This is a genomic window from Arthrobacter sp. SX1312, from assembly GCF_002929295.1.
In the GTDB taxonomy this organism is placed as follows: domain Bacteria; phylum Actinomycetota; class Actinomycetes; order Actinomycetales; family Micrococcaceae; genus Arthrobacter_D.
In genome coordinates this window covers 1-56,482 of record NZ_PJIM01000005.1, presented here as the reverse complement: position 1 = coordinate 56,482, position 56,482 = coordinate 1, and the positions used below count along the sequence as shown (strand labels likewise).

Annotated in this window: 55 protein-coding genes (1 of these 55 cut by a window edge); 44 read left to right on the top strand and 11 right to left on the bottom strand. The window is 71.0% G+C overall.

The window, feature by feature from the left end:
• Positions 1-423, bottom strand: the 5' portion of a protein-coding gene (locus CXQ92_RS17080) for a MarR family winged helix-turn-helix transcriptional regulator (protein ID WP_052274503.1). The gene continues 87 nt to the left of window position 1, outside the view; only the first 423 of its 510 coding nucleotides appear in the window; it begins with the start codon at positions 421-423; its stop codon lies beyond the left edge, outside the window.
• Between the two features lie 198 nt (positions 424-621).
• Between CXQ92_RS17080 and CXQ92_RS17075 the strand changes: the two genes are divergently transcribed.
• The 6 genes from CXQ92_RS17075 to dapF all read left to right on the top strand — a co-directional run bounded on the left by CXQ92_RS17075 (position 622) and on the right by dapF (position 6,526).
• Positions 622-840: a DUF3046 domain-containing protein gene (locus CXQ92_RS17075; protein WP_104168980.1), complete on the top strand. Its 219-nt coding sequence runs from the start codon at positions 622-624 to the stop codon at positions 838-840.
• 216 nt (positions 841-1,056) lie between these two features.
• Positions 1,057-2,100, top strand: coding sequence for a recombinase RecA (gene recA / locus CXQ92_RS17070; RefSeq protein WP_104168979.1), 1,044 nt, complete (start codon positions 1,057-1,059; stop codon positions 2,098-2,100).
• A 5-nt stretch (positions 2,101-2,105) separates the two neighbouring features.
• Entirely contained in the window at positions 2,106-3,041 is a 936-nt protein-coding gene (locus tag CXQ92_RS18770) for a regulatory protein RecX (RefSeq protein ID WP_258070036.1), read from the top strand.
• Positions 3,042-3,106: 65 nt separating this feature from the next.
• Complete coding sequence (gene miaB, locus CXQ92_RS17060; RefSeq protein WP_104168978.1) at positions 3,107-4,663, top strand: tRNA (N6-isopentenyl adenosine(37)-C2)-methylthiotransferase MiaB; 1,557 nt, start codon at positions 3,107-3,109, stop codon at positions 4,661-4,663.
• Positions 4,660-5,571, top strand: a complete 912-nt coding sequence (gene miaA, locus CXQ92_RS17055; RefSeq protein WP_104168977.1) for a tRNA (adenosine(37)-N6)-dimethylallyltransferase MiaA — start codon at positions 4,660-4,662, stop codon at positions 5,569-5,571. The genes miaB and miaA overlap by 4 nt, the downstream gene beginning before the upstream one ends.
• A 4-nt stretch (positions 5,572-5,575) precedes the next feature.
• The gene (gene dapF, locus CXQ92_RS17050; protein ID WP_104168976.1) at positions 5,576-6,526 is read left to right on the top strand and encodes a diaminopimelate epimerase; all 951 of its coding nucleotides are present in this window, start codon (positions 5,576-5,578) and stop codon (positions 6,524-6,526) included.
• Between the two features lie 32 nt (positions 6,527-6,558).
• Here dapF and CXQ92_RS17045 read toward each other — a convergent pair whose 3' ends face one another.
• The gene (locus CXQ92_RS17045; protein ID WP_104168975.1) at positions 6,559-7,167 is read right to left on the bottom strand and encodes a class I SAM-dependent methyltransferase; all 609 of its coding nucleotides are present in this window, start codon (positions 7,165-7,167) and stop codon (positions 6,559-6,561) included.
• 121 nt (positions 7,168-7,288) lie between these two features.
• Here CXQ92_RS17045 and hflX point away from each other — a divergent pair, with 121 nt between their 5' ends.
• Positions 7,289-8,869, top strand: a complete 1,581-nt coding sequence (gene hflX, locus CXQ92_RS17040; protein WP_104168974.1) for a GTPase HflX — start codon at positions 7,289-7,291, stop codon at positions 8,867-8,869.
• Positions 8,862-10,931 carry an ATP-dependent DNA helicase gene (locus CXQ92_RS17035; protein WP_104168973.1) on the top strand — a complete coding sequence of 690 codons (2,070 nt, stop codon included), beginning with the start codon at positions 8,862-8,864 and terminating at the stop codon, positions 10,929-10,931. The genes hflX and CXQ92_RS17035 overlap by 8 nt, the downstream gene beginning before the upstream one ends.
• A 67-nt stretch (positions 10,932-10,998) precedes the next feature.
• Here the strand turns inward: CXQ92_RS17035 and lexA are convergent, their stop codons facing one another.
• Complete coding sequence (gene lexA / locus CXQ92_RS17030; protein WP_258070037.1) at positions 10,999-11,673, bottom strand: transcriptional repressor LexA; 675 nt, start codon at positions 11,671-11,673, stop codon at positions 10,999-11,001.
• 425 nt (positions 11,674-12,098) lie between these two features.
• Between lexA and CXQ92_RS17025 the strand changes: the two genes are divergently transcribed.
• From CXQ92_RS17025 to CXQ92_RS16990, 9 genes are all read left to right on the top strand, one after another.
• Positions 12,099-12,569, top strand: a complete 471-nt coding sequence (locus tag CXQ92_RS17025; protein WP_258070035.1) for a LysM peptidoglycan-binding domain-containing protein — start codon at positions 12,099-12,101, stop codon at positions 12,567-12,569.
• A 77-nt stretch (positions 12,570-12,646) separates the two neighbouring features.
• Positions 12,647-13,741 (top strand): histidinol-phosphate transaminase, encoded by a 1,095-nt coding sequence (locus CXQ92_RS17020; protein WP_104168972.1) that lies wholly within the window; start codon positions 12,647-12,649, stop codon positions 13,739-13,741.
• 86 nt (positions 13,742-13,827) lie between these two features.
• Positions 13,828-14,517, top strand: a complete 690-nt coding sequence (locus CXQ92_RS17015; RefSeq protein ID WP_181033727.1) for a DUF2461 family protein — start codon at positions 13,828-13,830, stop codon at positions 14,515-14,517.
• A 118-nt stretch (positions 14,518-14,635) separates the two neighbouring features.
• Positions 14,636-15,253, top strand: a complete 618-nt coding sequence (gene hisB / locus CXQ92_RS17010; protein WP_104168970.1) for an imidazoleglycerol-phosphate dehydratase HisB — start codon at positions 14,636-14,638, stop codon at positions 15,251-15,253.
• Positions 15,250-15,888 (top strand): imidazole glycerol phosphate synthase subunit HisH, encoded by a 639-nt coding sequence (gene hisH, locus CXQ92_RS17005; RefSeq protein ID WP_104168969.1) that lies wholly within the window; start codon positions 15,250-15,252, stop codon positions 15,886-15,888. The genes hisB and hisH overlap by 4 nt, the downstream gene beginning before the upstream one ends.
• Positions 15,889-15,903: 15 nt before the next feature.
• Complete coding sequence (locus CXQ92_RS18305; protein WP_181033726.1) at positions 15,904-16,062, top strand: hypothetical protein; 159 nt, start codon at positions 15,904-15,906, stop codon at positions 16,060-16,062.
• Between the two features lie 64 nt (positions 16,063-16,126).
• On the top strand, positions 16,127-16,885 hold the full coding sequence (priA, locus tag CXQ92_RS17000; protein ID WP_104168968.1) for a bifunctional 1-(5-phosphoribosyl)-5-((5-phosphoribosylamino)methylideneamino)imidazole-4-carboxamide isomerase/phosphoribosylanthranilate isomerase PriA: 759 nt from the start codon (positions 16,127-16,129) through the stop codon (positions 16,883-16,885).
• Positions 16,882-17,736, top strand: coding sequence for an SseB family protein (locus CXQ92_RS16995; protein WP_104168967.1), 855 nt, complete (start codon positions 16,882-16,884; stop codon positions 17,734-17,736). The genes priA and CXQ92_RS16995 overlap by 4 nt, the downstream gene beginning before the upstream one ends.
• A gap of 26 nt (positions 17,737-17,762) precedes the next feature.
• Positions 17,763-19,064, top strand: a complete 1,302-nt coding sequence (locus CXQ92_RS16990; RefSeq protein WP_104168966.1) for an MFS transporter — start codon at positions 17,763-17,765, stop codon at positions 19,062-19,064.
• A 100-nt stretch (positions 19,065-19,164) separates the two neighbouring features.
• Here CXQ92_RS16990 and CXQ92_RS16985 read toward each other — a convergent pair whose 3' ends face one another.
• Entirely contained in the window at positions 19,165-19,617 is a 453-nt protein-coding gene (locus CXQ92_RS16985) for a DUF1844 domain-containing protein (protein WP_219815771.1), read from the bottom strand.
• A gap of 232 nt (positions 19,618-19,849) precedes the next feature.
• On the opposite strand from CXQ92_RS16985, the gene infC reads away from it, so the two are divergent.
• The 4 genes from infC (at position 19,850) to CXQ92_RS16965 (ending at position 22,850) form a co-directional block, all read left to right on the top strand.
• A complete protein-coding gene (gene infC / locus CXQ92_RS16980) occupies positions 19,850-21,043 on the top strand; it encodes a translation initiation factor IF-3 (protein WP_104168965.1) in 1,194 nt (397 codons plus the stop codon).
• Between the two features lie 106 nt (positions 21,044-21,149).
• Positions 21,150-21,344: a 50S ribosomal protein L35 gene (gene rpmI, locus CXQ92_RS16975; RefSeq protein ID WP_104168964.1), complete on the top strand. Its 195-nt coding sequence runs from the start codon at positions 21,150-21,152 to the stop codon at positions 21,342-21,344.
• Between the two features lie 96 nt (positions 21,345-21,440).
• Entirely contained in the window at positions 21,441-21,830 is a 390-nt protein-coding gene (rplT, locus tag CXQ92_RS16970; RefSeq protein WP_104168963.1) for a 50S ribosomal protein L20, read from the top strand.
• Between the two features lie 45 nt (positions 21,831-21,875).
• Positions 21,876-22,850 (top strand): RNA methyltransferase, encoded by a 975-nt coding sequence (locus CXQ92_RS16965; RefSeq protein ID WP_104168962.1) that lies wholly within the window; start codon positions 21,876-21,878, stop codon positions 22,848-22,850.
• Here CXQ92_RS16965 and CXQ92_RS16960 read toward each other — a convergent pair.
• Positions 22,824-24,098: an MFS transporter gene (locus tag CXQ92_RS16960; RefSeq protein ID WP_104168961.1), complete on the bottom strand. Its 1,275-nt coding sequence runs from the start codon at positions 24,096-24,098 to the stop codon at positions 22,824-22,826. The genes CXQ92_RS16965 and CXQ92_RS16960 overlap by 27 nt on opposite strands.
• 284 nt (positions 24,099-24,382) lie before the next feature.
• Here CXQ92_RS16960 and CXQ92_RS16955 point away from each other — a divergent pair, with 284 nt between their 5' ends.
• A complete protein-coding gene (locus CXQ92_RS16955) occupies positions 24,383-24,838 on the top strand; it encodes an NUDIX domain-containing protein (RefSeq protein ID WP_258070034.1) in 456 nt (151 codons plus the stop codon).
• A gap of 52 nt (positions 24,839-24,890) precedes the next feature.
• Here CXQ92_RS16955 and CXQ92_RS16950 read toward each other — a convergent pair whose 3' ends face one another.
• Entirely contained in the window at positions 24,891-25,949 is a 1,059-nt protein-coding gene (locus CXQ92_RS16950; protein WP_104168960.1) for an Rv2578c family radical SAM protein, read from the bottom strand.
• 67 nt (positions 25,950-26,016) lie between these two features.
• Between CXQ92_RS16950 and pcp the strand changes: the two genes are divergently transcribed.
• A complete protein-coding gene (pcp, locus tag CXQ92_RS16945; RefSeq protein ID WP_104168959.1) occupies positions 26,017-26,655 on the top strand; it encodes a pyroglutamyl-peptidase I in 639 nt (212 codons plus the stop codon).
• 6 nt (positions 26,656-26,661) lie between these two features.
• On the opposite strand, the gene CXQ92_RS16940 is transcribed toward pcp, so the two are convergent.
• The gene (locus CXQ92_RS16940) at positions 26,662-27,132 is read right to left on the bottom strand and encodes a DUF4157 domain-containing protein (protein WP_104168958.1); all 471 of its coding nucleotides are present in this window, start codon (positions 27,130-27,132) and stop codon (positions 26,662-26,664) included.
• Positions 27,133-27,319: 187 nt separating this feature from the next.
• Here CXQ92_RS16940 and pheS point away from each other — a divergent pair, with 187 nt between their 5' ends.
• The 3 genes from pheS (at position 27,320) to CXQ92_RS16925 (ending at position 32,885) form a co-directional block, all read left to right on the top strand.
• A complete protein-coding gene (pheS, locus tag CXQ92_RS16935; protein WP_104168957.1) occupies positions 27,320-28,402 on the top strand; it encodes a phenylalanine--tRNA ligase subunit alpha in 1,083 nt (360 codons plus the stop codon).
• On the top strand, positions 28,403-30,946 hold the full coding sequence (pheT, locus tag CXQ92_RS16930) for a phenylalanine--tRNA ligase subunit beta (RefSeq protein ID WP_104168956.1): 2,544 nt from the start codon (positions 28,403-28,405) through the stop codon (positions 30,944-30,946).
• A 436-nt stretch (positions 30,947-31,382) separates the two neighbouring features.
• Positions 31,383-32,885, top strand: a complete 1,503-nt coding sequence (locus tag CXQ92_RS16925) for an HNH endonuclease signature motif containing protein (RefSeq protein WP_306738646.1) — start codon at positions 31,383-31,385, stop codon at positions 32,883-32,885.
• Between the two features lie 116 nt (positions 32,886-33,001).
• Here the strand turns inward: CXQ92_RS16925 and CXQ92_RS16920 are convergent, their stop codons facing one another.
• The gene (locus tag CXQ92_RS16920) at positions 33,002-33,967 is read right to left on the bottom strand and encodes a quinone oxidoreductase (protein ID WP_104168954.1); all 966 of its coding nucleotides are present in this window, start codon (positions 33,965-33,967) and stop codon (positions 33,002-33,004) included.
• An 84-nt stretch (positions 33,968-34,051) separates the two neighbouring features.
• Between CXQ92_RS16920 and CXQ92_RS16915 the strand changes: the two genes are divergently transcribed.
• The 12 genes from CXQ92_RS16915 (at position 34,052) to CXQ92_RS16860 (ending at position 45,189) form a co-directional block, all read left to right on the top strand.
• Positions 34,052-34,462: a VOC family protein gene (locus CXQ92_RS16915; protein ID WP_104168953.1), complete on the top strand. Its 411-nt coding sequence runs from the start codon at positions 34,052-34,054 to the stop codon at positions 34,460-34,462.
• A gap of 27 nt (positions 34,463-34,489) precedes the next feature.
• A complete protein-coding gene (locus CXQ92_RS16910; RefSeq protein WP_104168952.1) occupies positions 34,490-34,747 on the top strand; it encodes a hypothetical protein in 258 nt (85 codons plus the stop codon).
• Positions 34,748-34,767: 20 nt separating this feature from the next.
• On the top strand, positions 34,768-35,799 hold the full coding sequence (gene argC / locus CXQ92_RS16905) for an N-acetyl-gamma-glutamyl-phosphate reductase (protein WP_104168951.1): 1,032 nt from the start codon (positions 34,768-34,770) through the stop codon (positions 35,797-35,799).
• Complete coding sequence (argJ, locus tag CXQ92_RS16900) at positions 35,796-36,965, top strand: bifunctional glutamate N-acetyltransferase/amino-acid acetyltransferase ArgJ (protein WP_104168950.1); 1,170 nt, start codon at positions 35,796-35,798, stop codon at positions 36,963-36,965. Before argC ends, argJ begins: the two co-directional genes overlap by 4 nt.
• 11 nt (positions 36,966-36,976) lie before the next feature.
• Entirely contained in the window at positions 36,977-37,966 is a 990-nt protein-coding gene (gene argB, locus CXQ92_RS16895) for an acetylglutamate kinase (protein WP_104168949.1), read from the top strand.
• Positions 37,963-39,246 (top strand): acetylornithine transaminase, encoded by a 1,284-nt coding sequence (locus CXQ92_RS16890; protein ID WP_104168948.1) that lies wholly within the window; start codon positions 37,963-37,965, stop codon positions 39,244-39,246. Before argB ends, CXQ92_RS16890 begins: the two co-directional genes overlap by 4 nt.
• Positions 39,243-40,208 (top strand): ornithine carbamoyltransferase, encoded by a 966-nt coding sequence (gene argF, locus CXQ92_RS16885; RefSeq protein WP_104168947.1) that lies wholly within the window; start codon positions 39,243-39,245, stop codon positions 40,206-40,208. The genes CXQ92_RS16890 and argF overlap by 4 nt, the downstream gene beginning before the upstream one ends.
• Positions 40,205-40,744 carry an arginine repressor gene (locus tag CXQ92_RS16880; RefSeq protein ID WP_104168946.1) on the top strand — a complete coding sequence of 180 codons (540 nt, stop codon included), beginning with the start codon at positions 40,205-40,207 and terminating at the stop codon, positions 40,742-40,744. The genes argF and CXQ92_RS16880 overlap by 4 nt, the downstream gene beginning before the upstream one ends.
• A 99-nt stretch (positions 40,745-40,843) precedes the next feature.
• The gene (locus CXQ92_RS16875) at positions 40,844-42,046 is read left to right on the top strand and encodes an argininosuccinate synthase (protein WP_104168945.1); all 1,203 of its coding nucleotides are present in this window, start codon (positions 40,844-40,846) and stop codon (positions 42,044-42,046) included.
• A 74-nt stretch (positions 42,047-42,120) separates the two neighbouring features.
• A complete protein-coding gene (gene argH / locus CXQ92_RS16870) occupies positions 42,121-43,587 on the top strand; it encodes an argininosuccinate lyase (protein WP_258070033.1) in 1,467 nt (488 codons plus the stop codon).
• A gap of 237 nt (positions 43,588-43,824) precedes the next feature.
• Positions 43,825-44,502 carry an NADPH-dependent F420 reductase gene (locus CXQ92_RS16865; protein WP_104168943.1) on the top strand — a complete coding sequence of 226 codons (678 nt, stop codon included), beginning with the start codon at positions 43,825-43,827 and terminating at the stop codon, positions 44,500-44,502.
• Positions 44,503-44,664: 162 nt separating this feature from the next.
• On the top strand, positions 44,665-45,189 hold the full coding sequence (locus tag CXQ92_RS16860; protein WP_104168942.1) for a nuclear transport factor 2 family protein: 525 nt from the start codon (positions 44,665-44,667) through the stop codon (positions 45,187-45,189).
• 81 nt (positions 45,190-45,270) lie between these two features.
• Here CXQ92_RS16860 and CXQ92_RS16855 read toward each other — a convergent pair whose 3' ends face one another.
• Positions 45,271-45,819 (bottom strand): TetR/AcrR family transcriptional regulator, encoded by a 549-nt coding sequence (locus CXQ92_RS16855; protein WP_146067505.1) that lies wholly within the window; start codon positions 45,817-45,819, stop codon positions 45,271-45,273.
• A 53-nt stretch (positions 45,820-45,872) separates the two neighbouring features.
• Between CXQ92_RS16855 and CXQ92_RS16850 the strand changes: the two genes are divergently transcribed.
• Both CXQ92_RS16850 and CXQ92_RS18300 read left to right on the top strand, forming a co-directional pair.
• Positions 45,873-46,925, top strand: coding sequence for an FAD-dependent monooxygenase (locus CXQ92_RS16850; RefSeq protein ID WP_104168940.1), 1,053 nt, complete (start codon positions 45,873-45,875; stop codon positions 46,923-46,925).
• Between the two features lie 90 nt (positions 46,926-47,015).
• Entirely contained in the window at positions 47,016-48,932 is a 1,917-nt protein-coding gene (locus CXQ92_RS18300; protein ID WP_181033725.1) for an ABC transporter ATP-binding protein, read from the top strand.
• A 13-nt stretch (positions 48,933-48,945) separates the two neighbouring features.
• Here the strand turns inward: CXQ92_RS18300 and CXQ92_RS16840 are convergent, their stop codons facing one another.
• Together CXQ92_RS16840 and CXQ92_RS16835 are read right to left on the bottom strand one after the other, a co-directional pair.
• Positions 48,946-49,491, bottom strand: coding sequence for a methylated-DNA--[protein]-cysteine S-methyltransferase (locus tag CXQ92_RS16840; protein ID WP_104168939.1), 546 nt, complete (start codon positions 49,489-49,491; stop codon positions 48,946-48,948).
• A 49-nt stretch (positions 49,492-49,540) separates the two neighbouring features.
• Positions 49,541-51,076: a DNA-3-methyladenine glycosylase 2 family protein gene (locus tag CXQ92_RS16835; RefSeq protein WP_104168938.1), complete on the bottom strand. Its 1,536-nt coding sequence runs from the start codon at positions 51,074-51,076 to the stop codon at positions 49,541-49,543.
• Between the two features lie 95 nt (positions 51,077-51,171).
• On the opposite strand from CXQ92_RS16835, the gene CXQ92_RS16830 reads away from it, so the two are divergent.
• From CXQ92_RS16830 to tyrS, 4 genes are read left to right on the top strand one after another with little or no spacing between them, the layout of a single operon-like run.
• Positions 51,172-51,813 (top strand): DNA-3-methyladenine glycosylase, encoded by a 642-nt coding sequence (locus CXQ92_RS16830; protein WP_104169004.1) that lies wholly within the window; start codon positions 51,172-51,174, stop codon positions 51,811-51,813.
• Positions 51,814-51,863: 50 nt separating this feature from the next.
• Positions 51,864-52,391 carry an adenine phosphoribosyltransferase gene (locus tag CXQ92_RS16825; RefSeq protein ID WP_104169003.1) on the top strand — a complete coding sequence of 176 codons (528 nt, stop codon included), beginning with the start codon at positions 51,864-51,866 and terminating at the stop codon, positions 52,389-52,391.
• A 51-nt stretch (positions 52,392-52,442) separates the two neighbouring features.
• Positions 52,443-54,695, top strand: coding sequence for an AAA family ATPase (locus tag CXQ92_RS16820; RefSeq protein WP_104168937.1), 2,253 nt, complete (start codon positions 52,443-52,445; stop codon positions 54,693-54,695).
• A gap of 30 nt (positions 54,696-54,725) precedes the next feature.
• Positions 54,726-56,030 (top strand): tyrosine--tRNA ligase, encoded by a 1,305-nt coding sequence (gene tyrS, locus CXQ92_RS16815; RefSeq protein ID WP_104169002.1) that lies wholly within the window; start codon positions 54,726-54,728, stop codon positions 56,028-56,030.
• The last annotated feature ends 452 nt before the right edge of the window (positions 56,031-56,482 follow it).

Genomic DNA, 56,482 nt, shown 5'->3' with positions numbered 1-56,482 from the left:
GAGCTGGTGGAAGGCCTGCTTGCGGGCCGTCTGCGCAGCCACGAGCTGCCGGGTGCCGGCGTCCGTCAGCGAGATCGACTGCGCCCGGCCGTCGAGCGGGTCGGCTTCCTTCCGGACCAGGCCCAGCTGCTCCAGCATCGCGATCTGCCGGCTGACGGAGGGCTTGCCCACTCCCACGCTTGCAGCGATGTCGGTGAGACGCATGGAGCCCTCACGCTGCAGGATCACCAGCAGCCCGTACGCCGCGGGTTCCATGTCGGGATGCACCCGACGCGCCACCTTGTAGGAGTTCGAACGGGCGCGCCGCCACAGCATGCTCAGCTGCTGTTCCAGGGCCTCGATGGCCGCATCGGTGTCGGCATCCTCCCCGGGGTAGCCGGTACGGCCCGCGCCGGGGTCGGTGATGCTCGGCTTCGCGTTCATGGGGCCATTCTAGGGCGCACCGGCGGAATCACCATGCCCCACAGCCTGTTTCCTCCGCCCGGCCGCGAATTCCGCTCGCGGGTCGTCCTCCCGGGTGATTCTACCGCGGCCCTCGGTGCCGGCCTCCGTGTCGAGGACCCAGAATGGTAGGAGAGGTATGACGGATGATCGGCCCACGACGAGAGCGAAGGACAGTGCATGCGGTTGAGCGACTTCTGGCGATTGATGGACGACGAGTTCGGGGAGCGGTACTCGCGGACCCTCGCGCGGGACCTCGTCGTGGACCAGCTGGGTGACAGGACGGCGTCCGAGGCGCTGGGCGCAGGTGCCGATCCGAAGACGGTCTGGGAAGCGGTGTGCCGGGCGCAGGATGTACCGACGAGCCGCTGGCTCGGCCGCGACGTCAAACCGCGCTGACCCGATGCGTCGGCACGCCCACGGCCGGGCTGCACGGGACACACAGAGGAACCGCGAATATTCGAATACCTGTTCGGACGGGGATACAATGGGACACGGCCCGAGCGCTGTTACGCACATGGTGACGGCCCCGCCCCAAAGTGTCGGTGCGGGCCCCTACAGTCGAATCGAACACGTACACACAGGCCAGTTGGCCATGAACAACCGAGGTGAAGAATGGCCGCTCCAGACCGCGAGAAAGCCCTAGAAGCTGCTCTCGCCCAGATCGACAAGCAGTACGGCAAGGGATCGATCATGCGCCTCGGCGACGAGACCAGGGCGCCCATCGAGACCATCTCCACGAGCTCCATCGCGCTGGATGCGGCTCTCGGCATCGGCGGCCTGCCCCGCGGCAGGGTCGTGGAGATCTACGGTCCCGAGTCGTCGGGCAAGACCACCGTCGCCCTCCATGCGGTGGCCAGTGCCCAGCGCAACGGCGGGATCGCCGCCTTCATCGATGCCGAGCACGCCCTGGATCCCGAGTACGCGAAGAGGCTGGGCGTCGACACCGACGCACTCCTCGTCTCGCAGCCGGACACCGGTGAGCAGGCGCTGGAGATCATGGACATGCTCATCGGTTCCGGATCGATCGACATCGTCGTCATCGACTCCGTCGCCGCCCTCGTGCCCCGCGCCGAGATCGAGGGAGAGATGGGTGACAGCCACGTCGGCCTGCAGGCCCGGCTCATGAGCCAGGCCCTCAGGAAGATCACCGGCCGGCTCGCCCAGACCAAGACCACGGCCATCTTCATCAACCAGCTCCGCGAGAAGATCGGTGTGTTCTTCGGCAGCCCCGAGACCACCACGGGCGGCAAGGCGCTGAAGTTCTATGCGTCCGTCCGCATCGACGTCCGACGCATCGAGACCCTGAAGGAAGGCGTCAACCCGGTCGGCAACAGGACGCGCGCCAAGATCGTCAAGAACAAGATGGCCCCGCCCTTCAAGCAGGCCGAGTTCGACATCCTGTACGGCTACGGAATCTCCCGTGAGGGCGGACTTATCGATGTCGGTGTCGAGAACGGACTGGTCAAGAAGTCCGGCGCCTGGTTCACCTATGACGGCGACCAGCTGGGGCAGGGCAAGGAGAACGCCCGGAAGTTCCTGAAGGACAATCCGGGCCTGGCCGACGAGCTCGAGCAGAAGATCAGGGTCAAGCTGGGCATCGGGGTGCAGCCGGAGGAGCCGGACGTACCGAAGCTCAAGGCCGTCAGCAGCGAGTAGGCGCCGTGGCATCGGAGATCGGGCCGGAAGCGGCCGGATGGGGGATCTCCTACGGTCTGTTCGGTTCGGACAGTTCAGCCGACCCGGACGGATCCGAGCCGCCTGCCCGGTCCCGATCCACGCGCCAGAAGTCGTCGCGGTCGGCGTCCTCCTCCTTCGGCAGGACGACGTCGGCGAAGGGGCGCGGAGCGCCACAGGCCCGCCGTCGAAGCGGCTCGCCGGGCCGGGCATCCTTCGACGATCCGTTCGCACCGGTCGTCGGTGCCTCGGCCGACGCCGCCGAGGCACCCGATGCTCCCACGACGGGGGACGGCACCGGTCGGCGGCGGGCACGCGACGGAGGAGGCCGATCCTCACCCCGAGGTGCGCGGCGCGGGCGGCGTGATGCCGCCGCAGGTCCGAGCGACGACGTCCCCGAGGGTGACGGGACGGCGGGGGAGGACACCCCAGTCCGGAGCGACGAGGAGTGGACGTCGCTGGCCCGCTCCGTGCTGCTCCGCCAACTGGCCATGGGCGCCCGGAGCCGCCACCAGCTCGATCGCAAGCTCGCCGAGCGTGAGGTACCGCGGCCGATCGCCGCGGCACTCCTCGACAGGTTCGAGGAAGTGCAGCTGATCGATGACGCCGAGTTCGCCCGGATGTGGGTGCGCACCCGCACCGCCGCCAGGTCGCTCTCCCGGTCCTCGCTGCGGCGCGAGCTCGCGGACAAGGGCATCGACGCGTCGCTGGCGGAGGATGCCCTGCTGCAGCTCTCCGACGAGGAGGAGGACGAACAGGCCCGGGAGGTGGTGCGCCGGAAGCTCCGCCGCAGTGCCGATCTGTCCGATCGTGCCGTGCGGGACAAGGAGATGCGGCGCCTCGTCGGGGTGCTCGCCCGCAAGGGCTACAGCCCCGGGACCGCGTTCTCGATCGTGAAGGACGTTCTCGCCGAGGGTGAGTGACCGCGCCGGTCGACCCGGCGATTGTGGGCGCCCAGCGTGCCGGTCGTACGCTTGAGGGCGTGAGCATGACACTTCCTGTATCCCTCGACGAGACGCCCCGCGGTACCCCGGCCGGCGCAGCCGGACAGCGCACCTACGAGGTGCGGACGTTCGGCTGCCAGATGAACGTGCATGATTCCGAGCGGATCTCCGGGCTGCTCGAGGGTGCCGGACTCGCGCGCGTCGAGGGCGGCCAGGCGGACGTCGTCGTCTTCAACACCTGCGCCGTCCGCGAGAACGCGGACAACAAGCTGTACGGCAACCTCGGGATCCTCAAGGCGGTCAAGGAGGCCCGGCCGGATCTGCAGATCGCCGTGGGTGGGTGCCTCGCCCAGAAGGACAGGGAGACCATCCTCAAGAAGGCACCCTGGGTGGACGCGGTCTTCGGGACGCACAACATCGGCGCGCTGCCCGCCCTGCTCGAGCGTGCACGCCACAACCAGGACGCGCAGCTGGAGATCCTGGAATCCCTCGACGTGTTCCCCTCCACCCTGCCGACACGGCGCGAGTCGGTCTACGCCGGCTGGGTCTCGATCTCCGTCGGCTGCAACAACACCTGCACCTTCTGCATCGTGCCGTCCCTGCGAGGCAAGGAGCGCGACCGCCGGCCCGGGGAGATCCTCGCCGAGATCGAAGCCCTCGTCGCCGACGGCGCCGTCGAGGTCACGCTCCTCGGCCAGAACGTGAACTCCTACGGCGTCGAGTTCGGCGACCGCGGTGCCTTCGCGAAGCTGCTGCGCGCCTGCGGGTCGATCGAGGGCCTCGAACGGGTCCGGTTCACCAGCCCGCACCCCGCAGCGTTCACCGACGACGTGATCGACGCGATGGCCGAGACGCCCAACGTGATGCCGCAGCTGCACATGCCCCTGCAGTCGGGCTCGGACCGTGTCCTGAAGGCGATGCGGCGGTCCTACCGGTCCAGCCGCTTCCTCGGCATCCTCGAGAGGGTCCGCGACCGGATGCCCCACGCCGCCATCTCCACCGACATCATCGTGGGCTTCCCCGGCGAGACGGAGGAGGACTTCCAGGCCACCCTCGACGTCGTCGAGCAGTCCCGCTTCGCCACGGCCTTCACCTTCCAGTACTCGAAACGCCCCGGCACCCCGGCGGCGGACCTGCCCGACCAGCTGCCCAAGGCCGTGGTGCAGGAGCGGTTCGAGCGGCTGACGGCGCTCCAGGACCGCATCGCCCGTGAGGAGAACGCGAAGCAGGTCGGGACGGTCGTCGAGGTGCTCGTGACCGACCAGCAGGGCCGCAAAGGCGGCGAGACGCATCGGCTCACCGGGCGTGCGCGGGACCAGCGGCTCGTCCACTTCTCCGTCCCCGAGGGGGCGGCCGTGCCCCGACCGGGCGACGTCGTGACCCTTCCCGTCACCGAGGCGGCTTCCTTCCACCTGCTGTCGGATCCCGCGCCCGAGCAGTACGCCGTCCGCCGCTCCCGCGCCGGCGACGCGTGGGACAGGAGCCAGGCCGACTCCTGCGGCGTCCCGGCGTCGTCCGACGGCACGGCCGGTCCTGACGGTGCTCCCCGCCCCGTGTCGCTGGGCATGCCGTCCCTGCCGGTCCGCGGAGCGGCTTCTTGACCCTTCCCGTGGTCGCGGTCGTCGGTCCCACGGGGTCCGGCAAGTCCGAGCTCGGTATCGCCCTGGCCCAGCGCCTCGACGGCGAGATCGTCAACGCCGACGCCCTCCAGTTCTACCGCGGCATGGACATCGGGACGGCCAAGCTGGCCCCGACGGAGCGGCAGGGCGTCGGGCATCATCTGCTCGATGTCCTCGACGTCACGCAGGAGGCGAGCGTCGCCGCCTACCAGGAGGACGCCCGCCGGATCGTCGAGGACATCCGCGCCCGCGGGCGGGTGCCCATCCTCGTCGGCGGGTCCGGCCTGTACATCCGTGCGGCCCTCGACCGGCTCGAGTTCCCGCCGACCGACGCCGGCGTCCGCAGCCGGCTCGAGGCGGAACTCGCCACCACCGGGAGCGCGGCGTTCCGCCGACGGCTCCGGGAGGTCGACCCCGCCTCCGCAGAACGGATCGACGACGACCGCCGCCTCGTCCGCGCCCTCGAGGTGTACGAGATCAGCGGACGGCCCTTCAGCGCCTTCATGCCGCGGCGCGAGTACCACCAGCCCGCCGTGCAGATCGGCCTCGCCGTCGACCGGGCCGTCCTGCGCGCACGGCTCGCCGAGCGGGTGCACGCGATGGTGGCCGGCGGGCTGGCCGACGAGGTCGGACGCCTCGCCGCCCGCGGGCTCCGGGACGGGCGGACGGCGTCCCGCGCCCTCGGGTACGGGCAGTTCCTCCGGGTGCTCGACGGCTCCATGACGGAGCAGGACGCCGTCGAGGACACGATCGCCGCGACCCGCCGGTTCGCTCGGCGCCAGCTGACCTGGTTCCGGGGCGATCCGCGCGTGGCCTGGACGGACTGGCACGCACCCGGTCTCGTCGACCGGGCCGTCGGGATCGTGCGGCAGCGTGGGGACATATCCTAGGACGGTGACCGACTACCGCGCCCATGCCACCGATTCCCGGCCGTCCGCCGGCCTCTCCTTCACCAAGGGCCACGGCACCGGCAACGACTTCGTCCTGACGCTCGACCCGGACGCGGCAGCTCCGGACGACGCCGCCTTCGTCGCCTCGCTCTGCGACCGCCACCGGGGGATCGGCGCCGACGGATACATCCGCGCCGTGCGGTCGTCCGCCCTTCCTGAAGGGCGGGCGCTCCTGCAGACGGAGCCCGCCGCGGAATGGTTCATGGACTACCGCAACGCCGACGGCTCGGTGTCCGAGATGTGCGGCAACGGCGTCCGCGTCTTCGCGCACTTCCTCCTCGCCTCCTCGGTGGCCGACCTGCCCGAGGGCGGCGAGCTCGCCATCGCCACCCGCGCGGGCGTCAAGCGCGTGACCCGCTCGCACGACGGGTACGCGGTGGACATGGGGCCCTGGGAGTTCATCCACCCCGAGGCGGCCGTGGCCCGGGGTATGGACTCGCTCGTGGAGATCGGCGGACTCGATGTCGACCGCCCGGCGCTGTCGATCAGCATGGGCAATCCGCACACCGTCGTCGCGCTGGCCGAGGCCGCCGAACTGCAGAGGACCGAACTGCACCGGGCTCCGGGTGTCCAGCCGGTGCCGCCGGAGGGGACCAACGTGGAACTCGTGGTGCCCTCCGATCCGCTCGTGGGGGACGACGGCGTCGGCCGGCTCAGTATGCGCGTCCATGAGCGGGGCGTCGGCGAGACGCAGTCGTGCGGCACCGGCGCCTGTGCCGCCGCCGCGGCCACACGCTTCTGGGCGGGCGCGGGAGCCCCCGCGCGGTGGCAGGTGACCGTCCCGGGCGGCGTCGTCGGGGTCACGTTCTTCGACGGCCCCGACGGCCGTGAACACGTGCTGCTCAGCGGCCCGGCCGCCCTGGTGGCGGAGGGCGTACTCCTCCCCGCCGGCTGAGCCGGTCGAACGGGATGAGCCCGCCGGGGCGGTCACTCCGCCCGGTGCACCTCGAGGATGCGGAAGGACTTGGACGTCTCGGCGCGCCGCACCGTGAAGCCTTCGGGCAGCTCCTCGGACAGCCAGCGCTGCAGGGAGTCCGCGCCCAGGTTCTTCTGCACCACGAGCCAGGCCCGGCCGCCCGGGGCGAGGCGCGGGAGCCAGCGCAGGAGCAGCGCATGCAGTTCCTGCTTGCCGATGCGGATGGGCGGATTGGACCAGATGGTGTCGTACTCGAGTGCGTCGTCCACGGCGTCGGGGGTGCTCGCCGCCACGTGGCCCAGTCCGAGGCGCGCGGCGTTCTCCGCGGTCAGTGCGACGCACCGCTCGTTGACGTCGACCGCGTGGACCTCGGCGTCGGGCGCTTTCAGTGCCATGGTGAGGGCGAGCGGCCCCCACCCGCAGCCGAGATCCAGCATCCGCCGTCCCTGCGGGTCCGGGACGGCGTCGAGCAGGATCGCCGTGCCCTTGTCCACGCCGTCGGGGCTGAACAGGCCCGACGACGTCACGAGGTCCCTGCGTGCGCCGGCCAGGACGACGGAGAGCGGTCGGCGCGTGTCCGGTCCCGCCGGCTGGGCGCTGAAATAGTGCTGAGACTCCATGGACAGAAGCCTAGTGGCACACCGGAGGCACCCGGCGCGGGCAGGTTTCGCGCTGGGAGAATACGCTGGAGCAGGCCGGGCCGTCAGCCGTAGGATTGAGGGACATCCACCTAGGGAGACTATGACCGAGAACCACGGACATTCCACCGGCGCCGACATGGGCCCGGAGGAGATCCAAGCCGTCATCGACCGGATCCTCGCCAGCGACGAAGCTGCCGTGGCCAAGGCGAAGAAGGGGACACCAGCGCCGGACACTTCCGCGCCGATCGAGAAGACCTGGCGATCACGGGCACAGGCCCTGTCCCAGGACGAAGAGCCGTCGGACGCCGACGGAGACCAGCAGGACCTGGCCGAGCGCCGGGCGCTCCGACGTGTCGCAGGACTGTCGACCGAACTGGAGGACGTCACCGAGGTCGAGTACCGGCAGCTCCGGCTGGAACGCGTCGTCCTCGCCGGCCTCTGGAGCGAGGGAACGGCGCAGGACGCTGAGAACTCGCTCCAGGAGCTCGCGGCACTGGCGGAGACGGCCGGTTCGGAGGTCCTCGACGGCATCGTGCAGCGACGCCTCAAGCCGGACCCCGGGACGTTCCTCGGCTCGGGCAAGGCCCAGGAGCTCAAGGGGATCGTCCAGGCGACCGGGGCGGACACCGTGATCGTCGACAGTGAGCTGTCGCCGTCGCAGCGCCGCGGACTGGAGGACATCGTGAAGGTCAAGGTGATCGACCGGACCGCGCTGATCCTCGACATCTTCGCCCAGCACGCCAAGAGCCGCGAGGGCAAGGCGCAGGTCGAACTCGCCCAGCTCGAGTACCTGCTCCCGCGCCTCCGCGGCTGGGGCGAATCCATGTCCCGCCAGGCCGGTGGCCAGGTCGGCAGCGCAGGCGCCGGCATGGGCTCGCGTGGCCCGGGCGAGACGAAGATCGAACTCGATCGGCGCAAGATCCGTACACGGATGGCGAAGCTCCGCCGCGAGATCGCGGGGATGAAACCCGCGCGGGAGACGAAACGCTCCAACCGCCGCCGGAACCAGGTACCGTCCGTCGCCATCGCCGGCTACACGAACGCCGGCAAGTCGTCCCTGCTGAACCGGCTCACCGACGCCGGCGTCCTCGTCGAGAACGCGCTGTTCGCCACGCTGGATCCGACGGTCCGCAAGGCGGAGACACCCGACGGCATCGGCTACACCCTCGCGGACACGGTCGGCTTCGTGCGGTCGCTGCCCACCCAGCTCATCGAGGCGTTCCGCTCCACCCTGGAGGAGGTCGCCGACTCCGATCTCATCCTGCACGTCGTCGACGCGTCCCACCCCGACCCCGAAGGCCAGATCGCCGCGGTCCGTGCCGTGCTGACGGAGGTCGACGCCCGCAAGGTGCCCGAGATCATCGTGCTGAACAAGGCCGACGCCGCCGATCCGTTCGTCATCGAACGGCTGCGGCAGCGCGAACCACGCTCCGTCGTCGTCTCCGCACGGACGGGCGCAGGGCTCACCGAGCTGCGCCAGCTGATCAGCACGAGCATTCCCCGCCCGGGCGTGAAGCTGGACCTGATGGTGCCCTACGAGCGCGGGGAGATCCTCAGCCGCCTCCACGAGGAGGACGTCGAGATCCTCGGCCTCGAGCACGTCGGCGAGGGGACCCGCCTCGAAGTGATGGTCCGGGAGGGCCTGGCCGCCGAGCTGGAGGCGTACGTCCGGCATGAGTGAGAGCACGCGGTCCGGCGCCGTGGCGCCGGACCCGGCTCCCCGCTCGGACGAAGCACGGCAGGCCCTCGAACTGCTCGACGCCGCGGTGGCGGCCATGGGCGGGGAGATGCGCTCCGGGCAGCACGAGATGGTCCGGCAGGTCAGTGAGTCCATCCGCTCGGGCGAGCACCTGCTCGTCCAGGCCGGCACCGGGACCGGGAAGTCGCTCGCGTACCTGGTCCCGCTGATCGCCCACGCCATGGACAGCGACCGGCCCTCGATCGTCTCCACGGCCACGCTCGCCCTCCAGGCGCAGATCGTGGGGAGGGACCTCCCGCGCCTCCTGGACGCCGTGCGGCCCGCGCTCACGCGCCCCGTCGACGTCGCCCTGCTCAAGGGCCGGTCGAACTACGTCTGCCTCCACAAGACCGGGGGCGGATTCCCGGAGGAGGACGCGCCCGGCACCCTCTTCAGCCTCGGCGAGGACGCCACGCCACACCCGTCCCCGGCGGCCGACGGTCCGTCCTCGGCACTCGGCAGGGACGTCGTGCGACTGCGTGAATGGGCAGAGGAGACCGCGACGGGCGATCGCGACGACCTCGTGCCCGGCGTGAGCGATCGCGCGTGGCGCCAGGTGTCCGTCTCCAGCATGGAGTGCATCGGTGCCGCCCGCTGTCCGATGGCCCAGGAGTGCTTCAGCGAGAAGGCGCGCGCCGCAGCAGCGGACGCCGATATCGTCATCACCAACCACGCGATGCTCGCGATCAGCGCGTTCGAGGGGCTCGCCGTCCTGCCGGAGTACGACGTCGTCGTCATCGACGAGGCGCACGAACTCCACGACCGGGTGACCGGAGCCGTCTCCGGCCAGCTCTCCGCCCCGATGGTGAGCGCGGCGGCCACGGCGCTCCGCCGCCACGCCTCCATCAGTACGGCCGCCCTCGACACGGCCGCCGACGCCTTCGAGGCGGCCGCCGAACTCGTCCCCTCGGGCCTGCTGCCGGGACGCCTCCCGGAGGATCTCGAGCAGGCCCTCGCCCAGGTCCGGGACGCGTCCCGCGCGGCGCTGTCGGACACGAAGACGGACGGCACGTCCGAAGCCGACGTCGACGGCGGCCGGCAGGTCGCCCGCTCACGCACCACGCTGGTCTTCGAGCTCGCCGAGCGGATCCTCGCGGCGTCGGACCTCAACGAGGTCGTGTGGGCGTCGCGTCCCAGCAGCTTCACGCCGGGCTCCGGCTACACGCAACCCGACGAGACCGCGCCCGCGACGCTGAACGTCGCGCCGCTGTCCGTCGCCGGACGGCTGCGGGAGGGACTGTTCGAGGACCACACCGTGATCCTGACCTCCGCGACCCTCGCGATCGGTTCCGAGTTCGGTCCCGTCGCGGGGTCGCTGGGACTCAGCGGTCCCGGTGCGCCCGCCTGGACCGGCGTCGACGTCGGGAGCCCCTTCGACTATCCACGCCAGGGCGTGCTCTACGTGGCGAAGGACCTGCCGAAGCCCGAGCGCGGAACCTCCGGTGCGCAACTGGAAGAGCTCCTGGGACTCCTCACCGCGTCCCGAGGGGGTGCGCTGGGACTGTTCTCGTCCAAGCGGGCCGCCGAGGAGGCGGCGGAGGCACTGCGTCCGAAGGTCGACTTCGAGATCCTGTGCCAGGGGGAGTCCTCGCTCAACGCGCTGGTCACGCAGTTCGCGGACGAGCCGGACACCTGCCTGTTCGGCACCATGTCCCTCTGGCAGGGCGTCGACGTGCCGGGGTCCTCGTGCCGGCTGGTCGTGATCGACCGCATTCCGTTCCCGCGGCCGGACGATCCCCTCATGACCGCCCGCACGCGGGCGGTGGCCCGGAACGGGGGCAACGGCTTCATGAGCGTGTCCGCCACGCACGCGGCCGTCCGGCTCGCGCAGGGCGCGGGACGCCTGATCAGGGCGGCGGAGGACAGGGGCGTGGTCGCCGTCCTCGACAGCCGACTCGCCAACGCCCGGTACGGCGGCTTCCTCCGGGCAGCCCTCCCGCCCTTCTGGGCGACGACGGACCGCGCGACCGTCACCGGGATCCTGGAGCGGCTCTCAGGGCGCTGAGGCGTCCCTCCGGCCGCGACACGACAGCTTCGACACGACAGCTGCGACACGACGGTCGCCGCGAACGCTACAGCGCGCGCATCACCGAGACGACCTTGCCCATGATGCTGGCATGGTCACCCAGGATGGGCTCGTAGCGGGTGTTCTGCGGCAGGAGCCACGTATGGCCGTCCCGCTGCCGGAAGGTCTTCACGGTGGCCTCCTCGTCGAGCAGCGCCGCGACGATGTCGCCGTTCTGCGCGCTCTGCTGCCGGCGCACCACGACCCAGTCGCCGTCGCAGATGGCGGCGTCCACCATGGAGTCGCCCGAGACCCTGAGCATGAAGAGATCCCCGTGGCCGACGAGCTGGCGGGGCAGGGGCATGACGTCCTCCACCACCTGGTCCGCGAGGATCGGTCCGCCGGCGGCGATGCGCCCCACGAGCGGCACGAGGGCGGTGTCGACGGCGATCCGGTGCTCGGTGGCGGGTTTCCCGTCCGGGGACGGACCGGCCTGGGCGCCGGACGTGTCCGGGGCCAGGGTCAGGGGGAGCAGGACCTCCATGGCGCGCGGGCGCTTCGGGTCCCTGCGCACGTAGCCCAGCCGCTCGAGCTGCGACAGCTGGTGGGTCACGCTGGACAGGCTCGCGAGGCCCACGGTGTCGCCGATCTCCCGCATGGACGGCGGGTACCCCTTGTCGGCGATCGACCGCTGGATCGTCTCGAGGATCGTCAGCTGCCGGGCGGTCAGCCCCTTGGACACGGAGCGGCCGCGCGGCCTGCCCCGGCCCGCGGAGATGGGAACGGCGTCTGCCGGAACGTCGGCAGTGTTTGATTCCTGCCGGGCTGCCGCTGGTGATTCCGCCACTGTTGCGCCTTTCGCCTGGGATCGCTGATCCCGTCGTCGCCGCCGCCGGTCGGCTTCCGTGGTCCGGAAACCGTTTTGTCAGAGGCGGCTGGTTGTGTGAGATGCATCGACCACGGAACGGCCCTCGGAGAGCAGCATCCGTCGACGATGTCCTGATTTCTTCACGCTAGGACAGTCGAGGGCACTTTTCAAACATATGTTCGACCGAGTCTCGACACGAGTCGATCGTAGATGCTAGAAATAGGCAGATGCTTATTAGAACGTGTGTTCGAACCCGGTGCTTCGCCCGGTCAGGGCATTCGAAGGAAAGAGGAACGGCAATGGTTACACCCGTACTGCATGGCAGCTCGCTGTGGACGCCCGCTCGCCCCGACGGCCACCTCAGGCTCGTCCCCACGCCTGAATCGCCCGCGTCCCCCACCGCCTCCGCGACCTCGAGCTTCATGGCGCCGTCCCATCCCTCCATGCAGCGGAGTGCGGGCCGCCCCCTGACGCTCACACGGCGAGGGCGCCTGCTCCTGGTCGGCCTGCCCATCGCCCTGGGCGTCGCGGCCCTGATCCTCCTCGCGGCGTTCCTGACCTCCCAGGCCCAGGCGGGGGAGTCGGCACCCACGGCCACGGCCACGGTCGAGGTGAGTGTCGTCACCGGGGAGACCCTGTGGGATCTCGCCGTGCGCCACGCGCCGGAGCGTGATCCCCGGGACGTCGTCGCCGAGATCGTCGAACTCAACGACCTGCCCAGCTCCGTGGTGCAGGCAGGGCAGAGCATCGCGGTACCGGCCGCGGGGTGAGCGGCTCCCGCTTCTCGCCAGCGCGCCGGACCATGGGCCGTTCCTGCAGGAACTGCCGCGTCCCTTAAACTGAAGCAGTGCCCTCCTCCGTTGAAGCCCTAGCCAACCTCCCCCTGCGCGACGACCTCGTCGGGCTGCACCCGTACGGCGCGCCGCAGTTGGATGTCCCGATCCTGCTCAACGTCAACGAGAACACGTACGGCGTGCCGGCAGATGTGCACGCGGCCATCGTGGAGGCGGTCGCGAAGGCCACCACAGGCCTCAACCGGTACCCCGACCGCGAATTCTCCGACCTGCGGAAGAACCTCGCCGACTATCTGGGGCACGGCCTGACGCCCGATCAATTGTGGGCTGCTAACGGGTCCAACGAGGTGCTCCAGCAGGTCCTCCAGGCCTTCGGCGGACCCGGGCGCACCGCCATCGGTTTCCCGCCCACCTACTCGATGTACCCCCTGCTCGCGAGCGGGACCGGCACGCGCTACGTCACAGCCGCCCGCGGCGCCGCCTACTCCATGACGCCGGAGGACACCGCCCACGCCGTCCGCGCATCGGGCGCGAACATCGTGTTCCTGTGCTCGCCGAACAATCCGACCGGCACGGCGCTCGGCCTCGACGTCGTGGAGGCGGCCTACGAGGCCGGCGAGGACGCGCGTGCCATCATCATCGTGGACGAGGCCTACGGCGAGTTCGCACAGGAGGGCACCGCGAGCGCCCTCACCCTGCTTCCCGGACGTCCGCGGTTGCTCGTGTCGCGGACCATGAGCAAGGCCTTCGCCCTCGCCGGGGCGCGCATCGGCTACCTCGCGGCGGCGCCGGAGGTCGCCGACGCCCTGCGGCTCGTCCGACTGCCCTACCACCTCTCCGCCATCACCCAGGCGACCGCGAACGCGGCCCTCACCCACGCGGACACGCTCCTGGCGAACGTCGAGGCGATCAAGGTGCAGCGCGACCGCATCGTCCGGGAGCTCGAGGCCCTCGGACTCTCGCCTGCGCCGTCGGATGCGAACTTCGTGTTCTTCTCGGGCCTCGAGGATCCGCACCGTGTCTGGCAGGGTCTCCTGGACGCGGGCGTCCTCATCCGTGACGTCGGCATCCCGGGATCCCTGCGGGTCACCGCGGGCACGGAGGAGGAGACGACGGCGTTCCTGACGGCCCTGGCGACGCTGCTCTGACCGTCGATCGCGGGTCGGTCCGGGGGTGTCGGGGCCACTCGATGCGGGCCTTGCGCCGCCCGGGCGCATCGCCGATCATGTGTCGCATGGATCGGCCGATCTTCGATGAGGCTCAATCGTTCTTCGCGCGGCTGGAGGCGGACAACACCCGCGAGTTCTGGGCCCGCCAGCGCAGGCTGTACGACGTCGGCATCCGGCCGGTCTTCGCCGCGGTGTGCGCGGCCCTGACGGTCTTCTCGGACTGGCGGATCTACCGCCCGCACAACGACGTCAGGTTCCGGCCGGACAGTCCGCCGTACAAGACCTTCATCGGAGCGGTCGCCGAGCGGCCCGACGGTGTGGGCGCGTTCCTCCGCGTGAGCAGCATCGGCCTCCTCGTGGCAACCGGCCTGCCGCTTCCCGCACCGGACCAGCTCGCCGCTTTCCGTGCCGCGGTGGCGGACGACGTCGCGGGCCCGGCCCTGGTGGCCGCGATCGGGACGATCACCGCGCGGGGGATGATGGTCCGTCCCGGACGGGCGCAACCGCTGAAGCGTGTGCCCCGCGGCTACCCGGCGGACCATCCCCGGGCGGATCTGCTGCGGTGGAAGGGCATCGAGGTCAACCACCGCGTGCGCCGGCCCGTGTGGACGGACGTCGCCTCCGCGTCGTCGGGCATCGACGAGCTGCTGCGCGAACCCGCCGCGCTGCACGAGTGGCTCGCCCGCTACGTGGGAGCATCGGCACTCACCGCGGAGCAGCGGTTCGGCCCGCGCCGCGGGACCGCGGCCCCGTGATCGGCGTGCAGGGCGGGTACACCTAGAATTGAAGGGCAGGACCGCCCGGCGGCTCGCGCCGCCCGTCCTGTTCCCACGTCGATCCGCGCGTGAACGACGCGCACAGAAGGAAGATGCCATGACAGTTGATGCCGCCCGCGGCCGTACGGCCCGTATCGAGCGCGTCACGAGCGAGTCCAATGTCCTCGTCGAGATCGACCTCGACGGCACCGGGGCGTCGTCGATCGACACCACGGTGCCGTTCTACGACCACATGCTCACCGCGCTGTCGAAGCACTCGCTCATCGACATGACCATCAGGTCCTCCGGGGACACCCACATCGACGTCCACCACACGGTGGAGGACACGGCCATCGCGATCGGCGAGGCCCTGCGGATCGCCCTCGGCACGAAGGCCGGCATCCGACGCTTCGGCGAGGCCACCGTCCCCCTCGACGAGGCACTCGCCAGCGCCGTCGTCGACATCTCCGGGCGTCCGTTCCTCGTGCACGGCGGGGAGCCGGCCGGCCAGGAGTACCACCTCATCGGCGGGCACTTCACGGGGTCCCTGACGCGCCACGTGTTCGAGGCGCTCGCCCTGCACGCCCAGATCTGCCTGCACGTCACCGTCCTCGGCGGCCGCGACCCGCACCACATCGTCGAGGCCCAGTTCAAGGCCCTCGCCCGGGCGCTCCGCGCGGCGGTCGAACCGGACCCGCGGGTCGAGGGAATCCCCTCCACGAAGGGAGCGCTATGAGCGCGCGCACCGTCACCGTCCTGGACTACGGGTCGGGCAACGTCCGGTCCGTGGTGCGCGCCCTCGAACACGTGGGCGCCGACGTCGTCCTCAGTGCCAAGCCCGACGACGTCCTGAACGCCGACGGTCTGCTCGTCCCCGGGGTCGGCGCGTTCGCCGCCGTCATGAAGGGCCTCAAGGACGTCGACGCCCTGCGCATGATCGGGCGCCGGGTCGCGGGCGGTCGGCCCGTGCTGGGGATCTGCGTGGGCCTGCAGGTCCTGTTCGACGAGGGCGTGGAGCACGGCGTGCGCACGCCCGGCATGGGCGAGTGGCCCGGCACCGTCGAACGGCTCAAGGCCGACGTCGTGCCGCACATGGGCTGGAACACCGTGGAACCGCCGGAGGACACCGTCCTGTTCGACGGACTCCGCGACGAACGGTTCTACTTCGTGCACTCCTACGGCGTGCAGGACTGGTCCTTTGACGTCACCCAGCCCGCCATGAAACCGCCGCAGGTCACCTGGTCCGACCACGGTGGCCGGTTCATCGCCGCCGTCGAGAACGGTCCGCTCAGCGCCACCCAGTTCCACCCCGAGAAGTCCGGCGACGCGGGGGCCCGGCTCCTGCGCAACTGGATCGACGGGCTGCGCTGATCCGGTGGTGAACCGATGCTGAGCCTCGTGCTCATGGGGGTCGCCGGTCTCCTCATGGGCGGCGCCTTCTCCCTGCGCGGCCAGGAGTTCCCGCGCTGGGTGTGGATCGCCTTCCTCGCCCTCGCCGGCCTGGCGCTCCTGGCCGCCTACCTGTTCACGCTGCCCGGCGACTGACCCCGCCCCGCACCGCACACCCCGCCCCTCCACCGCGGCGCCGCCGCCCGTACGAAAGCAGACCATGAGCCCCTTCACCGAATCGCCCACCCTCGAGCTCCTCCCCGCCGTCGACGTCGCCGACGGCCAGGCCGTGCGCCTGGTGCAGGGCGAGGCGGGCAGCGAGACCAGCTACGGGGATCCGGTGGACGCGGCCCGCGCCTGGCAGGACGCCGGCGCCGAGTGGGTGCACCTCGTGGACCTCGACGCCGCCTTCGGTCGGGGGTCCAACAAGGACCTCCTCGAGCGCGTCGTCAGGAACCTCGACATCAAGGTGGAACTCTCCGGGGGCATCCGCGACGACGCGTCGCTCGAGGCGGCGCTGGAGCTGGGAGCGACACGCGTCAACCTCGGCACCGCGGCGCTCGAGGACCCCGAGTGGACCGAGCGGGCGATCGCCCGGTACGGGGATGCCGTCGCCGTCGGGCTCGATGTCCGCGGGACCACGCTCGCGGCGCGCGGCTGGACCGAGGAGGGCGGGGACCTGTGGGAGGTCCTCCAGCGCCTGGAGGACGCCGGCTGCGCCCGGTACGTCGTGACCGACGTGACGAAGGACGGCACCCTCAAGGGCCCGAACCTCGCCCTCCTGAAGGACGTCCTCGCGAAGACCACGCGCCCCGTCGTCGCCTCGGGCGGTATCTCCAGCCTCGACGACATCGCGGCCCTCCGCGAACTCGTGCCCCTCGGGCTCGAAGGCGCGATCGTCGGCAAGGCCCTCTACGCCGGGGCCTTCACCCTGCCGCAGGCCCTGGACGTCGCAGGGCTGCCCGCCTCGGACACGTGAGCGGCCGGCAGCTCCCCGCGCACATCGCCGCCGCTCTCGCCGGTAACACGGCGGATTCCGCCGGGCAGCCGTGGGCGGGCCGCGACCTGTCCGGTCCGGAGAACCCGCTGCACGCCTTCGACGACGACGACGGTGCGGCGGACCCGGGGCTCCTCGCAGCACTTGCCGGGCTCCTGGGACCCGCGGGCCGGCCCGGCGATGCCGAGCGGGCCGTGTTCGGGGCCCTCACCACGGCCCGGGTGTTCATCCCGATCGTCGCACGGCTCAGCGACCAGGCGGAGGCCGCCACCGGGCTGCACTCCGACAAGGAGGCCGAGATGGCGCTCGTCACGCTGACGGCGCCCGACGGCCGCAAGGCCCTCCCGGTCTTCTCCTCGACCGAGGCGCTGGGCCGCTGGCACCGTGACGCGCGACCCGTCGCGGCCTACGCGTCCCGGGCAGCCCTCGCGGCCGCCGCCGAGGATGCGCAGCTGATGGTGCTCGACCCGGGGGCCGATCTCACGTTCGTGCTGCGGCGCCCTGCCCTCTGGGCCCTGGCCCAGCAGGTCCCGTGGACGCCGTCGTACGAGGACCCGGCACTGGCGTCGCTCGTCGAGGAAGCGGCCGGGCTGGAGGAGGACGTCCTCGGGGTGGGCCTGCGGCCGGCGGGCGGAGTGCTGACACGCACGGCCGGCGGTAGCATTGCCTCCGGTGGGGGACCGGGCCCCGAACTGCGCATGGATCTCCGGCTCCGCCCGGGCCTGTCTCCCGACGGGGTGCGCGACGCCGTCGCCTCCTTCCGCGGGAAGCTCCTCGGCCTCACCGGCTTCGTGGAACGCGTCGACTCGCTCGACATCAAACTCACCCGCTGACGGGTCGTCGGCCAGAAAGACGAACAGTGAACTTCGCCGTATACCGGGACCTGCTGCGCATCCGCTCCGTTCGGAGGCTGCTCCTCGTCGGGATGATCGCCCGCTTCCCGCACTCCGCCGCCGGGGTGCTGCTCACGCTCCACGTCGTCCAGACCCTCGACCGCGGCTACGCGGAAGCGGGCGCCGTCGCCGCCGTCGTCACGATCGGCATCGCGGTCGGCGCGCCGTGGCGCGGCCGGCGGATCGACAGCGCGGGACTGCGGCGCGCGCTCATCCCGTCCGTCGTCGCGGAAGCCGTCATCTGGTCCGTGGCACCGCACCTGTCCTACCAGTGGCTGCTCGTGGCGGCGCTCGTCGGCGGACTCTTCACCCTGCCCGCCTTCTCCGTGATCCGCCAGGCGCTCGGGGTCCTCGTGGACGGCGACCGGCGGCGCACGGCCTTCACGCTCGACGCCATCTCCACCGAGGTCATCTTCATGGCCGGCCCTGCGGTGGGCGTCGTCCTGGCCACCCAGGTGTCCACGGTGCTCGGCCTGACGCTGGTCGGGATCGCCACCGCCTCGGCGGGCCTGTTCCTCATGTGGTTCAACCCGCCCACGCGGTCGGACCAGCTGCCCGACGCCGTCACGGTCGCGGCCTCCGCGCCCGCCGGGATGAACGAGGCCGCGGCGGACCTCATCGGCGCCCGGAACGCCGGCACGCAGGAACGGCGCCCTGCCTCGGTGCTGCGCCGCGGAGTGCGGAGGGTGCTGCCCTGGATCACCGTGCCGCTGGTCATGGTCATGATCACGGCCGCCGGTGCCGGGCTGCTCCTCTCGGGTACCGAGGTGGGCATCGTCGCCGCGCTCGAGCAGACGGGGAACGAGAGCCAGCTCGGCCTCGTCTTCGTCGCGTGGTGTGCCGCGTCGGTGGTCGGCGGACTCGTCTACGGCGCCCTGCACCGGCCGATCCCGCCGTCGCTCCTCCTGCTCGGCATGGCCCTGCTGACACTCCCCATGGGGTTCGCCGAGACCACGCTGTCCCTGGCCCTGCTGTCGATCCCGGCGGGCCTGCTCTGCGCGCCCGTCCTCTCCGCCGCCTCCGAGAAGGTCGCGGACCTCGTGGCCGAGGACCGGCGGGGCGAGGCGATGGGCTGGTACGGCTCCGCGCTGACCTCCGGCGTCGCGCTCGGAGCGCCGGTGGCCGGGCTCCTCATCGATGCCGTCGGCCCGTGGGGCGGTTTCACCGCGGTGGGCGTCGTCGCCGCGCTCATCGGCGTCGCCGGGTTCCTGGCACGGGACCTCGGCAGCCGGACGCCCGCGGTGGATACCGCCGGCGCCTCCCGCTAGGCGGGCGCGCCCACCCGAACACCGCCTCCCTCGAACGCGAACGGCCCGTGCCCGGTGGGGCACGGGCCGTTCGAAGCCTGGCGGCCGCGGGACGACGGGATCAGTTGACGGGACCCGTGTACTTCTCTCCGGGGCCCTGGCCGGGCGCATCCGGGATGATCGAGGCCTCGCGGAACGCGAGCTGCAGCGAGCGGAGCCCGTCGCGCAACGGCCCTGCGTGCTGGGACCCGATCTCGGGGGCGGCCGCCGTCACGAATCCGGCCAGCGCGGTGATCAGCTTCCTGGCCTCGTCGAGGTCCTTGAGCTGCTCGGCGTTCTCCTCGTGGCCGAGGCCGCACTTCACGGCCGCGGCGCTCATGAGGTGCACCGCCGACGTCACGATGACCTCCACGGCGGCCACCTCGGAGATGTCCCGCATCTGCTGCCGGACGCCCTGCTCGGCCTCGTCCGAGGCAGCGTGGCCGTGGTCCTGCTCCTCGGCGAAGCTGCGGCGGGAGGCGCCGGCCGGCTCCTCGGAGGGGGCGTGCTGCGGGTTGTCGTGTGGCGTGTTCATACTGGTAAGCTTGGCATAGACCAACCGGTCGCTGTTAGCCGCTGTGCTCTTCGAGCAGGCTCACGCGCCGGTCTGCAAGCGGAGTCCTCTCCCACCCGCGTTTGCCTGGTGCGACCTCAGGTCGCATTGCAGGTAGCCGGGTTCCTGGTCGGTGCTGCCGCTGATCGCGCAGGAAGCCCAGGCTTCCCCGACGGCGGACGACCGGTCGACGAGGCCTCCGATTGCGCATGCAATGGGAGGCCTTCTTTCGTCTGCAGGCGGTTTTCAGCTCGAGAATCCACAGGAGTCACACATTAGCGAGCCAAGAATCAATGATCGTATCCGCGTTCCCGAGGTGCGGTTGGTCGGACCTGCCGGCGAACAGGTAGGAATCGTCCGTATCGAGGACGCACTCCGACTTGCCGCCGAGTCCGACCTGGATCTTGTCGAGGTAGCACCGCAGGCGAAGCCTCCGGTGGCCAAGCTCATGGATTTTGGTAAGTACAAGTACGAAGCGGCCGTCAAGGCGCGCGAGGCGCGGAAGAACCAGACCAACACGGTCCTGAAGGAGATCCGCTTCCGCCTCAAGATCGATACGCACGACTACGAAACCAAGCGTGGGCACGCCATGCGCTTCCTCGGCGCCGGCGACAAGGTCAAGGCCATGATCCAGTTCCGCGGACGTGAGCAGCAGCGACCCGAGATGGGTATCCGCCTGCTGCAGAAGTTCGCGGACGACGTCGCCGAGGTCGGCGTCGTCGAGTCGACGCCGCGCATCGACGGACGCAACATGGTCATGGTGATCGGTCCCACGAAGAACAAGGCCGAGGCCAAGGCGGAGGCCCGCCGGGAGACCCAGCGTGCCGAGGCGAAGGCTGCCAACGAGGTCGCGAAGTCGGGGGGCGAGCCCAAGCGGGTCGATACCTCCGGGTCCAGCGGTGCACCGCTGACGCAGTCCCTCGCGGACCTGCTGCCCGAGGGCTACGAGATCAGGAGCGAGCCCGAGGCTCCGAAGGCTCCCGTCGAGGAGGCTCCCGTCGAGGAGGCTCCGGAGGCGACCGTGCAGCAGGCACCCGAGGCCGCTCCGGCGGCCACCGAGGCTCCGGCCGCGGCGGCACCTGCCCAGGCTGCTGCTCCTGCCCGACAGGCCGCACCGGCTCGTCAGGCTCCGGCCCGGACGTCGTCGGCCCCGCGGTCGACGTCGTCGAGGCCTGCGGCCGAGCGGCCCGCACCCTCCCGTTCCTCCGCCCCGGCGGCGAAGACGGAGGCCGCAGCCCCGGCTTCGACACCGGATGCTGCGCCGGCGCCGAAGCCGGCCGTGGCGGCCAAGCCCATGGCCATGCCGAAGCCCGGAGCGCCCAGGCCGCCGGCACCCCCCAAGCCCGCGGGACGAACGGCTCCGACCAAGAGCCCGACCAGCCGCCCCAAGCCCGGAAGCACGGACTAGGGCCCCGGCCCCGTCCTACCACCGGGCACGATCGAAACCAGCAGGCACCCTCGGGTGCCGAACTCCGGGTGCACCCGCCCCGGCTATCCAAAGGAGATCGGTTCCCATGCCGAAGATGAAGACCCACAGTGGCGCCAAGAAGCGCTTCAAGCTCACCGGTAGCGGCAAGCTCAAGCGCCAGCAGGCCAACCGCCGCCACTACCTCGAGCACAAGTCCTCGACCGTGACGCGCCGTCTCGCCGGCGACAAGATCGTCTCGAAGGCCGACAGCAAGGTCATCAAGAAGATGCTCGGCGTCTAACCACCAATCCACCCCCCTCCCGGGAAAGCGCACGCACCCACGGTGCGGCGCTCACGGCCGAAGCCGTGACCGGAGAAGAACTGAAGGAGTACGCACGTGGCACGTGTGAAGCGGGCAGTCAATGCCCACAAGAAGCGTCGGGTCATCCTCGAGCGCGCCAAGGGTTACCGCGGCCAGCGTTCGCGCCTGTACCGCAAGGCGAAGGAGCAGCTGCTCCACTCGTTCGTCTACAGCTACGGTGACCGCCGCAAGCGCAAGGGCGACTTCCGTCGCCTGTGGATCCAGCGCATCAATGCTGCGTCCCGCGCCAACGGCCTGACCTACAACCGCCTGATCCAGGGCCTCAAGGCCGCCGACATCCAGGTCGACCGCCGTATGCTCGCCGATCTCGCCGTCACCGACGGCGCAGCCTTCGCGGCCCTCGTGCAGATCGCCAAGAACGCCCTGCCGGCGGACACCTCGGCACCGCTCAAGGCCTCGGCCTAGGCGCATCGGCTGCTGCGGGCCATGCGGCCCGCACACCGGAACACGATGACTGTGAACGGACGCCCCCAGGCGCCACTGATGACCAACACCCACGCTGACCGGGTGAAGGAGGTGGCACGCCTGGCCGGGCGTCCGTCGCGTTTAAGGCGGCGGGAGTTCCTGGCCGAAGGTCCCCAGGCGGTCCGGGAGGCCCTCCGCCTGCACCTCACCCGCCATGCGGCGGGGGAGGGCGGCGTCGTCGTCGACGTGTACGCCACGGCAGACGCGCTCGAGCGCCACACCGACATCGCGGACCTCTCCGGGCAGGACGGCGCCCCGACCGTGCGGCTCGTCACCGCCGACGTCCTCGCCGCCATGTCGTCCACCGTCACGCCCCAGGGCTTCGTCGCGGTGTGCCGGTTCGTCGACGTCCCGCTCGACGACGTGCTCTCCGCCGCGCCGCGCCTTATGGCCGTGCTCGTCGAGGTGCGGGACCCGGGTAACGCGGGCACCATCATCCGGGCGGCGGATTCGGCGGGGGCCGACGCCGTCATCCTGACCGGCGCGAGCGTGGATCCCTACAACCCCAAGACCGTACGGTCCACCGTCGGGTCGCTCTTCCACCTCCCGCTGGTCCTCGGCGTCGAACCCGAGGGGCTGCTGGACCGCCTGCGGGACGCGGGCATGACCGTCCTCGCAGCCGACGGCTATGGCAGCACCAGCCTCGACGACCTCCAGGACGCCAGCGCGCAGCGCAGGTTCGCCACGGTGCACCCCCCGCAGGACCGGCCGGACGGCAAGCCGGGCGGCGACATCGGCGGCGACAGCGGCAGCGGCAGCGGCGGCGCCGGCACGGTGCGCCTCGAGGACGCCGGCGCCTGGCTGTTCGGCAACGAGGCGCAGGGCCTGCCGGCCGACGTCACCGCCGCCGCGGACGCGCGCGTCGCGGTGCCCATCTACGGCAGCGCGGAGTCCCTCAACGTCGGGACCGCCGCCACCGTCTGCCTGTACGCCTCAGCCCGCGCGCAGCGCATCCGCTGAGTCCGTCGGCCCTGCCGTTCCGGCGTCGCCGTGCGTTGGTCGGCGGTCGGCGTGGCCGCGCCTGTCCATCCTGCCGCTGAGCAGGGCGACGCCGAGCCCCAGGACCGCGAGCACCGCGCCGACCATGGCGGGTGCGGTGAACCCCCATCCGGCCGTGATGACGGCGCCGCCCAGCGCTGCGCCGAGCGCGTTGGCCGTGTTCAACGACGAGTGGTTCATCGAGGACGCGAGCGACGGCGCTCCCGGCGAGACGTCCAGCAGGCGCGCCTGCAGCGGCGGGATGAGCGCCGATCCGCTCGTGCCGACCAGGAAGACGAAGAGGCAGGCCGTCCACGGGATCGTCGCCGCGAGGGGGAACAGCAGCAGGACCGCCGCGATGGCCACCATGACCCCGTAGATGCTCCCCATGATGGATCTGTCCGCGAGGCGCCCGCCCAGGATGTTGCCGACCACCATGCCCACGCCGTACAGCGCGACGACGAGGGGCAGCAGCGACGCGCTGAGGCCGGCCACCTCCGTCATGGTCGGCGCGATGTACGAATAGACGGCGAAGAACCCACCGAAACCGACGATGCCGATGAGCAGCGTCATCCACAGCTGCAGACGGCGCAGGGCTCCCAGCTCCTTGCGGATGCTCGCGCCCGGCCGCACGGGGACGTCCGGGACGAAGGCGCGGATCAGCACCAGCGTCGTCGCCCCGATCACTCCCACGAGCAGGAACATGGAGCGCCAGCCGAACTCCTGGCCGAGCCACGTGGCGAACGGGACGCCCACCACGTTGGCGATGCTCAGTCCCAGCATCACCATGGCGATGGCGCGCCCCCGCCGCGCGGGATCGGCGAGCGATGCCGCGATGACGGCGGCGACACCGAAGTAGGCTCCGTGGGGAAGGCCCGACAGGAACCGCGACGCCAGCATCCAGCCGAAATCCGACGCGAAGTAGGACGACAGGTTGGCCACCGTGATCAGGACCATGAGCGCCAGGGCGACGGCGCGCTGCGGTTTCTTCGCGCCGAGGGTGGCGAGGACGGGCGCGCCCACCACGACACCGAGGGCGTAGGCGGAGATGACATGCCCGCCCTGCGCGTAGTCCACGCCGAGATCCGCCCGCATCTCCTCGAGCAGGCCCATGATGGTGAACTCCGTGGTGCCGATCGCGAAACCACCCACCGCGAGGGCGCCGATGGCGAACAGGAGTGGACGGCCGGTCAGCCGGTTCGACGTCGACGGGGGAGCGGAGGCGGTCATGGATGTCCTTGCGGCTGGATCTCGGGGGCGGGAGGATCGGCCGCCGGACTCCTCCGGGGAACTGGGGGCGGACGGCGACACGGACACCGTCGTCCCTTCAAGCCTAGGCGACAACGCCGTGCCGCCCCGAAATACGACCGCGGCACCCGGCAGACGGAATTCGTGCTGCAAGCCTCAGGATTCGGGGTTCAGGGGTTCATGGTGATGCGGTGATCGTCGGGCCGGGCCGAGGCCGGACGATCACCACGATCGGGGATGCAGGGAGTCGTCGATAGACTCGGCAGGTGACGCAACCACCCTCGGACCAGCTCCTCCAGATCGTGGGGGCGGCCGTCGTCGACTCCCTCGCGCGGCCCACCAGCCTGCTCGTCGCCCGGCGGTCGGCGCCGCCGCAGTTCGCCGGAATGTGGGAGTTCCCCGGAGGGAAGGTGGAGGCGGGAGAGCGCTGCGAGGCCGCCCTGCTACGCGAGCTCGAGGAGGAGCTCGGCGTCACCGCAGAGCTCGGCAGGGAGATCACCGGGCCCGGTCCGCAGGGGTGGCCGCTCAACGACCGGGCCGCCATGCGCGTATGGCTGGCAGAGGTCACGGCGGGGGAGGCGATGCCGCTGCAGGACCACGACGAGCTGCGCTGGCTGCCGCTCCATCCGGACGAGGAGCTCGACGCGCTGCCGTGGATCCCCGCCGACCGGCCCATCCTCGCCGCGCTGCGATCAGCGACGGCGCCCCGCACCGCCCGCTGACGGGTGGGCTCTCGGACGACTCCGCCCACGAGGGTGCCCTGGGGGCAGGCCCTCAGAACAGAGAGGCCTGGACGGGATCCGGGGTCGGGGCGGGGGGTGGCACGGTCGCGGTGGCCCCGGGCTGCCGGTCGGCCGACAGGTTGCGGAAGAAGCCGGCGCCCGCCACGAGGCCGTGTTTGCGACGGAAGATGTGGATCCTCCCGGAGAGCCAGTCCCGGTATTCCTTCGACGCGTAGCTCCCGCCCCGGTAGAGCTCCTCGTACCGCGGGACGAGTTGCGGGTGGTGCGCGGCGAGCCACTGCATGAACCACTCGCGGGAACCGGGTCGCAGGTGCAGGGGGCCGGCTGTCACGCCCGTGGCCCCGGCGTCGGCCAGGGCGCCGAACAGCTGGTCGAGCGATGCGTCGCCGTCGGTGAGCCAGGGCAGGATCGGCATGGCCATGACCCCGCACGGCAGCCCGGCCTCGCGGAGCCGGGAGATGAGTGCGAGCCGTGCCTTCGGGGCGGGGGTGCCGGGTTCGATCGCCTCGGCGAGGACCGGATCCACCAGCGCGAGGGAGATCCCCATGCCCACGCCGACCGATCGCGAGGCCGCCCTCAGGAGCGGGATGTCGCGGGCGAGGAGGGTGCCCTTGGTCAGGATGGAGAAGGGGGTCCCCGAGTCCGCGAGGGCGGAGATGATGCCCGGCATGAGCCGGTAGCGCCCCTCGGCCCGCTGATACGGATCCGTGTTGGTGCCCAGCGCAACGTGCTCGCGGGTCCAGGAGGGTCGGCCCAGTTCACGGGCCAGCACCTCGGCGGCATTGATCTTGACGACGAGCTGCGCGTCGAAGTCGAGCCCCGTGTCGAGGTTCAGATAGCTGTGGGTCTTCCGGGCGAAGCAGTACACGCAGGCATGGGAGCAGCCGCGGAACGGGTTGATGGTCCAGGAGAAGGGCATCGACGACGTGGGCGGGACCCTGTTGAGGACCGACTTCGCCGCGACCTCGTGGAAGGTGATGCCGGCGAAGTCCGGCGTCCGCACCGTCCTGACGAGCCCGGCAAGCGGCAACAGGGCCGGAGCAGCCGGCGCGTCGTCGTCGCCCGTGATCCTCTGCCCTTCCCATCGCATGAACCCATTAGAACACGCGTACTAATATCTCGTCACCGTCGCCCGGCCGGGCCACTAGGCTGGGGGCATGATCCTGCTGACCGGCTTCGAACCCTTCGGGGGAGAATCGACCAATCCGTCCTGGCAGGCCGCACAGCGTGCGGCGGAACTGCTGCGCGCACAGGGACGGGAGGCGGTCGCCGTGGAGGTGCCGTGCGTCTTCGGCCGGAGCATCGAGGTGCTGGAGGCCGCCCTCGGTCAGGTCGAACCGGAGATCGTCCTGTGCATCGGGCAGGCCGGCGGGCGCGAGCGGATCTCGCTGGAACGCGTGGCCATCAACGTCGACGACGCCCGCATCCCCGACAACGCCGGCCGCAGGCCCATCGACGAACCCGTGGTGGCCGCCGGCCCCGCAGCGTACTTCAGTACCCTGCCCATCAAGGCGTGCCGGGAGACCGTAGCCGGGCTGGGAATCCCGGTCGAGGTGTCACAGACCGCCGGCACCTATGTCTGCAACCACCTCTTCTACGGGCTCATGGACCTGCTGGAGGGTCGGCAGGGGACCCGGGGCGGGTTCGTCCACGTGCCCTTCTCCTCGGAGCAGGGTGCCGCCCACGGGCAGCCGGGCATCGCCGTCGAGGCGATGGCCACGGCCCTGGCCGCGATCGCGACGACGACGGCGGAGACCGCCCTCGACCTGCGCATCACCGCAGGGGCGGAGCACTGACGGGCGTCACCCTCGGCGGAAGCGGGAACCGATCGACGTGACCGCAGCCCCGATCGCCGTCGTGAGCGGACGCACCGGCCGCTCACGGTAGCCGCCGGTGGCGAGCCCTGCTCCGCGCTCGAAGAGGTTGCGCGACGCCGGGTCCCCGGTGCGCAGGAGCGAGTAGCCCGCCGCCACCAGGTACGCCGGGAGGAAGGGCAGGCCGAGGCACGCTGCGTACTGGCGGGCATGGTGCGCCTCGTGCTCGAGGAGCCGGAGGAACGCGGGCGGGGCGCTGCGGGGAGCGCTGCCCCGCAGCAGGACCACGCTGCCCACCGTGAAGGCACGGGCCTTGGGCAGCCGACGGCGGTAGCCCTCCGCGAGCAGGATGCCGTACGGTCCGGGTGAGACGCGGCAGCCGGACAGGGCGGCGACGGCGAGGCCGCACGGCGTCGACAGGTTGATCCAGTTGAGGAATGGCACGAGCCTCCGGTTCATGCCGCCATCGTACGGCGGCGCTGCACAACCCCGGTCAGTAGCGGGCGGTTGTCCCACGGCCGAACCCGTCGCCTAGACTTGGGACGCCGGTACGCCCCGCTGCGTCCCGGCGTTTTCCTGTCCACGGCGTGGCCCGCTCCGGCGAATGGCCCGCCGCACGTTCCGAGAGTGCAAGGTACGCAACCCCATGGCCGAAACCCCAGAGCACGCCGGGCCTGCCGGCCGCGATGCCCAGGTCCCCGATCCGCTGGACGCCGCGTCGGTCGCCTCCGCCGTCGACGCCGCGCTCGCCGACATCGCTGCTGCTGCCGACCTCGACGGGCTGAAAGCGGTCCGGATCGCACACACCGGTGAGAAGTCCGCGCTGAGCCTCGCCAACCGGGGCATCGGCGCCCTGCCGAAGGAGCAGAAGTCGGCGGCGGGCAAGAACATCGGGCCCGCCCGCGGGCAGATCAACCAGGCGCTCGCCGCCCGCACGGTCGAGCTCGAGGCCGAGCGTGACGCACGGATCCTCGTCGAGGAGGCCGTGGACGTCACCGCAGCCCCGCGCCGTCGTCGGACCGGCGCCCGGCACCCGCTATCCACGCTGCAGGAGCGGGTCAGCGACGTCTTCGTGGGCATGGGCTGGGAGATCGCGGAAGGACCCGAGCTCGAGTCCGAGTGGTTCAACTTCGACGCCCTGAACTTCAAGCCCGACCACCCGGCGCGCGAGATGCAGGACACGTTCTTCGTCGAGCCGCCCGAGGCCCACCTCGTGCTGCGCACCCATACCTCGCCGGTCCAGGCCCGCTCCATGCTCGAGCGCGACCTGCCGATCTACGTCCTGTGCCCGGGCAAGGTGTTCCGCACGGACGAGCTCGACGCCACCCACACGCCGGTCTTCCACCAGTTCGAGGGCCTCGCCATCGACAAGGGACTCACCATGGCGGATCTCGTGGGCACGCTCGAGCACTTCACGCAGCAGCTCTTCGGCGACGACGCCAAGGTGCGCTTGCGCCCCAACTTCTTCCCCTTCACGGAGCCGAGCGCCGAGCTCGACATCTGGCACCCGGGCGCCAAGGGCGGCCCCCGCTGGATCGAGTGGGGCGGCTGCGGCATGGTCAACCCCAACGTGCTGCGCGCCACCGGCATCGACCCGGAGGTCTACTCCGGGTTCGCCTTCGGCATGGGGATCGAGCGGGCACTCATGTTCCGCAACGAGGTCATCGACATGCGGGACATGATCGAGGGCGACGTACGTTTCAGCGAACACTTCGGGATGGAGATCTAGGTGAGAATCCCACTGTCCTGGCTGCGCGAATACGCAGCCGTGCCTGCGGATGCGACCGCGGAAGACGTGATGGCCGAGCTGGTCAAGGTAGGCCTCGAAGAAGAGGACGTCCACCGTCCCACCGACGAGCTGACCGGCCCGATCGTGGTGGGCCAGGTGCTCAGCATCGTCAAGGAACCGCAGTCCAACGGCAAGACCATTAACTGGTGCGAGGTACGCGTGGTGCCCGAGGGTGCCCAGCAGACGCTCATAGGGGACGGCATCGACCCGTCGGGCGTGCAGGGCATCGTGTGCGGCGCCCACAACTTCGTCGAGGGCGACAAGGTGGTCGTCACCCTGCCCGGCTCGGTGCTGCCGGGTGACTTCCGCATCAGCCCCCGCAAGACCTACGGGCACGTGTCCGCCGGCATGATCGCGTCCGTGCGTGAACTCGGTATCGGCGACGACCACGACGGCATCCTCGTGCTCTCCACCCTCGGGCTCGACCCCGAGGTGGGCGCCGACGCCATGGAACTGCTCGGCCTGTACGACCAGGCCGCGGAGATCAACGTGACGCCCGACCGCGGGTACTGCTTCTCCATCCGCGGCGCCGCCCGGGAGTACGCGCACGCCACCGGGACGGCCTTCACCGACCCGGCTGCCGCCGTCGTCGTCCCGCCGGCCGCGCCCGGGGGATACCCGGTGCGGCTCGAGGACGCCGCTCCCGTCTACGGCACACCCGGCTGCGACCGGTTCGTGGCGCGGACGGTCCGCGGCGTCGACCCCACACGCCCCACGCCGCCGTGGATGTCCGCGCGACTGCGCCTCGCCGGCATCCGCTCCATCTCGCTCGTCGTCGACATCTCCAACTACGTGATGCTCGAGCTCGGCCAGCCCCTGCACTTCTACGACCTCGACAAGCTCTCCGGCGACATCGTGGTCCGACGCGCCGCCGCGGGCGAGACGCTGCGGACCCTCGACGACAAGGACCGCACGCTCGACGCCGAGGACCTCCTCATCACCGACGCGTCCGGTCCCATCGGTATCGCCGGCGTCATGGGTGGCGCCTCCACCGAGGTCTCGGCGAGCACCGACAACGTGCTCATCGAGTCCGCCCACTTCGACGCCGTCAGCATCGGCCGGTCCCGTCGTCGCCACCGGTTGCCGTCGGAGGCGTCCAAGCGCTTCGAGCGCGGCGTGGACTGGAACGTGGCCAATATCGCCGCGCAGCGCGCCGTCGAACTCATCCTCGAGCTCGCCGGCGGGACCGTCGACGACGCCGCCACCGACGTCGGCGAGGCACCGGAACCGCGGGTCATCGATCTGCCCGCCGACTTCCCGGCCCGCCTGATCGGACGCGAGTTCAGCGACGAGCAGATCCGGGGCACGCTCACGGACCTCGGGGCGACGGTCCAGGAGACCGAGGGCGGCTACCGCGTCACCGCCCCGAGCTGGCGCAGCGACCTCGAGACCCGCGAGGACCTGACCGAGGAGATCATCCGGCTCGTCGGCTACGACACGATCCCCTCCTCGCTGCCCGTCGCCCCGCCCGGGCGCGGCCTGACGCGCGTGCAGCAGCAGCGCCGACGGCTCCTGAACGCCCTCGCGGCAGCAGGGCTCACGGAGGTGCTGTCCTACCCGTTCGTCAGCGAGGCGTCGAACGCCGTGTTCGGCACCCCGGACGAGGGCGCTGCGCCTGCCTCGGTGAAGCTCGCGAACCCGCTCAGTGCCGAACTCGGCTTCCTCCGCCGCTCGATCCTCCCCGGCCTCGTGGAGCTGGCGAAGCGGAACCATTCGCGCGGCTTCCGCGACCTGGCCCTGTTCGAGGCGGGGTCGGTCTTCCTGCCCGACGGCGTCCTGGGCTCCGAGTCCATCCCGCCCCTGGGCATCAGGCCCGACGACGACGTCCTCGACGGATTGCACGCCGGGATCCCGGACCAGCCGCTGGTGGTGGCCGCGCTGTTCACGGGCCATGAGACGGCGCCGTCGGCCGGCGTCGCCCCGCGCGCCTGGGACTGGGCGGACGCCGTCGACGCCGTGCAGCTCATGGCGCAGGTCACCGGTGTCGACGTCGTGGTCCGGCAGGGCAGCCACCAGGCGTTCCACCCCGGCCGCACGGCGGAATTCTCGCTGCGCAGCGGCGAGGTGCTGGGCTACGCGGGCGAGCTGCATCCGAAGCTGATCGCCGCGCAGGACCTCCCCGCGCGCACGGTCGCCCTGGAGATCACCGCGGACCTCCTCTTCGAGGCCGCTGCCGACGTGATCGTCGCGCGGTCGCTGTCCACCTATCCGCCGGCCACGCAGGACGTCGCGCTCGTCGTCGAAGCCTCGGTGGTCGCGGGCGATGTGCTCGAGACCCTGCGGGAGGGTGCGGGTGTGCTCCTCGAGGACGTCAGCCTGTTCGACGTCTACACGGGACAGGGCATCCCCGAGGGGCAGAAGTCCCTGGCTTTCGCCCTGCGGTTCCGCGCGCCGGATCGTACCCTGACGGCGGACGAGGCCAGCGCGGCGCGTGACGCCGCCGTGGCCCTCGCGGCCGAGCGGCATGGCGCCGTGCAGCGCTGAGTCCGCCAGCACCATGAAGGCCCGTTCCCGGTGTGGGGGCGGGCCTTCCGTGTGGATGAGGGGTCCATCGCAGCCGAAGGATGCGAGGCTCCGGACCGGCCGCAGCGAAGAGCGCGAGGAGATCTTCGTGCTGCCCGCTCAGGGATCGCGGCGTGCTGCGCCCTTTGGCATAGCTCCATCCCTGAAGCGTGGTCTGCCTCTCTGGCATTAGCAATCCCGACCGGAAACACCCCTGATCATTGCCGATTCCTCCCCTCCGGCGGCGTTCGTAGCGACCGCATAATGTCGGTGCCAGCGGGGAGAATTGAGTATGGACAGCAGCCGGATTGCTTCGCTCAACACCACGGATATCGGTGGTGGTTCGCGGCGGCACGGTAACCCGTCGGATCCGATTCAGCCGGTCGTCATCCCGTCCGGGTTTGTGCGGATCGGCTCTGTGCGGGATCTGATCGACGCGCTCGCTTCCCTTCCCGTGCCGACGGATGGTCCGGAGTTGATCGATGAGGTGGGCGATTCGGAGGAGTTGAAGTGCCTGATCGCCGCCCGGCAGGCCCGGATCGCGGTCGCGTTCGACCTGGACCAGCGCCGGTCCCAGGCGGCAGCTGGTGTGCCGGTGGCGGAGCAGGGCAAGGGAGTGGCCGCGCAGATCGCCCTGGCCCGGCGTGAGTCGCCCGCCCGGGGCGGACGGCTGCTCGGGTTCGCGCGGGCCCTGGTGACGGAGATGCCGCACACCATGGCCGCTGTGGAGGCCGGGTTGTTGAACGAGTGGCGGGCGACGCTGCTGGTGCGGGAGACGGCCTGCCTCTCCGCTGCGGACCGGTGCGCGGTCGACGAGGACCTGGCCGCGGACACGGGTGCCTTCGACGGGGCCGGGGACCGGCAGATCGTCGCCGCGGCGCGGGCGGCGGCGTACCGGAGGGACCCGCGCTCGGTCACCCAGCGGGCGAGTCACGCGGCGGCGGACCGGCGGGTGAGTCTGCGGCCGGCCCCGGACACCATGACGTATCTGACCGCCCTGCTGCCGGTCGCGCAGGGCGTGGCGGTGCACGCGGAACTGACCCGGCACGCCGACACCCGCCGGGCGGCGGGGGATGAACGCAGTCGGGGTCAGCTGATGGCCGATGCGCTGGTGGAGCGGACCACGGGCACCCCGGGTGGGTTCTCCCGGGTCGAGGTGCAGCTGGTCATGACGGACCGGACCCTGTTCCAGGGCGATGCTGAGCCGGCCCTGCTGCCGGGCTACGGGATCGTCCCCGCCGGCTGGGCCCGGAACCTCCTCACCACCGGGCCGGCCTCCGAGCAGGCCTCCGGCCAGCCCTCCCAGCGGCCAGGGACGCAATGCGGTGGGAGCGGAGGCGGCGGGAACGCTGCCGAGCGCTCTTCCGAGGACGGAATTGAGGCCCGGCAGGGGTTCCAGGTCTGGCTGCGGCGCCTCTATACCGCCCCCGGTAGCGGGGAGCTGGTGGCCGTCGAGTCCCGGACCAGGCTCTTCACGGCCGGGCAGCGCCGGTTCATCCAGGCCCGCGACCATCTGTGCCGGGCCCCGTACTGCGATGCGCCGATCCGCCACTACGACCACATCATCCCCTGGTACAAGGACGGGCCCACCACCCTGTCCAACGGGGCCGGGCTGTGTGAGGCGTGCAACCACACCAAGGAACTCCCCGGCTGGCACACAAGGCCACGCTCCAGCCCAGGGAGCCGGCACGTCATCGAGATCAGCACGCCCACCAGCCACACCTACCACTCCACCGCACCACCCCTGCCCGGCAGCAGCCCGAACAAACGCGAGCACCAACGGGAACGGAAACAGGAGACCGGGAGACACCCACTCCCGCCGACACCGCCGGCAGCGTCGAGTTTCGCGCCTGAGGATCACAACACCCCGGCATACCCCTACACGCGACAGTCCAGGCGGGCCCAGCTGCTCTTCGCCTGACCTGTCGTGGAGGTCGTCGTCACCAACCTGCCCACGACGGGGGCGCAGGGTCCGCGAGGTGCGCGTCCGCAATGATCTCTTCAGTTGCCGTCAGCCTGCTGAAGCGCAGCCCAGGCTCAGGGGATGAGCAGCACCTTGCCCGTGGTTCGGCGGGCCTGGAGGTCCTCGTGTGCGCGGGCCGCATCGGCGAGCGGGTACCGGGCACCGATGCGCACATCGAGCTGGCCTGCTGCGACGGCGCCGAAGAGTTCCTCCGAACGCCAGCGGCGCTCCTCGGGGGAGAGCAGGTGGTGCGCGAGGGTGGGCCGGGTGACGAAGAGTGAGCCGCCGCTGTTGAGGCGTTGCAGCTCCAACGGGGGCACCGCGCCGGAGGCCGCCCCGAAGAGCACGAGGGTGCCGCGGATCCGCAGTGAGCGCAGCGAGTCGTCGAACGTCGCCCGGCCCACGCCGTCGTACACGACGTCCACCCCGACGCCGTCCGTCAGGGTCTTCACGGCGTCGGCGAATCCCTCGTAGCGCAGCACCTCATCGGCGCCGGCGGTGCGCGCGAGGTCCTCCTTCTCCGGCGTCGAGACCGTGGTGATCACGCGGGCACCCTTCGCCTTGAGGAGCTGGATCAGCAGCAGGCCCACGCCGCCCGCGCCCGCATGGACGAGCACCGTGTGGTCGGGCTGGACGGGAAAGGTGGAGTTGATGAGGTAGTGGGCGGTCATGCCCTGCAGGGGGAGGGCGGCCGCGGTCTCCAGATCCACGCCCTCCGGCACCGGAAGCGCCCGGTCCGCGTCCACGAGGGCGTACTCCGCATAGGTGCCCGTCCCCTCGGCGAACGCGACGCGGTCGCCGGCGGAGAAGCCCGAGACGTCCTCGCCGGATGATTCCACCGTCCCGGCCGCCTCGGCCCCCGGGGTGAAGGGGTGGTCGACGGCGTAGGCGCCGCTGCGCTGATACGTCTCGATGAAGTTCACCCCTGCGGCGGCGACCCTCACCAGCAGTTGGCCCGGGCCCGGGGCGGGGCGGTCGACGGTCGCGAGGCTGAGGACGTCCGGACCGCCCGGTGCGGTGACGACGATGGCTGAGGGCATGGTGCTTCCTTTCGGTGGCGTTCCCTCATGCTATTCCCGCGGTGGTTCCTGTGTGCCCGGGCCGGGGTGTGGCAGGCTGACGTGATGCCCACCACACCCGCACCCCTCGTCTACCTCAGCTTTCCCGGAACGGCACGGGAGGCGCTGGGTTTCTACGCCGACGTGTTCGGCGGTGAGCTGACCCTGCACTCCTATGCAGAGTTCGGCAGGACGGACGGCCCGCCCGATGCCGTGGCCCATGGTGTGCTCGACGGCGTCGTCGCCCTCGCAGGATCGGATGCGGCAGCAGGAGAGCAGGCCGTGCGGTGCGAGGGCCTCATGCTGTCGCTGCTGGGGACCGCCGAGCCGACGGTCCTCCACGCATGGTTCGACAAGCTGTCGGTCGGCGGGTCGAGCATCGCTCCGCTGACTCCGAAGCCGTGGGGTGCTTCGGACGGCCAGGTCACCGATCGCCACGGCCTTCGCTGGCTGATCGGGTACGAGCCCCACGCGTGACCGCGCACGACCGCGGAAGGACGACCCATGGCGCAGTTCGCCATCCTCATCGACGCGGACGAGTCCCTTCACGCCATGCACGCGGCAGCGGTCGACCTCGAGGAGAACGACCGGCATGCCCGGGACAGCCGGAACCCGGCGGCCCGCACCAGCACGGGCGGTGTCGAGGTCTGCCCCGTCCGTAGCGGGGCGTCACGACAGCAGGGGTCACTACCTGAGCCTCCGTGCGGGCGTCACGACCGCCGGACGAAGCCTGAGTGCATAACTATGTATGGCTATGCATGATGTTGTTGTAGGCTGAAGCCATGACGTTCACCGCAGCCGTGTCAGGCGCCAGTGGGTATGCCGGAGGAGAGATCCTGCGGCTCCTCGCCAACCACCCGGAGATCGAGATCGGGGCGATCACGGCCCACAGCAACGCCGGCGCGCGCCTCGGCGACGTCCAGCCCCACCTGCATTCCCTCGCCGACCGGGTGCTGCAGGAGACGACCCCCGAGGTCCTCACCGGACACGACGTCGTCTTCCTCGCCCTGCCCCACGGTGCGAGCGCCGAGGTCGCCGCCCGGCTTCCGGCGGACACGCTCGTGATCGACGCCGGCGCCGATCACCGCCTGCAGGACCCCGCCGCGTGGACGAAGTTCTACGGCTCGGCCCATGCGGGCACCTGGCCCTACGGACTGCCCGAACTGCCGGGCCACCGGGCCGGTCTCGCCGGAGCCCGCCGGATCGCCGTCCCGGGCTGCTACCCCACGAGCGTCCTCCTCGCCCTCACCCCGGGCTTCGCCGCGGGCCTCCTCGAGCCCGACGACGTCGTCGTCGTCTCCGCGTCCGGTACCTCCGGGGCGGGCAAGGCCGTCAAGCCCCACCTTCTCGGGTCCGAGGTGATGGGCGGTATGAGCCCCTACGGCGTCGGCGGCGGGCACCGCCACACCCCCGAGATGGAGCAGGGCCTGAGCCGCGCCGCCGGCGAGCGCGTGTCCCTCTCCTTTACGCCCACACTGGCGCCCATGGCCCGCGGCATCCTGACCACGGCGACCGCCCGCGTGAAGCCCGGCGTCGGGTACACGCAGCTGCGGCAGGCGTGGGAGGACGCCTACGCGGCCGAGTCCTTCGTGCGGGTGCTGCCCGAGGGCCAGTGGCCCACCACCAAGGCGGTCCTCGGCTCCAACTACGCGAACCTCCAGCTGGCCTTCGACGACCACGCGGGTCGCGTGATCGTGAGCTGCGTCGTCGACAATCTCACCAAGGGGACGGCCGGTGGCGCGGTGCAGTCCATGAACATCGCCCTCGGACTCGACGAGACCGCGGGCCTGACCATCCAGGGGATCGCACCGTGAGCATCACCTATCCGGGCGGGTTCCGCGCTGCGGGCGTCGCCGCCGGCCTGAAGAGCACCGGCAAGCCCGACGTCGCCCTCGTCGCCAACGACGGACCGCTGCACAACGCGGCCGCCGTGTTCACCTCCAACCGCGTGGCGGCGGCACCCGTGCTGTGGTCCCGGCAGGTCGTCTCGGACGGACGCGTCGACGCCGTCGTCCTCAACTCCGGCGGCGCCAACGCCTGCACCGGACCCGAGGGCTTCCAGAACACCCACCGGACCGCGGAGGTCACCGCCGAGCTCCTCGGGATCTCCGCGACCGACGTCTTCGTGTGCTCCACCGGCCTGATCGGTGAACAGCTCCCGATGGACCGGCTGCTGGACGGCGTCACCCATGCGGCCGGATCCCTGGGCAGGGGCGGTGGACCCACCGCCGCCGAGGCGATCATGACCACGGACACGGTGGCCAAGGAGGCCCGGTACCCGGCGACGGCCGACGCCGCGAGCGAGGGCTACGCGATCGGCGGGATGGCCAAGGGAGCCGGCATGCTGGCGCCGGGCCTGGCCACCATGCTCGTGGTCCTCACCACGGACGCCGCCCTCGATGCCGCGACCCTCGACGCCGCCCTGCGGGAGGCGACCCGCGTGAGCTTCGACCGCACCGACGCGGACGGTTGCATGTCCACCAACGACACCGTGGTGCTGCTCGCCTCCGGCGCCGCGGGTGTCACACCGGACCCGGCGCAGTTCACCAGGGCCCTCACGCAGGTCTGCCTCGACCTTGCGGCGCAGCTCATCCACGACGCCGAGGGCGCGAGCCACACCATCGCCGTCACCACCATGAACGCCGCGTCCGAGCGCGACGCCGAGGTGGTCAGCCGCGCCGTCGCCCGCTCCAACCTGTTCAAGACCGCCATCTTCGGCAACGATCCCAACTGGGGCCGCGTCCTCGCGGCCGTCGGCACTACCGACGCCGTCTTCGAGCCGGACGCCCTGAACGTCTCGATGAACGGCGTGCAGATCTGCCGGAACGGCGGGATCGGGGATCCGCGCGACCTCGTGGACCTCACCGGCCGGGACGTGTCCGTCGAGATCGACCTCGCCGCCGGGACGGCGAGCGCCACGATCTGGACCAACGACCTCACGCACGAGTACGTGCACGAGAACTCCGCCTACTCGAGCTGACGGGAGACGCCATGACGAGCAGTGACACGAGCACCGACACGCACCCGACGGCGACGCCGTCGGCCTCGACCCTGAAGGCGCAGGACAAGGCCGCCACACTGGTGGAGGCGCTGCCCTGGATCCAGCGGTTCGCCGGCACCACGATGGTCATCAAGTACGGCGGCAACGCCATGGTGAACGAGGAGATGCGCCGGGCCTTCGCCGAGGACGTCGTCTTCCTCCACCATGTGGGCATCCGGCCCGTCGTGGTGCACGGCGGCGGCCCCCAGATCAACGCAATGCTCCAGAAACTCGGCATCGAGTCCGAGTTCAAGGGCGGCCTGCGCGTGACGACCCCCGAAGCCATGGACGTGGTCCGGATGGTCCTCACCGGCCAGGTGGGCCGCGAACTCGTAGGCCTCATCAACTCCCACGGCCCCTATGCCGTCGGCCTGTCCGGCGAGGACGGCGGGCTGCTGCGCGCGGTCCGTACCGGGACCGTCGTCGACGGCGAGACCGTGGATCTCGGGCTCGTCGGTGACGTGACCGCCGTCCATCCCGGCGCCATCCTCGACATCCTCCAGGCCGGGCGCATCCCCGTGATCTCCACCGTCGCCCCGGAGTACGACGCCGACGGCGAGGCCGTGCAGCAGGTCCTCAACGTGAACGCCGATTCCGCCGCCGCGGCGCTGGCCGCCGCCCTCGGGGCCTCGAAGCTCGTGATCCTCACCGACGTGGAGGGGCTCTACGCGGCCTGGCCGGACCGCAGCTCCCTCATCTCCTCCCTGACCGCGAGCGAACTCCGCGAGCTCCTGCCCAGCCTCGAATCCGGCATGATCCCGAAGATGACGGCATGCCTGCAGGCCGTCGAGGCCGGGGTGGAGCGCGCGCACATCGTCGACGGGCGGCTGGCCCACTCGATGCTGCTCGAGACCTTCACCACGGCGGGCATCGGCACGCAGGTGGTCCCCGACGACACGACCGTCACCCCGCAGCCCACGGCTCCCGAAGGGGCAGCATGAACAACACCACAGTGAACACCACAGCCGTCCACGAGACCGCGGACCTGCTCACCGGCGGGACGTCCGGCGCGGACTGGCTGGCCCGCTACGGCTCCTCGCTGATGGGCGTCTTCGGGACGCCGCAGCGCGTGCTGGTGCGCGGATCCGGCTGCTTCGTGTGGGACGCCGACGGCGGGCAGTACCTCGACCTCCTCGGCGGCATCGCGGTCAACGCCCTCGGGCACGCGCACCCCTTCGTCACCTCCGTCGTCTCCAGCCAGCTCGCGACCCTCGGCCACATCTCCAACTTCTTCACGAGCCCCACGCAGGTGGCGCTCGCCGAGAAGCTCCTGGCCCTCGCCGAGGCGCCCACCGGGTCCCGCGTGTTCTTCACCAACTCCGGTGCGGAGGCCCTCGAGGCGGCGGTCAAGCTCGCACGACGCAACAGCACACCGGGGCGGCAGCGCATCCTCGCCCTCGACGGCGCCTTCCACGGCCGCACCATGGGGGCCCTCGCCCTCACGTCCAAGAAGGCCTACCGCGAACCCTTCGAGCCCCTGCCCGGCGGCGTGGAGCACATCCCCTTCGACGACATCGAGGCACTCAGGTCCGCCATGGACTCCTCCGTGGCAGCGCTCGTCATCGAACCCATTCAGGGCGAGGCCGGCGTCCGGCCCCTCTCACCCGAGTACCTGCGTGCAGCGCGGGAGCTGACCCGCGAACACGGGGCGCTGCTGATCCTCGACGAGGTCCAGTCCGGCGTCGCGCGGACGGGCCGCTGGTTCGCCCACCAGTGGGTCGACGGCGTGGTCCCCGATGCCATGACGCTCGCCAAGGGCCTTGGCGGCGGCTTCCCGATCGGCGCGCTCGTCACGTTCGGCGAGGACGCCTCCTCGCTGATCGGCGCGGGCCAGCACGGCAGCACCTTCGGGGGGAACCCCGTGGCCACCGCGGCGGGCCTCGCCACGCTGCACGTCCTCGAGACGACGGGCGCCCTGCAGCACGCGTCCGACGTCGGCGCCCTCCTCGCCTCGCGGCTCGCAGCCACCGACGGGGTCACCGCGGTGCGCGGCCAGGGCCTGCTCATCGGGTTCGACGTCGACGGCGAGTATGCACCGGAGGCGGTCCAGGCGGCGCTCGCCGCAGGATTCATCATCAACGCGACGGGGCCCTCGACCCTTCGACTCGCACCTCCGCTCATCCTCACCGCCGAGCAGGCAGCGACGTTCCTGGACGCCCTGCCCGCCATCCTCACCACCGCCCGCACCGCACACTCCGACACCCGGGAGGCAACCCCATGACGCGCCACTTCCTCGTCGACACGGATCTCTCACCCGCCGAGCAGACCGAGGTCCTCGACCTCGCCGTCGAACTCAAGGCGAAGCCCTACGCCCATGCGCCGTTCGCGGGGGAGGGCGCGGGCCGCAGGACGGTCGCCGTCATCTTCGACAAGACCTCCACCCGGACCCGGGTGTCCTTCGCCGCCGGCATCGCGGACCTCGGCGGAGTGCCGCTGATCATCGGGGCGGGGGACTCCCAGCTCGGGCACAAGGAATCCATCACCGACACCGCCAGGGTCCTCGACCGGATGGTCGCGACGATCGTGTGGCGCACCTACGCCCAGGCCGGACTCGAGGAGATGGCCGCGGCGTCGAGCGTCCCCGTCATCAACGCCCTCTCGGACGACTACCACCCGTGCCAGCTGCTCGCGGACCTGCTCACCATCCGGGAGCACAAGGGCACGCTCGCCGGGCTCACCCTGACGTACCTGGGGGACAGCGCCAACAACATGGCCAACTCCTACCTCCTCGCCGGGGCCACGGCCGGGATGCACGTCCGGATCGCCGGGCCCGAGGGCTACCTCCCCGACCCGGCGGTCGTGGCCGCGGCCGAGGATCGGGCGGCCGAGACCGGCGGGTCCGTCCTCGTCACCGTGGACGCCGCCGCCGCGCTCGCAGGGGCCGACGTCGTCGCCACCGACACCTGGGTGTCGATGGGCCAGGAGAAGGAGAAGGCGGCACGGCAGGAGCTGTTCCGTTCCTACGCCGTCGACGCCGCCGCCATGGCGCTGGCCGCGCCCGACGCCGTCGTGCTCCACTGCCTCCCCGCCTACCGCGGCTACGAGATCGCCGCCGACGTCATCGACGGCCCGCAGTCGCTCGTCTGGGACGAGGCCGAGAACCGGCTGCACGCGCAGAAGGCGCTCATGACATGGCTCGTGCAGCGGTCCGCCCGATCCGACGGGCAGGGGAGCGGCTCATGACCGTGCAGCGCGATTCCGCCCGCCTCACCACGAAGACCGCCCGGCACGCCCTCATCACGGACCTCCTCACCGCCCGGTCCGTGCGCTCGCAGGTGGAGCTGGCCACCCTGCTCGCCGCCGACGGCGTGCAGGTCAACCAGGGGACGCTGTCGCGGGACCTCGTGGAGCTCGGCGTCGTGCGCGTCCGCGGAGCCGAGGGCGCGCTGATCTACGCGGTGCCCGTGGAGGGCGGCGGCCGGCACGCCCGCAGCGGCGTGTCCCAGGAGATCCTCGACGCGCGGCTCGCGAAGCTGTGCAACGAACTGCTCGTGACGGCGGAGGCCTCGGGGAACATCGTCATCCTGCGGACGCCGCCGGGAGCCGCGAACTTCCTCGCCCTGGCCATCGACCACTCGGTGATGCCCACGATCCTCGGCACCATCGCCGGCGACGACACCGTGATGCTCGTCAGCCGCGACCCCGACGGCGGCGCCGCCGTCGCCGACCGCTTCCTCGGACTCGCGCAGGAACCGCAAGGGCCCGCCGACCCGTCCTGATCCGTCATGATGCCCGGCCCTGCGCCGGCCGCGGCATGACACCCTGAACATCAACACACCCACGGGCGCACCGCCCGGACAATCGAAGGAGCACCTCCCGTGACCGAACGCATCGTCCTCGCCTACTCCGGCGGACTCGACACCTCCGTAGCCATCGGCTGGATCGCCGAAGCCACCGGGGCCGAGGTGATCGCCGTGGCCGTCGACGTCGGACAGGGCGGCGAATCCCTCGAGACCATCCGCCAGCGCGCGCTCGGCTGCGGCGCCGTCGAAGCCTACGTGGCCGACGCCCGTGAGGAGTTCGCCACCGACTACTGCATGCCCGCCCTGAAGACGAACGCGCTCTACATGGACGCCTACCCCCTCGTCTCCGCGCTGTCCCGGCCCGTGATCGTCAAGCACCTCGTCGCCGCCGCGCGTCAGTTCGGCGCCACGACCGTGTCCCACGGCTGCACCGGCAAGGGCAACGACCAGGTGCGCTTCGAGGTCGGCATCCAGACCCTCGGCCCCGACCTGAAGTGCATCGCCCCCGTCCGCGACCTCGCCCTCACACGCGACAAGGCCATCGCCTTCGCCGAGGAGAAGGGCCTGCCCATCGAGACCACCAAGAAGAACCCGTTCTCCATCGACCAGAACGTCTGGGGCCGCGCCGTCGAGACCGGGTTCCTCGAGGACATCTGGAACGGACCCACCAAGGACGTCTACGACTACACCGAGTCGCCCGAGTTCCCACCCGCCGCCGACGAGGTGATCGTCTCCTTCAAGGAGGGCATCCCCGTAGCCATCGACGGCAACACCGTCACGCCGCTGCAGGCCATCGAGGAGCTCAACCGCCGGGCCGGTGCCCAGGGGATCGGCCGCATCGACATCGTCGAGGACCGCCTCGTCGGCATCAAGAGTCGCGAGATCTACGAGGCCCCCGGCGCGATGGCCCTCATCGCCGCGCACCGCGAACTCGAGAACGTCACCATCGAGCGCGAGCAGGCCCGCTTCAAGAAGACCGTCGACCAGCGCTGGACCGAACTGGTGTACGACGGCCAGTGGTTCTCGCCGCTGAAGCGCTCGCTGGACACCTTCGTCGACGACACGCAGAAGTACGTCACCGGCGACATCCGCATGGACCTCCACGGCGGCCGCGCGACCGTCACCGGCCGCCGCTCCGACGTCGCGCTCTACGACTTCAACCTCGCGACCTACGATTCCGGCGACACCTTCGACCAGTCGATGGCCCGCGGCTTCATCGAGATCTTCGGCCTGTCCTCCAAGGTGGCCTCGAGCCGGGACCAGCGGGCGGGCGCCTGATGGCTCAAGAGCCCGTGGTGGGCCCACGAGCGCAGGGGTCCCCGGCCGAGCGAAGCGAGGTCGGGGGGCGCCCGGTGGGCCCACGAGCGCAGGGGTCCCCGGCCGAGCGAAGCGAGGTCGGGGGGCGCCCGGGGACGAACGAGGGTTCGCTGTGGGGCGGCCGGTTCGCCGGCGGCCCCGCCGACGCCCTCGCCGCGCTCAGCAAGTCCACGCACTTCGACTGGCGGCTGGCGGTCTACGACATCGAGGGCTCCCGCGCCCACGCCCGCGTGCTCCACCGCGCCGGCCTGCTCGACGACGGCGAGCTCGCCGGGATGATCGACGCCCTCGACCGTCTCGACGCCGACGTGCGGTCCGGCGCGTACGCGCCGGCGCCGAGCGACGAGGACGTCCACGGGTCGCTCGAGCGCGGCCTCATCGAGCGTGCCGGCCCGGCGCTCGGCGGCAAGCTGCGTGCGGGCCGTTCCCGCAACGACCAGGTGGCGACGCTCGGACGCATGTACCTCCGGGACCACGCGCGGATCATCGCCCGCGGCGTCCTCGCGACGATCGGTGCCCTGGTCGACCAGGCCGAGGCCCACCTCGAGGTGCCGATGCCGGGACGCACGCACCTGCAGCACGCCCAACCGGTGCTGCTGAGCCACCACCTGCTGGCCCATGCCTGGGCCCTGCTGCGGGACGTGCAGCGGCTACAGGACTGGGATCGGCGTGCCGGGGTCTCACCCTACGGTTCGGGCGCCCTCGCCGGGTCCTCGCTGGGCCTGGACCCCGAATCCGTCGCCGCTGACCTCGGATTCTTCTCCGCGACGCACAACTCGATCGACGGGACGGCGTCGCGGGACGTCTACGCGGAGTTCGCCTGGATCGCCGCGATGATCGGGGTGGATCTCTCCCGCGTGAGCGAGGAGATCATCATCTGGGCCACGAAGGAGTTCTCCTTCGTCACGCTCGACGACGCCTTCTCGACCGGCTCGTCGATCATGCCGCAGAAGAAGAACCCCGACGTCGCCGAGCTCGCGCGCGGCAAGGCGGGGCGGCTGATCGGCGACCTGACGGGACTGCTCGCCACACTGAAGGGACTGCCCCTCGCCTACAACCGGGACCTGCAGGAGGACAAGGAGCCGGTGTTCGACGCCGTCGACACCCTCGAGGTCCTGCTGCCCGCGGTCTCGGGCATGATCGCGACCCTCGTGTTCGACACGGAGCGCCTGGCCTCCCTCGCCCCTCAGGGCTTCGCCCTCGCGACGGACATCGCCGAGTGGCTCGTCCGTCAGGGCGTGCCGTTCCGTGAGGCGCACGAGCTCTCGGGCGCCGCCGTCAGGATCGCCGAGCAGCGCGGTGTGGAGCTGTGGGACCTGACCGATGAGGAGTTCGCCGGGATCTCCGCGCACCTGACGCCCGCGGTGCGCGAGGTGCTCACGGTCGAAGGATCGCTGGCCAGCCGCGACGCGCAGGGCGGTACGGCTCCGGCCGCCGTCCGACGCCAGCTCACCGCGCTGCGTGCCGAGCTCGACGGCGTCGAGGCGTACGCCGCCGGCTGACGGCCCACTCCTGGCCACCGACGACGGCGCGGCTCCTCCTGGGGCCGCGCCGTCGTCGCTCATGCCGGTGACGGCCCGTCCTACGCGCCACCAGCACCCCCGCTCCTCCCAATTCCCTCACCGAACCCGCTGCCTCCAGCTGGACAGACCGATCGATCCGTCACAGAATTTCGAGGACGATCCGTCACATCGGGGTCGGTGCACGACTCGGAGAACCCCCGGAGGAGAGATCACGCCATGAGAATCGCTATCCTCGGAACCGGCTCCGTCGGGCGCACGCTTGCCGCGCGGCTCATCGAACTGGGGCACGATGTCACTCTCGGCACCCGCGATGCCCAGGCCACGCTTGCCCGCAAGGAGGCCGACGCCCTGGGCAACGCACCCTTCGCCGACTGGGCGGCCGCGAACCCCGACGTCACTGTGCGCGGCTTCGCTGATGCTGCCTCGGGGGCGGAGATCGTCATCAACGCGACGAACGGCAGTGCGTCCATGGACGCGCTGGCTCGGGTCGGGATGGAGGGCCTCGACGGCAAGGTCGTCCTCGACCTCGCCAACCCCCTCGACTTCAGCCGCGGCATGCCACCGACCCTGCTCGTCAAGGACACAGACTCTCTCGGCGAGCAGATTCAGCGCGCCTTCCCCACCGCCCGCGTCGTCAAGTCGCTCAACGCCGTCACGGCAGACCTCATGGCCCATCCGGGGAACCTGCCCGAGGCCGGCACCGTCTTCGTCTCCGGGAACGACGCCGACGCCAAGCACATCGTGACGACCCTGCTGGAGGAGTTCGGCCACCAGGACATCATCGATCTCGGTGATATCACCACCGCCCGAGGCACCGAGATGCTCCTGCCCGTCTGGCTCCGCCTCTACAGTGCTCTCGGCACACCTGCCTTCAACTTCAAGATTGTCCGCTGAACCCGACGGTTCCTCCGTACCCGAACCGGGAAACCTCCGTGGCGAGATCATGCTCCCTCCCATCACCATCCACATCGTGCACACGGCTCTGAGCGGGGCAACCTCACCCACCGCCGACCTGTTGCACGACAACGCCCGCCCCGAACGTTCGGCGATCGGGCGATGGACGACCTCCACGGGCGGTTCCCTGGCTACGATGCGAGGATGACGGACTTCTTGGAGCAACCGGAGTGGCACAACGCTCCAATGCAACCGGTGCCGATCACCAGGCCCGCCGCGCAGAAGTGGCTCGATGCGTATGTGGCGGCGTGGAAGAGCTACGACGAAGGAGCCATTTCAGATCTATGGTCGGAGGGTGCTGTCTGGCATTACCCCTTCCAGACGCGAGCATCAGGACGCGACCGGATCGTCGCTGAGTGGATGAGCGAGCGTGACGACTTCGTGGGCGAGTCCTTCGACGCCAAGTACCATCCGGTCGCCATTGAGGGCGTCCGGGTCGTCGCCCATGGCAGGACCGTCTTCTACCAGCCGGAGAGTGACCGGGTGGTCACGGCATACGACAACATCTGGTTCCTCCGGTTCGACGACTCGGGCCGGTGTACCGAGTTCCATGAGTGGTATGCCGGTCGCCCTGAGGACGAACCCGATCGAGCAGTCCCCAATGATCGCGCGCACGAGGATCGCTGACGAGTGGCGGTTCACCGCGCAGGCGGTCGCGGGACTCTGGAAACCCTTCGCAGCCCCCGCCTGCAGATTGGGCGTCCAGCCTCACGGATCGGTGATGATGGCACGGATCGCGGAGGCCAACGCCGATTCCTCGACCGGAAGACCCATGAATACCGTGGCGCTGATCATCCCGTCCACCATCCCGACGATCAGGGCGGACTTCTCCTCCGGTCGGCTGACGCCGATGGATCGCAGAGCGTCCGTACCCCAGGCGAAGAGTCGCTGCCGCCCCTCCGCGAGGGCTGCTGCGGACGACGGCGTGTCAGAGGCGTGGACCAGGAGTGCCTGCCTGGCCCGTGCATGGTCGCGGCCGGTGGTCCCGGCTGCCGACGCGAAGCGGGCCAAAGGTGCCGCCACGTCATCCGCTGTCCCGGGACTCCCACTCCGGAGCCGCCCCAGCTCCCGGTGATCCGCCCGCACCAGGAAGTCGACGACGGCGCTCACGAGAGCCTCCTGTGTCCTGAACAGGTTCGACGTCGAGCCGAGCGGCACGCCCGCCGTGCGGTCCACGGCGCGGTGTGTGAGCGCGCCCGGCCCCCCTGCGGCGAGCAGGGACACGGCAGCGCTGCACAGCACTTCTCGACGTTCCACCCGATGAAACTACACCTGTTGTGCAGGAACTACAAACGTAGTACGTTCGCGGCATGACGACAGCGACAGTTGTGGGCGCGGGCATTGCTGGACTCACCGTCGCCGTCGGTCTGCACCGTGCGGGGTGGTCGGTTCAGGTGCTGGAGCAGGAACAGACAGTGCGCGCCTCCGGCACGGCGGTCCTGCTGCAGCGGACTGCAGTGAACGGACTCGAATCTCTCGGGCTCGGCCCCGGGATCGACGCTCGGGCGATCCCCCTCACCGGCCTGCAGCTCCGCACGCGCGGAGGTCTGCCGATCTCACCGTCCCGGCCCCCGTCCGGGGCCGTCCTGATCGAGCGGGCGGACCTCGCCGGCCTTCTCCGGGACTCCCTGCCGGAGCCGGCGCTCGTCCTCGGTCACCCCCTGGTGGCAGGCGATCTTGCCAGTGCGTGCGCGGACGCCGCGCTGGTCGTCGGAGCAGATGGCGTCCACAGCACCCTGCGCGGCGCACTCTTCGGCCGTGCGTACCGCGCGACCGCGACCGGCACCACGGTGTGGCGGGGGACAGCCGAGGTGACGACCGCCGGTCTGACCGAGTACTGGGGCCAGCGACGTCGCTTCGGGATCAGTGGCAGGCCGAGCGGGGGAACGAACTGGTATGCGACGGCGACGGCGACGGTGCCACCGGCCCGCCGCATGTCAGGGCAGGAGGAGTCCGAGGAGCTTCAGAGGCTGTTCGGGCATTGGGACGGGGCGGTGGCCGCGACCGTCGCGAGCATCGGTGAGGGGAGTGTCCTGCGACACGACATCCATCACCTGGCACGCCGGTTGCCGCGGTACCAGCTGGGGAATGTGGCCCTGATCGGTGACGCAGCCCATGCCATGACGCCGGACCTCGGGCGCGGCGCGAACGAGGCGATCCTCGACGCCCTGTCCCTGGTCGGCAACCTCGAGGCGCACGACCGCGTGGACCGCGCACTGGCCGCTTACGACAGGTCCCGGCGCCGGGTCACCCAACTGACCGCGGCCGCATCCCTCGCCGTGCACACCCTCATCCATTGCGCGCCGGGGCAGACGATCCCGACGACACCCGGCGATCACGCCCGGCCACGATCCGATGCGTAGTGGGATCCTTCCCGGGCGGACCCCGCCGGCCCCGCTACGCCCGCCGCGAAGTGCTTTGACACCGCGCACCGCCCGGCGCATCGTGTGAGCATGCAGCCCACCGCCCCGCGCGCCACGCTCCGGGAATTCTTCCCCTACCTGCGGGGGCACGTGCGCGTCCTCGTGCTGGTCGCCGTCGTCTCCCTCGTCTCGACGGGCCTCTCGATCGCCCAACCCCTCATGGTCCAGCAGCTCGTCAACGCCGTGTCAGCGAACCGCCCCTCCACCGTCTTCGTGTGGTTCCTCGTCGCCATCACCCTGGGTGGAGCCGTCTTCGGGGCGGCCCAGTCCTACCTCCTGCAGCGCACCGCGGAGTCCGTGGTCCTCGGGGTGCGCCGGTCCCTGGTGGGACAACTGCTCGCGCTGCCCATCCGCGAGTTCGACCGCCGCCGCGTCGGCGACCTCATGTCGAGGGTCGGTTCGGACACCACTCTCATGCGCAGCGTCATCACCTCCGGCCTGTTCGAGATCGTCTCCTCCATCCTGATGTTCTGCGCGGCCGTCGTCCTCATGGTCCTCATCGACCCCCTGCTGTTCGGCATCACGCTGTCGGCCGTCCTGCTGGGAGCGGGAGGCGTCGTGTTCCTCGGGCGCCTCATCCGCAAGCGCAGCCGCGACGTCCAGGACGCCGTCGGCTCGATGACCGCCGCCGTCGAGCGGGGGCTCTCCGGCATCCGCACCATCAAGGCGTCGGTCGCCGAGGACCGCGAGGCCGCGGTGATCGACGTCGAGGCGACCACGGCCTACAACGCCGGCATCGCCATGGCCCGCCTCCAGGCCGCCGTCCAGCCCATCATGTCCATCTGCGTCCAGGGCGCATTCATCGTGGTCCTGGCCGTCGGCGGGATCCGGGTGGCCGCCGGTGAACTGCTGCTCGGCGACCTGATCGCCTTCATCCTGTACCTGTTCCTGCTCGTGATGCCCATCGGGTCCGCCATGAGCGCGTTCGTACAGATCCAGTCCGGCCTCGCGGCGCTGGACCGCATCCAGGAGATCGCCCGGCTGGAGCCGGAACGGGCGGACGAGGAGCGCCTCGTCGCACGCGCACCGGAACCGTCGCCCCCCGTCCACGGCAGCACCATCGAACTGCGCGAGGTCAGCTTCCGCTACGGCGACGACGACGCGGATGACCTCGACCCCGCCGTGGGTGCCGCGAACGAGCGACCGGTGGCAGCGAGCGGGCCGGCCTCGCCGGTGTCACCCGTCTCCCCGGTGTCACCCGTCTCTCCGGTGGTGCCCGGCACCCCGGAGGGGCGCGGACGGGACGGCGATGCCGGCCGGCCGGTCCTCGACGGCGTCAGCTTCACCGTCCCCGCGGGCAGCAGGACGGCCCTCGTGGGGCCCTCGGGTGCCGGCAAGTCCACGGTGCTGGCCCTGCTGGAGCGGTTCTACGAACCGACAGCAGGCAGCATCGTGGTGGACGGCGTCGCGCTGCCGGCGATCCCGCGCTCGGAGCTGCGCGCGCGCATCGGCCTCGTGGAGCAGGAGGCCCCCGTCCTCAGTGGCACCCTGGCGGACAATCTCCGGCTGGCAGCCCCGCACGCCACGGACGACCAGCTCCGCCGCGTCCTCGCGGCGGTCGGCCTCGACGCGCTGGGGGATCGGTCGGACGACGGCCTGGACCTGAACCTGGGCGAGGACGGGATCCGGCTCTCGGGCGGCCAGCGGCAGCGCCTCGCGTGGGCCCGCGTGATCCTCGCCGACCGTCCCGTCCTGCTGATGGACGAGCCGACGTCGGCCGTCGATTCGCGGACCGAGCAGCTGCTCCAGCAGACGCTGGGAGAGGCCGCACGGGATCGCACCGTGGTCGTCGTCGCCCACCGCCTGTCCACGGTGGCGGACTTCGACCAGATCGTGGTGTTGGACCAGGGGCGGGTCGCCGCGGTCGGCACGCACGATGAACTCCTCGAGAGCAGCGACCTCTACCGTGACATGGCGGCCCGGCAGCGCCTGGTGGCCCACGCCTGATGCGCCCGGCGGGTCAGGTGGCCGGCGCTGAACGGGCCTCCCGGTCGAGGAGCCGCTGCTTGACCGGCAGCCCCCAGCGGAAGCCGCCCAGCGAGCCGTCCGTCCTGATGACCCTGTGGCAGGGGACGAAGAGCGCGGCGGCGTTCTTCGCACACGCTCCCGCCGCGGCCCGGACCGCGGTCGGGTTGCCCGCCCGGGCGGCGTACTCGAGGTAGGTGACCGGTGCGCCGGGGGCGATCGTGCGCAGGACGTCCCAGGCGTGGGTACGGAACGGACCGGACGCCTGTCGCACCCGCACCGCCGTGATGGCGTCGACGTCCCCGTCGTAGTAGCGGGCCACGGTGTCGAGGATGGGTCGCAGGGCCGACGCGGCAGGGTCGAAGCGGGCGGCCAGGAGGCTCGGGTGGATCTGCCCGACCAGGTCTTCCCGGAGGGAGGTCCAGCCGGACGAGAGGACCGCGCCCTCCGCCTCGATCACGGTGAAGGGGCCGTCGGGCGTGTCGACGGTCTCGGTGGTGGCGCCGCGGAGGGCGGCGGGTGGGGCGAGGGTTGCGCTCATGGCGGTGGCATCCGTTCGGTGGGTCGGTCCAGGGTACGTGGCGAGGTGGTCAGGCGGCGTCATCGACGGTTCTCCCGGCGGCCGGGAGGGCGGTCGGTGCCGGGGCGGTCCGCCACAGGTGCAGGGTCGCGTACGAGCGCCAGGGCCGGACGTCGGCCATCGCGGCCTCGAGGGCGACAGCGGAACCTCCTGGGGTCGAGCCCTCCGTGACCCGGGCCCAGCCTGCCCGGACGGCGGCGTCGCCCGGGAGGTGGATGTCCGGGTGGCCGAGCACGCGCATCAGGACGTAGTCGGCCGTCCAGGGTCCCACGCCGTCCAGCCGCAGCAGATCCTCGCGCAGCGGGGCGGCATCGGAGCCGATCCCGAGCGCGAGGGTCCCGGAGGCGAGCTTCTCGGCCGCGGCGCGCAGCGCAGCGTCACGCCGACGCGGCCCCCGCAGGAGGGGCCCGGGCAAGGCGGCGAGGTCCTCGGCGGAGGGGAAGAAGCGGTCCAGGCCGGTGCCCGGAACACTGACCGCCGGCCCCGCCGCAGTGAGCCGGGCGAGGGCCGTCGTCGCCGCAGCCACCGTGACCTGCTGGCCTGCGATCGCGCGGATCAGCATCTCGTGGGGATCCAGCGACCCGGGCAGGCGCAGGCCCGGCCGGTCCGCGACCAGCGCGGCGAACCGGGCGTCGCGGGACAGCGCGGCATCGACCGCCACGGGGTCGGCGTCGAGGTCGAACAGCCGCCGGATACGGCCGAGCAGGGGCGGGAGGTCTGCCAGCCCCGCCACCGAGACCGTGACGGGCAGCGCTGCCCGCCCGTTCCCGCGCGGTTCGACGGGGTCGGCCCTGAACCACGCGGGCCCGGCCGGCAGGCGGAGCAGGCGTTCGTAGCTCGTCGCAGTACCGATCTCCGGACCGGCGACCGCGCGGGCGGCGAGGAAGCGGAAAATGCCGTTGTCGTACGGCAGCCGCACGGGCAGGGACAGGGAGAGGCGGAGCGGCCCACCGGGTTCCGGCACCGGCGAGCGGCTCGTCCCGGGCCGGTGGGGTGAGGCCTCGCGCAGCCGGCCCGGGGTGAGGTCGAAGACCTGCTGGACGGTGTCGTTGAACTGCCGGATGCTCCCGAAGCCCGCGGCGAACGCCACGTCCGCGAAGCGGAGCGTCGTGGCGGTGAGGAGGGTGCGGGCCGTCTGGGCGCGGTGTGCGCGGGCCAGCGCGAGCGCTCCGGCGCCGAGCTCGTCCGTGAGGATGCGGTTGAGCTGCCGGGGGGAGTAGCCGAGCCGCGCCGCCAGGCCGGGCACGCCCGCGCGGTCCACCTCGCCGTCGGCGATGAGCCGCATGGCGCGGGCCGCCGCGTCGCTGCGGAGATTCCACTCGGGATCCCCCGGAACGGCCTCGGGCAGGCACCGCTTGCAGGCGCGATACCCGGCTTCGTGAGCGGCCGCGGAGGTGCGGAAGAAGGTGACGTTGGCGGGTTTCGGCGTCCGGGCGGGGCAGGAGGGCCGGCAGTAGATGCCCGTGCTCGAGACAGCGGTGACGAACTGCCCGTCGAAGCGGGCGTCCCGGGCGTCGATCGCCCTGTACTGCTGCAAGAAGTCCATGCCGCCATCCTGCCACCCGGCCGGGCTCCATACTAGCGGGATTCGGACACGGCGGACGGCGGGGCGGGTGACGCCTTTGCTACGGTCGAAGCGTGATCGATGAGAGCAGGACGCACCCGGACACCCGCGCACGACTGGGGGGCAGTGCCCTCGAGGTCGCGCCGTCGCTCCTCGGCGCGCACCTGACACACAGCACCGACGACGGCGAGGTCACCGTCCGCATCACGGAGGTCGAGGCCTACCTCGGCCCGGACGATCCGGGCTCCCATGCGTTCCGGGGCAGGACCGCGCGGAACGCAACGATGTTCGGACCCGCCGGGCACCTCTACGTCTACTTCACCTACGGCATGCACTACTGCGCCAACATCGTGTGCGGGAACGAGGGGTGGGCCACGGGACTGCTCCTCCGGGCGGGGGAGATCGTCGACGGCACGGGCCTCGCCCGCGATCGGCGCTCGCATCCGTCGACGGACCTCGACCTCGCCCGGGGACCCGCACGCCTTGCACAGGCGCTCGGCCTCGACCGCCGGAACGACGGCGCGGACGTGCTCGCGCCCCCCTTCCTGCTGGTCCTGCCGGAGGTGCCCGCGACGGCGGTCCTCAGTGGCCCGCGCGTGGGGGTCAGCGGCGTTGCCGGGACGGAGGAGTATCCGTGGCGCTTCTGGCTGCCGGAGGAGCCAACGGTCTCCCGGTACCGTCCGGGAAAGCCCCGCGCAGCCCGTAAGGTTGATCCGTGAATATCAGCGATACGGACCTCCCCCCGGTGCAGGCCGCAGGCGCGTCCCGACTGGCAGCGCAGGCGCGGGAGGCCGTGGACCGCCTCTGCGCGGTGGTCCCCGACTTCCCGTCGCCCGGCATCATGTTCAGGGACCTGACGCCGGTCTTCTCCGACGCGCAGGGCTTCCGCGCGGTCGTCGACGCGCTCGTCGAGGCCTTCGCGGGCCAGTTCGACGCCGTCGCCGGGGTAGAGGCCCGCGGTTTCCTCCTCGCCGCCGCCGTCGGCTACGCGACCGGCACCGGCGTCGTCACCATCCGTAAGGCGGGCAAGCTGCCCCGCGCCGTGTACCGGGAGTCCTACGACCTCGAATACGGTCAGGCGTCCCTCGAGATCCACCAGTCGGACCTGCCCGCCGGGACGCGCGTGCTCCTGCTCGACGACGTCCTCGCCACGGGGGGAACACTCGTCGCCGCGGGAGCGTTGCTCGAACAGGCCGGCGCCGTCGTCGTCGGGTGCGGTGTGGTCCTGGAGCTCGCGGACCTCCCCGGACGCGACGCCCTGGCGGGCCGGCGGGTGCACGCGCTCGAAACCGTGTAGCGTCCACCACGCTAGAATTGACGGTCTGCCTTTGATGGAAGGAAATGTCCGATGCACGAGACGTCCCAGGCCAAGGCCGAGCTGGAGCACGAGCGCGGCTACGTCGACGGCCTGTACCAGCGTCTCGATGAACTCCGTGCGGAGAAGGCCCTCCAGCTCGCCGAGGTCCGGCGCACGCAGGCGGCCGGATCCCACCAGAACAGGTCGGAGCGGGACGCCTTCGCGACGATGTACGAGGACCGCCTCGCGCAGCTCAACGCCGTCGACGACCGCCTCGTCTTCGGCCGCCTCGACCTCGACGACGGCGACAAGCGCTACATCGGCCGCATCGGCCTCTCCGACGAGGACCTCCGGCAGCTCATGGTCGACTGGCGGGCCCCCGAGGCCGGCACGTTCTACCAGGCGACGGCCTTCGAGCGCATGGGCGTACGCCGCCGCCGCCACCTGATCCTCTCGCGGCGCGACGTCGTTGCGATCGAGGACGACGTCCTCGACGCGGACCTCCTCGGCGACGACGACTCGCTGCAGGGCGAGGGCGCCCTGCTCGCCGCGCTGAACACGCGGCGCACCGGCCAGATGTCCGACATCGTGGGCACCATCCAGGCGGAGCAGGACCGCATCATCCGGGCGCCGCTGCCGGGGGTGACCGTGGTCCAGGGCGGTCCGGGCACGGGCAAGACGGCCGTCGCTCTCCACCGCGCCGCGTACCTCCTGTACACGCACCGTGACCGGCTGAAATCCGCCGGCGTGCTGCTGGTCGGACCCACCGACGCCTTCATGAAGTACATCGAGCGCGTCCTGCCGTCCCTGGGCGAGACCGGCGTCGTCATGGCGGGTATCGGCACCCTGATGCCCGGCGTCAGGACCGTCCAGGAAGCGGACGAGACCGCGGCAGCCCTCAAGGGCCGGCTGGAGATGGCCGGGGTCATCCGCAACGCCGTCGCGAACCGCGAGCGTGTCCCGTCCGAGAACAAGCGTCTCAACGTCGAAGGCACCCTGCTCACCCTCACCCCGCGGCAGGTGGCCCGCGCCCGTGAGCGTGCCCGGGCGACCGGGAAACCCCACAACGAAGCGCGCGTCACCTTCGTCAAGATCCTCCTCCGCGAGCTCACCGAGCAGCTGCTGGACAAACTCGAGGAATCCTCCGGCGGCGGCAACAACGCCGACCGCTCCTATCTCGCCGAGGACGTCCGCAGCTCCCGCGACGTGCGCATCGCCCTCAATCTCGCCTGGATGCCCCTGACCCCGCAGAAGCTGGTGTCCGAACTGTTCGCACGCCCGGAGCTGCTGCGTGCGGCGGCCCCCCACCTGGACGAGGACGAACTGGCGGTCCTCGCCCGGCCCGCGGACGCCCCCTGGACCGAAGCGGATGTGCCCCTGCTCGACGAGGCGGCGGAGCTGCTCGGGGACCTCGACCCGTCGGCCGGACGCGACACCGCCGCCCGCGAGCAGGAGCAGAAACGCGATCTCGCCAACGCCGAGCGGGCCCTCGAGAACGTCAACGCCTCCCTCGAGGATGCCGGGGTGGACGGGGTGCTGACCGCCGAGGATCTCGCGCAGCACAACGCCGTGACCGCCACCCGGCTCTCGGCCGCCGAGCGTGCCTCAGGGGACCGCACCTGGGCCTACGGGCACATCGTGGTCGACGAGGCCCAGGAACTCTCCCCGATGCAGTGGCGCCTGCTGATGCGGCGCTGCCCGCTGAAGTCCTTCACCATCGTGGGGGACATCGCGCAGACCAGCTCGGCCGCGGGATCGCGGTCCTGGCAGCAGGCCCTCGAACCCTTCGTGCGTGACCGCTGGCAGCTCGAGGAGCTCACCGTCAACTACCGCACGCCCGCGCAGATCGCCGAGGCGGCGGTGCGCATGGCGAATGCGGCGGGGCTCGTCGTGTCCGCGCCGAAGGCGGTGCGCGAGGGACGCTTCCCGCCGCTCCTGGACACGGTGGACGACGCCGTGGCGGCCCTGGTACAGGCCATGCCCGAGGAACTGGCGGCCATCGACGGCGGCCTGCTCGCCGTCATCGCGCCGGACCACCTGCTGCCTGCCGTCCGCGACGCCCTGGCGCCCGCGTACGGGGAGCGCGTCGGTTCCGGTGCGGGCGGGCCGGGCCAGGACATCGTGGTGATCAGTCCGCGCGGGTCGAAGGGGCTGGAATTCGACGGCGTCGTGATCCTCGAACCGCAGGAGATGCTCGATTCCGCGACGGCCAGGGTCGGCGACCTCTACGTGGCGATGACCCGCCCCACGCAGCGCCTCCGCGTCATCTCGAGCGGCCGGATTCCTGCTGGTATTGCCGACTGATAATTTGGACTCGTGTCCCAGCAAACAGATATCCCGGTCAGTGGCCTCGCAGGCCAGCGCAACGATCCCTCCTTCGACGGCATCCACGACGAGCTCGTGTGGCGCGGTCTGATCCATGTCTCCACCGATGAGGGCGAGCTGAAGGAACTGCTGGCGGGTCCGTCCATCACCTTCTACTGCGGGTTCGACCCCACGGCCCCGAGCCTCCACCTCGGCAACCTGGTGCAGCTGCTGACGATGCGCCGCCTCCAGCTCGCCGGCCACCGTCCCCTCGGCCTGGTCGGCGGCTCCACCGGCCTCGTCGGCGACCCGCGGCCGACGGCGGAGCGCACCATGAACACGAAGGAGACCGTCGCCGAGTGGGTCGGTTCCCTCGAGGCCCAGGTGCGCCGCTTCCTCGACTTCGAGGGGGGCAACAAGGCGCGGATCGTGAACAACCTCGACTGGACCGGCCCGATGAGCGTCATCGATTTCCTGCGCGATGTGGGCAAGTACTTCCGTGTCGGCACCATGATCAGGAAGGAGACGGTCGCCAAGCGGCTCAACTCCGACGAGGGCATCAGCTACACCGAGTTCAGCTACCAGATCCTGCAGGGCATGGATTTCCTGCAGCTGTTCCGCGACTACGACTGCGTGCTGCAGACCGGCGGGTCCGACCAGTGGGGCAACCTCACCAGCGGCACCGACCTCGTCCGCAAGGTCGAGGGCAGGAGCGTGCACGCCATCGGTACGCCCCTGATCACCAACTCGGACGGCACCAAGTTCGGCAAGAGTGAGGGCAACGCCATCTGGCTCGACGCCGCCATGACCAGCCCCTACGCGATGTTCCAGTTCTGGCTGAACACCTCCGACGCCGACGTCGCCGAGCGCCTGCGGATCTTCACCTTCCGCAGCCGTGAGGAGATCGAAGCGCTCGAGCAGGCGATGGCGGAGAGGCCGCACGAGCGGGCGGCGCAGCGAGCCCTCGCCTATGACGTCACCGCCCTGGTGCACGGCGTCGACGCGACCGAGAAGGTCATCGCCGCATCGGCGGCCCTGTTCGGGCAGGGCGACCTCGGGTCCCTCGACCTCGCGACCCTCGAGGCGGCGACGGCCGAACTCGACTCCGTCGCGGTCTCCCGGGACGGACTGGGCATCGTCGACCTGCTGGTCGCCTCCGGCCTGTCCGCGAGCAATTCCGCGGCCCGTCGCACCATCGGGGAGGGGGGCGCCTACGTGAACAACGCGAAGATCACCGACGCCGACCACGTCATCGGCGAGGACGACCTGCTGCACGGCCGCTACCTCCTCGTGCGCCGCGGCAAGCGCAACCTGGCCATGATCGACGTGGCCTGACCGGCCCCGCGACGACCCGGAGAGCCGGCACGCCCCGCGGGGTGTGCCGGCTCCTCCCATGACCGGGCCCACCTCGTGCAGGTGGACGCCAGGTGGATTTGGTGCGGGGGCCGAGCAGCCGTATAGTTATGGAGTTGCCCCGGTGTGGGTGGCCATCCCCTTCAAATTCTGTGGTCGGTTCGTGCGCTGTGAGGCGTGGTCGAATTCGGCTTCTTTTTGTGGTGGGTTTGTTCTTTTGTCGTATTTCTTTTTGCTGGTGGTTTAGGTCACGGCGGGGGATTTGACAGGGGAAAAGAAAGTGAAATAAGCTGTGAACATAACGGCGAGGGAAAGCGGAGCCGAGTGGGCGTGTGAGCGTCGGGTTCCGTGAGTAATCGGTTGTTCCTGTTGTTTGAGAACTCAATAGTGTGCCAAGTTTGTTGATACCGATTGTTTTTTGATTGGTTGAATTT

Bases quoted from the DNA above. Each gene is read 5' to 3' on its own strand.
- CXQ92_RS17075 (WP_104168980.1), top strand. From the start codon at position 622: ATGCGGTTGAGCGACTTCTGGCGATTGATGGACGACGAGTTCGGGGAG.
- recA (WP_104168979.1), top strand. From the start codon at position 1,057: ATGGCCGCTCCAGACCGCGAGAAAGCCCTAGAAGCTGCTCTCGCCCAG.
- miaB (WP_104168978.1), top strand. From the start codon at position 3,107: ATGACACTTCCTGTATCCCTCGACGAGACGCCCCGCGGTACCCCGGCC.
- CXQ92_RS17045 (WP_104168975.1), bottom strand. From the start codon at position 7,167: ATGGAGTCTCAGCACTATTTCAGCGCCCAGCCGGCGGGACCGGACACG.
- hflX (WP_104168974.1), top strand. From the start codon at position 7,289: ATGACCGAGAACCACGGACATTCCACCGGCGCCGACATGGGCCCGGAG.
- CXQ92_RS17035 (WP_104168973.1), top strand. From the start codon at position 8,862: ATGAGTGAGAGCACGCGGTCCGGCGCCGTGGCGCCGGACCCGGCTCCC.
- CXQ92_RS17025 (WP_258070035.1), top strand. From the start codon at position 12,099: ATGGTTACACCCGTACTGCATGGCAGCTCGCTGTGGACGCCCGCTCGC.
- CXQ92_RS17015 (WP_181033727.1), top strand. From the start codon at position 13,828: ATGGATCGGCCGATCTTCGATGAGGCTCAATCGTTCTTCGCGCGGCTG.
- hisB (WP_104168970.1), top strand. From the start codon at position 14,636: ATGACAGTTGATGCCGCCCGCGGCCGTACGGCCCGTATCGAGCGCGTC.
- hisH (WP_104168969.1), top strand. From the start codon at position 15,250: ATGAGCGCGCGCACCGTCACCGTCCTGGACTACGGGTCGGGCAACGTC.
- CXQ92_RS18305 (WP_181033726.1), top strand. From the start codon at position 15,904: ATGCTGAGCCTCGTGCTCATGGGGGTCGCCGGTCTCCTCATGGGCGGC.
- priA (WP_104168968.1), top strand. From the start codon at position 16,127: ATGAGCCCCTTCACCGAATCGCCCACCCTCGAGCTCCTCCCCGCCGTC.
- CXQ92_RS16985 (WP_219815771.1), bottom strand. From the start codon at position 19,617: ATGAACACGCCACACGACAACCCGCAGCACGCCCCCTCCGAGGAGCCG.
- infC (WP_104168965.1), top strand. From the start codon at position 19,850: ATGGGAGGCCTTCTTTCGTCTGCAGGCGGTTTTCAGCTCGAGAATCCA.
- rpmI (WP_104168964.1), top strand. From the start codon at position 21,150: ATGCCGAAGATGAAGACCCACAGTGGCGCCAAGAAGCGCTTCAAGCTC.
- CXQ92_RS16965 (WP_104168962.1), top strand. From the start codon at position 21,876: ATGACTGTGAACGGACGCCCCCAGGCGCCACTGATGACCAACACCCAC.
- CXQ92_RS16960 (WP_104168961.1), bottom strand. From the start codon at position 24,098: ATGACCGCCTCCGCTCCCCCGTCGACGTCGAACCGGCTGACCGGCCGT.
- CXQ92_RS16950 (WP_104168960.1), bottom strand. From the start codon at position 25,949: ATGCGATGGGAAGGGCAGAGGATCACGGGCGACGACGACGCGCCGGCT.
- pcp (WP_104168959.1), top strand. From the start codon at position 26,017: ATGATCCTGCTGACCGGCTTCGAACCCTTCGGGGGAGAATCGACCAAT.
- CXQ92_RS16940 (WP_104168958.1), bottom strand. From the start codon at position 27,132: ATGAACCGGAGGCTCGTGCCATTCCTCAACTGGATCAACCTGTCGACG.
- pheS (WP_104168957.1), top strand. From the start codon at position 27,320: ATGGCCGAAACCCCAGAGCACGCCGGGCCTGCCGGCCGCGATGCCCAG.
- CXQ92_RS16920 (WP_104168954.1), bottom strand. From the start codon at position 33,967: ATGCCCTCAGCCATCGTCGTCACCGCACCGGGCGGTCCGGACGTCCTC.
- CXQ92_RS16915 (WP_104168953.1), top strand. From the start codon at position 34,052: ATGCCCACCACACCCGCACCCCTCGTCTACCTCAGCTTTCCCGGAACG.
- CXQ92_RS16910 (WP_104168952.1), top strand. From the start codon at position 34,490: ATGGCGCAGTTCGCCATCCTCATCGACGCGGACGAGTCCCTTCACGCC.
- argC (WP_104168951.1), top strand. From the start codon at position 34,768: ATGACGTTCACCGCAGCCGTGTCAGGCGCCAGTGGGTATGCCGGAGGA.
- argB (WP_104168949.1), top strand. From the start codon at position 36,977: ATGACGAGCAGTGACACGAGCACCGACACGCACCCGACGGCGACGCCG.
- CXQ92_RS16890 (WP_104168948.1), top strand. From the start codon at position 37,963: ATGAACAACACCACAGTGAACACCACAGCCGTCCACGAGACCGCGGAC.
- argF (WP_104168947.1), top strand. From the start codon at position 39,243: ATGACGCGCCACTTCCTCGTCGACACGGATCTCTCACCCGCCGAGCAG.
- CXQ92_RS16880 (WP_104168946.1), top strand. From the start codon at position 40,205: ATGACCGTGCAGCGCGATTCCGCCCGCCTCACCACGAAGACCGCCCGG.
- CXQ92_RS16865 (WP_104168943.1), top strand. From the start codon at position 43,825: ATGAGAATCGCTATCCTCGGAACCGGCTCCGTCGGGCGCACGCTTGCC.
- CXQ92_RS16860 (WP_104168942.1), top strand. From the start codon at position 44,665: ATGGACGACCTCCACGGGCGGTTCCCTGGCTACGATGCGAGGATGACG.
- CXQ92_RS16850 (WP_104168940.1), top strand. From the start codon at position 45,873: ATGACGACAGCGACAGTTGTGGGCGCGGGCATTGCTGGACTCACCGTC.
- CXQ92_RS18300 (WP_181033725.1), top strand. From the start codon at position 47,016: ATGCAGCCCACCGCCCCGCGCGCCACGCTCCGGGAATTCTTCCCCTAC.
- CXQ92_RS16840 (WP_104168939.1), bottom strand. From the start codon at position 49,491: ATGAGCGCAACCCTCGCCCCACCCGCCGCCCTCCGCGGCGCCACCACC.
- CXQ92_RS16835 (WP_104168938.1), bottom strand. From the start codon at position 51,076: ATGGACTTCTTGCAGCAGTACAGGGCGATCGACGCCCGGGACGCCCGC.
- CXQ92_RS16820 (WP_104168937.1), top strand. From the start codon at position 52,443: ATGCACGAGACGTCCCAGGCCAAGGCCGAGCTGGAGCACGAGCGCGGC.